The 43,474-nt window shown below is 59.6% G+C and carries 30 protein-coding genes, 6 pseudogenes and 1 riboswitch; of the genes and pseudogenes, 20 read left to right on the top strand and 16 right to left on the bottom strand.

The genetic code is table 11. The features are described 5' to 3' along the window. The 3 genes and pseudogenes from NKJ35_RS28540 to NKJ35_RS28530 all read left to right on the top strand — a co-directional run. Window positions 1-204, top strand: a 204-nt coding sequence (locus NKJ35_RS28540; RefSeq protein ID WP_352650856.1) for an oligopeptide/dipeptide ABC transporter ATP-binding protein, incomplete at its 5' end; no start/stop codon positions are given. A 436-nt stretch (window positions 205-640) separates the two neighbouring features. Continuing rightward, complete coding sequence (locus NKJ35_RS28535) at window positions 641-2,134, top strand: M81 family metallopeptidase (protein WP_352650854.1); 1,494 nt, start codon at window positions 641-643, stop codon at window positions 2,132-2,134. Window positions 2,135-2,375: 241 nt separating this feature from the next. Further along, window positions 2,376-2,465: pseudogene (locus NKJ35_RS28530) on the top strand (IS6 family transposase); the annotation flags it as partial. A 55-nt stretch (window positions 2,466-2,520) separates the two neighbouring features. Here NKJ35_RS28530 and NKJ35_RS28525 read toward each other — a convergent pair. Continuing rightward, window positions 2,521-3,036: pseudogene (locus NKJ35_RS28525) on the bottom strand (helix-turn-helix domain-containing protein); the annotation flags it as partial. Between the two features lie 606 nt (window positions 3,037-3,642). Next, window positions 3,643-3,969, bottom strand: coding sequence for a helix-turn-helix domain-containing protein (locus NKJ35_RS28520; RefSeq protein ID WP_352650870.1), 327 nt, complete (start codon window positions 3,967-3,969; stop codon window positions 3,643-3,645). A 367-nt stretch (window positions 3,970-4,336) separates the two neighbouring features. Between NKJ35_RS28520 and NKJ35_RS28515 the strand changes: the two genes are divergently transcribed. From NKJ35_RS28515 to NKJ35_RS28490, 6 genes and pseudogenes are all read left to right on the top strand, one after another. Continuing rightward, entirely contained in the window at window positions 4,337-5,890 is a 1,554-nt protein-coding gene (locus tag NKJ35_RS28515) for a trimethylamine methyltransferase family protein (protein ID WP_352650852.1), read from the top strand. An 8-nt stretch (window positions 5,891-5,898) separates the two neighbouring features. Then, window positions 5,899-7,008 (top strand): mandelate racemase/muconate lactonizing enzyme family protein, encoded by a 1,110-nt coding sequence (locus tag NKJ35_RS28510; RefSeq protein WP_352650850.1) that lies wholly within the window; start codon window positions 5,899-5,901, stop codon window positions 7,006-7,008. After that, entirely contained in the window at window positions 7,008-8,063 is a 1,056-nt protein-coding gene (locus tag NKJ35_RS28505; RefSeq protein WP_352650849.1) for a GlxA family transcriptional regulator, read from the top strand. Before NKJ35_RS28510 ends, NKJ35_RS28505 begins: the two co-directional genes overlap by 1 nt. 4 nt (window positions 8,064-8,067) lie before the next feature. Next, on the top strand, window positions 8,068-8,394 hold the full coding sequence (locus NKJ35_RS28500; protein WP_352650848.1) for a hypothetical protein: 327 nt from the start codon (window positions 8,068-8,070) through the stop codon (window positions 8,392-8,394). 223 nt (window positions 8,395-8,617) lie between these two features. Continuing rightward, window positions 8,618-9,343, top strand: coding sequence for a LuxR family transcriptional regulator (locus tag NKJ35_RS28495; RefSeq protein ID WP_502904690.1), 726 nt, complete (start codon window positions 8,618-8,620; stop codon window positions 9,341-9,343). Window positions 9,344-9,832: 489 nt separating this feature from the next. Beyond that, window positions 9,833-10,093, top strand: a pseudogene (locus NKJ35_RS28490) (hypothetical protein); the annotation flags it as partial. Here the strand turns inward: NKJ35_RS28490 and NKJ35_RS28485 are convergent. The 5 genes and pseudogenes from NKJ35_RS28485 to NKJ35_RS28465 form a co-directional block, all read right to left on the bottom strand. Then, window positions 10,069-10,331 (bottom strand): annotated as a pseudogene (locus NKJ35_RS28485) (DNA -binding domain-containing protein). The pseudogenes NKJ35_RS28490 and NKJ35_RS28485 overlap by 25 nt on opposite strands. A gap of 236 nt (window positions 10,332-10,567) precedes the next feature. Beyond that, a pseudogene (locus tag NKJ35_RS28480) lies at window positions 10,568-10,781 on the bottom strand (IS21 family transposase); the annotation flags it as partial. Next, entirely contained in the window at window positions 10,712-11,617 is a 906-nt protein-coding gene (proB, locus tag NKJ35_RS28475) for a glutamate 5-kinase (RefSeq protein ID WP_352650845.1), read from the bottom strand. The gene proB and the pseudogene NKJ35_RS28480, both read right to left, overlap by 70 nt. A gap of 110 nt (window positions 11,618-11,727) precedes the next feature. Next, a complete protein-coding gene (locus tag NKJ35_RS28470; RefSeq protein WP_502904689.1) occupies window positions 11,728-12,423 on the bottom strand; it encodes an OmpW/AlkL family protein in 696 nt (231 codons plus the stop codon). Window positions 12,424-12,597: 174 nt separating this feature from the next. After that, window positions 12,598-14,688: a prolyl oligopeptidase family serine peptidase gene (locus NKJ35_RS28465; protein ID WP_352650844.1), complete on the bottom strand. Its 2,091-nt coding sequence runs from the start codon at window positions 14,686-14,688 to the stop codon at window positions 12,598-12,600. Between the two features lie 1,163 nt (window positions 14,689-15,851). Between NKJ35_RS28465 and NKJ35_RS28460 the strand changes: the two genes are divergently transcribed. The 4 genes from NKJ35_RS28460 to NKJ35_RS28445 all read left to right on the top strand — a co-directional run bounded on the left by NKJ35_RS28460 (window position 15,852) and on the right by NKJ35_RS28445 (window position 21,177). Next, window positions 15,852-16,001: an iron-sulfur cluster assembly accessory protein gene (locus NKJ35_RS28460; protein ID WP_352650843.1), complete on the top strand. Its 150-nt coding sequence runs from the start codon at window positions 15,852-15,854 to the stop codon at window positions 15,999-16,001. 246 nt (window positions 16,002-16,247) lie between these two features. Beyond that, window positions 16,248-17,552, top strand: coding sequence for a lysine N(6)-hydroxylase/L-ornithine N(5)-oxygenase family protein (locus NKJ35_RS28455; RefSeq protein WP_352650842.1), 1,305 nt, complete (start codon window positions 16,248-16,250; stop codon window positions 17,550-17,552). Window positions 17,553-18,058: 506 nt separating this feature from the next. Further along, a complete protein-coding gene (locus NKJ35_RS28450; protein ID WP_352650840.1) occupies window positions 18,059-18,838 on the top strand; it encodes a phytanoyl-CoA dioxygenase family protein in 780 nt (259 codons plus the stop codon). Between the two features lie 389 nt (window positions 18,839-19,227). Beyond that, a complete protein-coding gene (locus NKJ35_RS28445) occupies window positions 19,228-21,177 on the top strand; it encodes a class I tRNA ligase family protein (protein ID WP_352650838.1) in 1,950 nt (649 codons plus the stop codon). 826 nt (window positions 21,178-22,003) lie between these two features. Here NKJ35_RS28445 and NKJ35_RS28440 read toward each other — a convergent pair. Both NKJ35_RS28440 and NKJ35_RS28435 read right to left on the bottom strand, forming a co-directional pair. Continuing rightward, window positions 22,004-23,461 carry an NAD-dependent succinate-semialdehyde dehydrogenase gene (locus NKJ35_RS28440; RefSeq protein ID WP_352650863.1) on the bottom strand — a complete coding sequence of 486 codons (1,458 nt, stop codon included), beginning with the start codon at window positions 23,459-23,461 and terminating at the stop codon, window positions 22,004-22,006. 508 nt (window positions 23,462-23,969) lie between these two features. Then, window positions 23,970-25,472: a M16 family metallopeptidase gene (locus NKJ35_RS28435; protein ID WP_352650836.1), complete on the bottom strand. Its 1,503-nt coding sequence runs from the start codon at window positions 25,470-25,472 to the stop codon at window positions 23,970-23,972. A 1,476-nt stretch (window positions 25,473-26,948) separates the two neighbouring features. On the opposite strand from NKJ35_RS28435, the gene NKJ35_RS28430 reads away from it, so the two are divergent. After that, the gene (locus NKJ35_RS28430) at window positions 26,949-27,161 is read left to right on the top strand and encodes a cold-shock protein (protein WP_023679670.1); all 213 of its coding nucleotides are present in this window, start codon (window positions 26,949-26,951) and stop codon (window positions 27,159-27,161) included. Between the two features lie 226 nt (window positions 27,162-27,387). On the opposite strand, the gene NKJ35_RS28425 is transcribed toward NKJ35_RS28430, so the two are convergent. After that, window positions 27,388-27,858: a Ros/MucR family transcriptional regulator gene (locus tag NKJ35_RS28425; RefSeq protein ID WP_352615682.1), complete on the bottom strand. Its 471-nt coding sequence runs from the start codon at window positions 27,856-27,858 to the stop codon at window positions 27,388-27,390. A 679-nt stretch (window positions 27,859-28,537) separates the two neighbouring features. Here NKJ35_RS28425 and NKJ35_RS28420 point away from each other — a divergent pair. Both NKJ35_RS28420 and NKJ35_RS28415 read left to right on the top strand, forming a co-directional pair. Then, a pseudogene (locus NKJ35_RS28420) lies at window positions 28,538-28,852 on the top strand (DUF982 domain-containing protein); the annotation flags it as partial. 670 nt (window positions 28,853-29,522) lie between these two features. Then, the gene (locus tag NKJ35_RS28415) at window positions 29,523-30,578 is read left to right on the top strand and encodes a cytochrome-c peroxidase (protein ID WP_352650835.1); all 1,056 of its coding nucleotides are present in this window, start codon (window positions 29,523-29,525) and stop codon (window positions 30,576-30,578) included. A 1,040-nt stretch (window positions 30,579-31,618) separates the two neighbouring features. On the opposite strand, the gene NKJ35_RS28410 is transcribed toward NKJ35_RS28415, so the two are convergent. From NKJ35_RS28410 to pdxR, 3 genes are all read right to left on the bottom strand, one after another. Continuing rightward, a complete protein-coding gene (locus tag NKJ35_RS28410) occupies window positions 31,619-32,092 on the bottom strand; it encodes a B3/B4 domain-containing protein (RefSeq protein WP_352650833.1) in 474 nt (157 codons plus the stop codon). 448 nt (window positions 32,093-32,540) lie between these two features. Continuing rightward, entirely contained in the window at window positions 32,541-32,693 is a 153-nt protein-coding gene (locus NKJ35_RS28405) for a hypothetical protein (RefSeq protein ID WP_352650871.1), read from the bottom strand. Between the two features lie 87 nt (window positions 32,694-32,780). Further along, window positions 32,781-34,286 (bottom strand): MocR-like pyridoxine biosynthesis transcription factor PdxR, encoded by a 1,506-nt coding sequence (gene pdxR / locus NKJ35_RS28400; RefSeq protein ID WP_352650858.1) that lies wholly within the window; start codon window positions 34,284-34,286, stop codon window positions 32,781-32,783. Window positions 34,287-34,359: 73 nt separating this feature from the next. On the opposite strand from pdxR, the gene NKJ35_RS28395 reads away from it, so the two are divergent. Genes NKJ35_RS28395 through NKJ35_RS28385 form a run of 3 tightly spaced genes read left to right on the top strand, consistent with a single transcriptional unit; the run spans window position 34,360 to window position 37,226 of the window. Further along, window positions 34,360-35,592 carry a trans-sulfuration enzyme family protein gene (locus tag NKJ35_RS28395; RefSeq protein WP_352650831.1) on the top strand — a complete coding sequence of 411 codons (1,233 nt, stop codon included), beginning with the start codon at window positions 34,360-34,362 and terminating at the stop codon, window positions 35,590-35,592. A gap of 52 nt (window positions 35,593-35,644) precedes the next feature. Continuing rightward, window positions 35,645-36,547, top strand: a complete 903-nt coding sequence (locus NKJ35_RS28390; protein ID WP_352650830.1) for a dihydrodipicolinate synthase family protein — start codon at window positions 35,645-35,647, stop codon at window positions 36,545-36,547. Between the two features lie 34 nt (window positions 36,548-36,581). Then, the gene (locus NKJ35_RS28385) at window positions 36,582-37,226 is read left to right on the top strand and encodes an FMN-binding negative transcriptional regulator (RefSeq protein ID WP_352650829.1); all 645 of its coding nucleotides are present in this window, start codon (window positions 36,582-36,584) and stop codon (window positions 37,224-37,226) included. A gap of 236 nt (window positions 37,227-37,462) precedes the next feature. Here NKJ35_RS28385 and metE read toward each other — a convergent pair whose 3' ends face one another. Then, window positions 37,463-39,808: a 5-methyltetrahydropteroyltriglutamate--homocysteine S-methyltransferase gene (gene metE / locus NKJ35_RS28380; RefSeq protein WP_352650827.1), complete on the bottom strand. Its 2,346-nt coding sequence runs from the start codon at window positions 39,806-39,808 to the stop codon at window positions 37,463-37,465. 95 nt (window positions 39,809-39,903) lie between these two features. Beyond that, a riboswitch (cobalamin riboswitch) is annotated at window positions 39,904-40,104 on the bottom strand. Between the two features lie 497 nt (window positions 40,105-40,601). Further along, window positions 40,602-42,230, bottom strand: coding sequence for an MFS transporter (locus tag NKJ35_RS28375; RefSeq protein WP_352650825.1), 1,629 nt, complete (start codon window positions 42,228-42,230; stop codon window positions 40,602-40,604). Window positions 42,231-42,519: 289 nt separating this feature from the next. Between NKJ35_RS28375 and NKJ35_RS28370 the strand changes: the two genes are divergently transcribed. Beyond that, a complete protein-coding gene (locus NKJ35_RS28370; protein WP_352650824.1) occupies window positions 42,520-43,182 on the top strand; it encodes a transposase in 663 nt (220 codons plus the stop codon). Window positions 43,183-43,214: 32 nt separating this feature from the next. Here NKJ35_RS28370 and NKJ35_RS28365 read toward each other — a convergent pair. Beyond that, the coding region (locus tag NKJ35_RS28365) for a PfkB family carbohydrate kinase (RefSeq protein WP_352650823.1) at window positions 43,215-43,474 on the bottom strand (260 nt) is incomplete at its 5' end.

Here is a 43,474-nt window from a genome sequence, read left to right as displayed (position 1 = left end):
AGCCCCATCAATCCGCCGAGCGGGTGCGCGTTTCACCCGCGCTGCCCGCTCGCGGTCGAGCGTTGCCACATTGAGGTCCCTCCTTTGGTGTCGATGGAGGACGGGCGAGTCGTCGCTTGTCACGTGCGCGCTCCGGTCACAGACATCCCGGGCCAATTGGCTGAAGCGGCCAATGCCACGACCACGACAGTTTCGGCGGTCTAGTGACAGTCAACCTATTGAGGAAGCAATGAAAGAAATTCACGCGAGAACAGTTTTGATCCAACCCCCAGGCGGACGGCTACGATACTCGATTGCAAAGAACGTGGGACGGTTCACGATGTCGCAGTTGGGGACCCTCTTTTCACGATGCGAGTGAGCCAATACCCGAACTGGCCGATAATGCCCATGCCGAGGTTTTCGATTGGCCTGATGGCGGGCGGGTGGCCTGTTCCGTTTAGTGCGGCAGCAGCGGTGTAACCAATCCCGACGAGATCGATCCCTTGGACGAGGGTACGCCGTTGTTCGGGAACACCGCGTCGCGACTGGAGCCATCATGAAGTCGCCAGTAGCTCGACGCTGACCGACTTAAGCCTCTAGATCGTATCCATACTGGATCGCGGTCAGCAAATTATCGCATTGACCAAATAGGAGCTTCATTATGTCCTACAATGTTCTCACCGCCGAATTCGGCCACGAGACCAATACCTTCAACAAGAATCCCACGGACTATGATGCCTTCGCGAGGTATTCCATTTACTTCGGCGACGACGCCATCAAGAAGTATGGCCAAGCCAATACGGAGCTGGCTGGTTTTTGCGACTGCGCGCGCGACTACGGCTGGAAACAAACGCATGTTCTCAGCGCTGGCGCCGAACCGGCAGGTGTTGTAACTCGGGACGCTTTTGATCGCTTGGGCGGGGCCATCATTAAGGCCGCAGGTCAACACAAGGAGAAGCTCGATGGCATCCTGCTTGCGCTTCATGGCGCCATGGTCACCGACTTTTGCGAGGATGGGGAAGGCGAGCTCCTGGAGCGGCTACGGGCAGCGGTCGGACCGGATATGCCCATCGCGATCACGCTCGATCCCCATGGTAACGTGACGCAGAAGATGTGCGAGCTTGCAGATATAATGGTGTCTTACAAGACTTATCCCCATGTCGATATGCGCGAGATCGGCCGACACGCCGGGGCAATTCTTCATAGGACTATGAAGGGAGAAGTTCGACCACGCACCCTGCGCGTGCACCGTCCGATGTTGTCAGAAGTGAATGGCGGGCGCAGCGATGTCGGTCCGATGGTCGAGTGGATAGCGAAATCCCTAGCCTATGAGCAAGAACCCGGCGTTCTCGCCGTCAGTATCAATGCTGGGTTCGCATATGCCGACATCCGTGAGATAGGTCCGACGGTCACAGTCACCTACGACCGCAATGAGGATAAGCATCGCGCCTTCGCTGAAGCGATCGCTGATGATATATGGAGAAAGCGTTTTGATGTAGTAAACTCTTATCTTTCGGTCGAGGAGGCAGCGAAGATCGCCAAAGCATACGAGCGCCATACAGGCCCTTTAATCATCGGGGACTATGCTGACAATCCCGGGGCTGGGGCTTACGGCGATTCGACCAATCTGTTGAAGGCGATGATCGAGGCCAGTATCGCTGATGCCGCGTTTGGACCGATAGTTGATGCAGAAACAGCCAAGCAGCTGCATGGCCACACTGTGGGTGACCGCGTGCTGGTAAAACTGGGCGGCAAGTTCGATCCGCGGTTCGGAGGGGGCCCCTTGGAACTCGAAGGCGAGGTCTGCCTTACAAGTGATGGTTCCTATACTTGCGACGGTGCCATGTACGGCGGATTGAGTTTTTCCTGGGGTAAAACCGCAGTCTTGCGCGTCGGGGGAATCGAAATTCTCGTGGTGAGCGAGCCAACACAGATATTGGACCTACAGCAATTCCGTGCCTTTGGCATCGATCCTGCTGCAAAGACCGTAGTCGGCCTGAAATCAATGCAGCATTTCCGGGCCGCTTTCGAGCCTATTGCCGGTAAGGTAATTGTCTGTGACAGTGGGGCTCTTAGTACACCGAATTGGAAAAAGCTGGCTTATCGGAACGTGCCGCGGCCAATCTTCCCGCTCGACCGAGAAATGAATATCTGAGTAAGAAGTCACGGTTCTGGTACCGATGTCGAGAGCACATGATCACATGATCGTGGTCAATATCGCATAAGTCGGATAGCACCTTAACTATTTTAGGAGTTGAGTGACTGTTCCTGCGATGAATAATGCTCACCAAGCGGTGCGACCGCAGCGTGAAAACAAGGGGAAATGCTGTAGATGTGTTGCATCGTTTTGATTACCAGCGCTATGGCAGACCCTTTCGACTTTTTCGGAGAATTAGGTGTTCAAGGGCCGCCAGTTCGACCAGTCAGTGATCCTGCTTTGCGTATGCTGGTGCCCGGCCTACAATCTCAGCCTGCGTGATCTTGAGGTGCCTCCCTGCGTTCCAACGCCAGCATTCTCATCCTGATTGACGCAACGCGAACGCCGCTCGGAGCGACGACAACGCCCGCCAATCTCTCCTCTATATAAGGGCGCAAGGTCGTGTTAAGCGCAAGCTTGGTCGGTTGGGGCGACGGGCCGATCGCTCGGCATGCCACTGGGCGGTCGTCGCGCGATACTCCAGGCCAGCTACGGGTGGCTGCATTGCGCCTCAGCTCACGAGAGATTGTCGAGGCGGACCGACCGAGCCGGCGCCCGATCTCCTGCATGGAATGGACTTGTATCCGGAGAAGCGCAAGCTCCTCGCGCTTCACCAACGACAAATACCGCCCGGAGAGCGATTTTGCCGAGGATCTAAAAATCGCTGGTGGCATACCGCCCGCCTTTCGGAACCATCTGGTTCCTACAGGCGACCTCGAGCGCAGCATCTTCGCTGCTCAGACCCGCGGCAATCGCCCACCAGAATCTGCGCAGTTCATGCCGCCCGCCACAGGCGGCCGTCCTGGCGAGGGTAATGGGACCCTTCCAGACCGAGCCGATCGCCGCTTTTGAATGCTCAAGCAACCTCCAACTCTGTTTGAATCCGCCTTGCACGCCGCGGTCAGAATGATGGATCAAACTGCCCGGCGCGGGGTTGCGCGCGGTGATCGCCATTTCGAGGGCTTCGATGGCCAGGCTTGCCCGCGGATGCGTGTCCAGGGCCCCAGCCTACGACTTTACGACTGAAGGCATCGAGAAACTGCCAGAAAGGCGAACTCCTCGGCCAGATGAAAATAGGTAATGTCCGCGACCCAGAATTGGTCGACGTCGGTCAATCATGCCACGCGCGAGATTGGGAACGACGCGCCAGCCGTGGCGTGAGTCGGTCGTCATCGGCACGAAAGGGCGGGAGCGCAAGCACAGGAGATTATCTTCTCTCAGGATCCGTAACAGCCGTTTATGATGACCTGCCACCCTTCCCGGCCTGCAAGACGCCTATCCATCGATAGCCATAGTGACGGTTATTGAGGGCGAGCTGCTGTATAAGGTGACGCAGGGCCGTCCCTTCCTTACGTGGCGCCGAACTTTGCCAATGCGGGTAATAACCGGCCCGGGGCCAGCCAGCACATCCTTTCAATGCCTTGCGACGAACCAGCGGTCATTTTTCGATGACCTACCCCGTGCCGTCAGGCGCGGTGTCCTGCCGGTGATCGTCCCTGATACGCCGCAAGGCTTCTTGAAAAAAATCGAGATCTGTTGCTGCTGGCCGACTTTCTGTTCCAGTTCGGAGATGCGCCGTCTCGCCTTGGCGAGCGCCTCTCCTCAGGCGGCGGCGCCATCTCACCCGATTGCTGCAACGGCTCCGACGAGACAACCGACGCCTTCCCGGGACGTCCACGACGACGCGCCTTGACGCTGCCGGTTAGGCGCAGGCGATCACGCCAATCGTACAGCCGTTGCCGGCTAATCCCGGCCTCCCTTGCCAATTCACTATTATTCTCGCCCACTTCCATTCGTTGCAGAAGCGAGAGCTTGTCCTCTTCATTGATGATCCTTTGCGATCCCATGCACAGTTTCCTGATCTTGCGGGAAACTGTCCGCTATTTTCTCTGTCTCGATCCAGGGGTGCACTCCAATCCCCGTCCGGTTAATTCCTGGAATCCGCAGCAAGGTCTTCCCCGAGCCCGCCATGATGCTTGCCGCGGTCGATCGTGTCTTAGCATTGAGGGCCTCAATCAGACTGCCTGTCACAAACCACGTGCTCTGTACTCAACACGGGCGTGAGACTTTTGCAGTAGGTCAATTGCCGCGGGTTCAGCAATAGTCGGCCACTCAGCGAAACAGTCGCTCGCTGTTTATTTTCTTTTTCCGGAGGCCGGCATGACTGCTCAACTACAAGTCTCTCGTAGAGGAGGGCGGGAAGCGCGGCGGACGATCCGCATGGCGCCGAAGGTCGACATGTTGCCGACGCTCAAGCGCGGCCTGCCGGTCGTGGAGCCGATGGATGCCGAGCAGGTTGAACGCATTCACGAGGCCTCCCTCGCGATCTTGGAAGAAGTAGGCGTGGTGTTTCGCGATCCGATCGCGATTCAGGACTGGAAGAGAGTCGGAGCGGACGTTCGCGCGGATGACCGCGTTCATCTCGACCGCGGCCTGGTCATGGAGCTCATCAAGACCATTCCTCCCAAGGTCGAATACTTCGCGCGAGATCCAGCGAAGAATGTCGAGCTCGGAGGCGACAAATCCATCTTCGTGCCGATGACCGGCGCGCCTTACATGCGCGACCTCGATGACGTCAGGCGTGGCCCAACGATCGCGGACCTTGGGACCTTCCACAAGCTGGCGCACATGATGCCGGCATTGCATTCATCGGCGCACCACATCGTCGAGCCAATGGACATCGTTGTCGCGCATCGGCACCTGCACATCACCTATTCGTCGATGAAGCACTCCGACAAGATATTCATGGGTATGACCACCTCGCCCAAGAATGCCGAGGACGTGCTCGATATGTGCGAGATCCTTTTCGGCGAGGGCTTCCTTGAGAAGCATGCAGTGACCACCGGAAACTGCAATGGCAATTCGCCGCTCGTGTGGGACCAGGTCATGCTGGGCGGCATGCGTGCTTTCTGCCGGCGCAATCAGCCAGTGTTGTGCTCGCCCTTCGTACTGGGCGGCGCGAACACGCCAGCCTCCACCACGGCGGCAGTGGCACAGCTCAATGCGGAGGCGCTTTCGGCACTCGCCTACACGCAGGTGGTGCGCAAGGGCTGCCCCGCGATCTATGGGCATTACCTGTCGACCGTGTCGATGCAGTCGGGAGCGCCGATGGCGGGAACGCCTGAAATTTCCCTCATGAACTTCATGATCGGCCAAATGGCTCGCCGCTACAACGTCCCTTGGCGTACTTCGAACTTGCTCGGCGGCGCCAAGGTCTTCGATGCGCAAGCAGGCTATGAAAGTGCGATGACAATGATGGCCGTGCTGATGTCAGGCGCAAACTACATTTGGCATTCGGCTGGCTGGAATGAAGCCGGCATGCATTGCTCGATCGCAAAGTTTGTCGTGGACGGCGAAGTCTGCGCCATGGGCTATCGCATGACGCAAGGCATCCAGTGGGACGATTTTGATGAAGCCCTGGCTGCGGTGCGCGATGTCGGGCCGGGAGGCCATTACTTTGGACATCCGCATACACAGGCGAACTTCGAGAAGGCCTTCTTCATCCCAAAACTCTTCGACAATAACTCAATCGAGCAGTGGTACGCTGATGGCTCCAAGGACATCAAGCAACGCGCCCTGGATCATGCGCGCCGTCTTCTGGCCGAATATGAAGAACCTAAGCTCGACGTCGCGAAAGACGAAGAATTGCGCGCGTATATCGATCGTCGCTCCCGGGAAATCCCCGCTGTCGACGCGCTCAACGAGGAATACTGAGCATACTCATGCGCGTTGACCAGATCAACGTCTATAAGGTCCAGCTGCCTGTTAAAGGTGGCACCTATCGAATGGCAAGCGACGACGTCGACGCGCTTGACAGCACCCTCGTCGAGATTGTGACCGATGACGGGCTGACTGGCTGGGGCGAAACCTGCCCGGTCGGGCCGGTTTATCAGCCGCATCATGCACTCGGCGCACGCGCGGCGATTGCCGAAATCGCGCCAGGTCTTTTGGGCGCCGAGATCGCCTCGATCAGGCTTCTCGCCAAACGCATGGACGAGCGCTTGAACGGGCATGGCTATGCCAAGGCAGCGTTCGATATAGCCTTCCTTGACCTTCTCGGCCAGCGGCTTGGAGTGCCGGTCTCGACACTGCTGGGCGGTGCGCTGGCCGACCGTGTTCCGACCTACTATTCGCTCATTGTTGGCCCGCCTGACGAAACGGCCAGGATTGCCGCCGAGAAGGTGAAGTCAGGTTATCCACGCCTGCAAGTCAAAATCTCGGGGCGAAATCTCGAACGGGATGTGGCCTCGATTCACAAGGTTTGGGAAGCGGTGGGCTACAAAGCGCGTATCGCAGTGGATGGCAATAGGGGCCTCACTGTCGCTGCCGCCATCCATCTTGACCGGCTTTGCCAGGCGATCCCATTCGTTTTCGAGCAACCCTGCAACACAATGGATGAGATCGCCACCCTGAATGGCAGGGTGACGCATCCGGTATATTTGGACGAGAACACCGAAGATCAGAACGCAGTACTCAGGGCGATCTCCCTCGGCATCGCGGATGGCTTCGGCTTCAAGGTCACGCGTCTCGGCGGCCTCACCAAAATGGCGACAATGCGCGACGTTTGCGCCATCCGCTCGCTACCGCACAGTTGTGATGACGCATGGGGTGGCGACATAATCGCGGCGGCCTGCGTGCACTTAGCTTCCACTGTGGAGCCGCGCCGTTTTGAGGGCGCCTGGATCGCGCAGGAATATATCGAAGGACATTTCGACGCGAACAATCCGATTGTCATCGAAAATGGTCACATCGCCGTACCGCAACTGCCTGGCCTCGGTGTCAAACCGGAACCCGGCATGTTCGGTCAGCCGGTAGTCACGTACGGATCCTAGTGAACGCGCCCGCCAACATCATCGCAATTACCTCGTTGGCCAAGCCGACAAATTCGGCGGCGGCCGATCGACCGTTTGACCTGGTGGTTCTGGTGTTACCCGGGTTCTCGCACCTGGCGCTTCACGCCTATATCGAACCTTTTCGCATCGCAAACACGGTATCCAGGCTGCCGCTGTTCCGGTGGCGAATCGCAGGGCTTGATGCTCGGCCAATCGAGGGCGCCAACGGCCTTTCGGTTGCCGTTGATGTCGCGATAGACGAGCTGGTTTCCGGCTCGGACGATCGCAGACCGAACCAGCTCGCTATCGTGACGGGTGAGCCGGTGGAACAGCAACTGACGCCTGAACTCAATGCATTTCTGCGAACGATGGCGCGTCGCGCGGTGCCGATGTCTGCGGTTGGGACAGCGACATGGCTGCTTGCCCGGACGGGCCTTCTGGCAGGCACACGCTGCACGATACACTGGTCGCGGCTCGCTGCTTTCGCCGAAGTGTTCAATCAGCCCCGCATAAGCGATTCCTTGTTTGTCAAGGACGGCCAGTATTCAACCTGCGCAGGAGAACTGGCAGCTTTCGACCTGGCGGTTGATCTGATCGGCAGCCATGCCGGCGGGTATATTGCACAGGAGGTCTGCCGCCACGCGACTGTCCAAGGTCAGCGCTCAGGATCAAACCGCCAGACCGGGCCGTCAGGTCTGGCCTTTGCCGGTGTGAGCGACAAGCTCCTGATGGCAATGCGGATCATGGAAGAAAATGTGGAGTTCCCGCTGACAATGGAAGTGGTTGCGCAACGGGCCGGAGTATCGCGGCGCCAGTTGGAACGCTTGTTCGCTTCCCATGTCCGACTTCCGCCAGTGCGCCACTATCTCCGGATCCGCACAGACCATGCCAAGCGCCTGATCGAAGGGACGCGGATGCCCATTATCGACATTGCCATGGCCTGCGGGTTCACGTCTGCTTCGCACTTCGCAAAGTGCTTCAGAGCTTTCAATGGAATGTCGCCGCAGCAGTGTCGAGCGACAGTGCCGGCTTGGGTTGGGCCCGGCCTGAGATGATAGCGTGGTATTTGAACTTGGCGGAGAACAGCGGCACCTCTATCCATGCCAAATGTTTGGAGTCGATCTGCCCACCAACAATCAGAAAGCGGCGCAACAATACGTCCGGATCATAGCGCTCAAAGCGGCGAGATGCGCCTATCCGTTGTCCTATTCCCTGTCGACCGACGTTCACCGTGGCAACCATTCGATTAATGACGGCTTTGATACCGCCCCGATCATGATGGCGCAGGACGACTTCTCACGATTGCATGATGCGGGGGCGGCGAGGATTTCATTTCATCCCAAGAAGATTCTGCGATTGCACTATTGCGTTGGGAAGATGCTGTAGCGTCTCGGAGATGACTGTTCGAACAGTCCCGCGTAGCTGCAGTTGGTGATGACTGGTGCGAAGATAGTGGAAGCGTCGCGGCATTCCGTAAAGACGGTCAACCCAGCCAATGCCGGCGAAACGGGCCGCGGTTATGCGGGCCGGCTTATGGTGGCGGTCTACAGGCAGGGGTGGCGCGCAACAGACAGATGGAGGGATTGAGCCCAGGATAATGACGAAGGACATGCCACCTATATTCGAGACATTTCTGGAACAGCTGTCGGCGAGTGTCGATGAGGCAGATTTCCGTGATGCCATGGCTGACGCGGCCGCAGAACTTGATCTACTCACCTTCGCCTACTTGTCCTTACCCTCACAACCCTCCGGCAAACCCAGGCTGATCTCGAACTATCCATCTCGCTGGACCACGCAGTATCTGCGAAACCGGTATGAGAAACTTGATCCTGTCGTCTTGCGCGCGCGGTTTGGCGGCGACCCGTTTCTATGGGGATCGGATTTGTGTGGCATCAAGATGTCGCCAGCTCAACAGCAGCTATTTGATGAGGCGGCCCAGTTCAGCATCCGCTGCGGTTTGACGATCCCGATTGTCGATCTTCGCGGCTGCATTGCCGCGATCACTTTTGCCGCTGATGAGCCCAATCCAGCATTTCTCCGGGTGGCTGAACGGTATGAACAAGCTCTTCAGCTCTTGGCAACCTGTTTTCACACTTGCGTTCGCCGCAAGCTGCCGGGTGATCGAACAGTGGATGGCATTTCGCTGACACCGCGCGAATATGAGTGCCTGCAGTGGGCCGCGCGCGGCAAGTCAGGCTGGGCTATCGGCCGCATCTTGGGCGTCAAGCCGCGCACCGTCGCTTTCCATTTGGACAACGCTAAGAAGAAGCTCGGGGTGCGCACCCAAAATCAGGCCATAGCGCTGCTAGCTTCCTCAACGTCTTCAGTTCTCTGAAAACTGAATTCGTCTTTTAGGCGGCCTGCCACGCGAAGAGGCTGTTTCAGCGGCGCATTCGCCTCCGCATCGACCTGAAGCTGAGTGATGCTATTTCGCCGGCTACTCAACCAGGTGCGATTCAGCCCTATTCTGCTGTCCACGCAGGGGCTCATACATTTTGCAAGTGGTTTGCAGAACTGGTGCTTCATCCTCGAGATCGTCGTTCGACCCGGTGTCTATGACGAGGACGGAGCCGTCGAAGGCGCTGCCATACCAACGGTTCTTTTGGCGGGCGACCGCAGCCAACATGTTGTAATTGCGCCGTGCAAAGCAGCATCTCCAACTCGTCGTTTCCGGCGCGGCGGTTACTCGGACTGTCCGACTTGTCACCGACGCGACCTGGACCACTCGGCAATTGAGTATCGGTTGTGGGCGCTTGGAAGGCTCAACTAGTCTTACCGCGTACGGACGAACTGCCAAAAACCCCCGTTTTCGTCGGAAGCGAATTGTCTTCGTCTCCGGTTTATTCTCCGGGCACTCGACGGCTCCTCTGCCGGTGTTTCGCACCGGGAAATCGCCGAACTGCTGCTCCGCGAGTCGCGGAGCAAGGCCGACCGGACATATTTCCTCGCGATCATCTGGGAGACCCATTCGCCGCCACCGGGCGGCGCGGCCACGCGCTCACGAACGGCGTGTCCAGGGAGTCCCTTGCTTGGACGTAACGGAGCGCACGGCGCAATTCGTCAGCTGGCGAACAATGCCTTGTAGCCGCTCGTCACCATCCAGTTCGCACGCTCGAGATGACTGCGAAGAGCCTTTCGCGCGCGCTCCGGTTCGCTTGCCGGATCAATGCCGAAGGACGAGCCATTTCCTCTTCGCTGGCGTCGTCAGCGGATGCGTCTAGGAGCCGCATATAGGTCGTGAAATGCTCTTTGTCGTAGCTCGTGAGGCTGTCCGACCAATGGACTTGGTCGGCAATCGGCGTGTTCGATTTAGGCTGTAACATCGCTGGATTCTATCTCCCGCGCGAGATGCGCATGCAGCCCAGTCTCGATGTGGCAGCCCGCGTGTCTGATGGGCTGGGCGGGGCGCGCACGCGCGGCTCTCTTCACCAATCCCGTTGCCGTGCTTGCCGGTCGGCGGATTGCGCTGCTCATCTGGCACGCCATTACGACCGTCGGCAATAGCTGATGGAGCGCCGAAAGCCTCCATCGTCGCCGGCCAGAACGCCACGGCTCCTCGGACCACCGGATGGGTGAGGCGGACCTGGATGGGGCGGCCGATCAGCCAATGCGGAAGAAGGACCTGTCGACCTCGACGTGGTAAGCGGATACGCCAGGCCACCTTCCATTTGACATTGGGCGAACGGTGCCGCCGGCAACGGCCTCACGGCTGCTCGCTCGATCTCCTCGAACAGTTCGCGGCGGCGTTTGCCGACATGGCGGATCGGCCTGCTTTAGCGAGCGGAAGGAACCATGTTGATGGCCCACCGTTCTCGATGGCAGCGAGCGGGTAAGATTTGTTACCGCTCGCAATGACCATTTCACAGCCCGCGTCCGTGGCAATCCTTGCTGCCATCAACTTTGTTACCATGCCACCCGAACTGTGGCGAGCCAGGGAATGACCCGCCATTGCCTCTATCTCGGGAGTAATGCATCTAACCTCTGTCACCAGACGGGCTGCGGGGTTGTCGTGTGGGTTTTCCGAGAAGAGGCCATCTACGTTGGAAAGCAGAACGACAACGTCAGCGTTTACCATCTGCGCGACCCGTGCCGCCAGCTGATCATTGTCGCCAAAACAGAGCTCCGCCGTTGCGGTCGTGTCGTTCTCGTTGATAATGGGTACGGCGCCAACTTTGAGAAGTTGTTGAAGCGTTGAAGCCGCATTCAGGCGGCGATGCTGATCGTCTATATCTTCGCGGGTCAATAGTATTTGCCCAACGCCAAAACCATAGCGTTTGAAACTCTGTTCATAGGCACGCATGATTCGAACTTGACCGATAGCGGCCGCCGTTTTCTTCTCCTCAACTCGCAGAGATCTGTCCAGATGATTGAAGTGACTTGAGCCGGCCGCGACAGCACCAGAGGTGACGATGATCACCTGCTGCCCGCGTGCGAACAATCGGACGACATCCTCTATTAGCGTCTGAAGCCAAGGACCGCGTATCTCTCCGGTTTCTGCATCGGCGATCAGTGCCGAGCCAATCTTCACTATCAGCCGGCGAGCCGAAAGCAATCGGATCGGGCTTAATGGTGCTGCCGTTGAGTGTTGCTGCACTAGAAGTGAAGACACGTCTCTCCAATCTCACCTTTCTTGGCGGCGGGGGCTTGGAGGCTAGAAGGGCGCACGAGGCGCCCTTCATTTCCGATCAGCTATCAGCACGCCGCCTTCACCTTTCGTTATTAGAAGCGGTAGGTGACACCTGCGCCTATCACCCAGGGATCGAGCTCCGCCTTTCCCGTCAGCTTCGCGCCGTCCACCGTGACGTCGAAGTCTGGCTTGAGGAAAAGCTTCTTCACGTCGAAGTTGACGCCCCAGTGCTGATCCACCATGTAGTCGAACCCGACCTGCAGCGCGGTGCCGAACGTGTTCTTAATCTTGAGAGCATCGGCGCTGCCGGCATCCTGGTTATAGAATATCGTGTAGTTCACGCCGGCGCCGACATAGGGCTTGAAGGCGCCGAGACCGGTAAAATGATACTGCAATGTGAGCGTAGGCGGCAGCAGCCAAACCTTGCCGATATTGCCCAGCCCGCGGATCGTTCCTTGGCCCTCGATGTTCGCATAGGTGGTGCCGAGTATAAGCTCGGCGGCGATGTTGTCCGTGAAGAAATAGGAGATATCGAGTTCCGGGATCACGGTGTCCGAATAAGAAAGACCGGAGCCTGACACTGCATTGACGTAGCCCGAATCCTCGGTGATGACCCCCAACCCACGCAGGCGGATTTGCCAAGGGCTTGGCGCTTCCGGGACCGAGGCTCCTACCTGCAGGACGCACGCGGGGTGCGCAAGGTCCGCCGCGACGGCCTGCTGTCCCACTACCATGAGGATGACGGCCGCTGTTACTCCCCGCGACACGCCCATTCGCTTTTTCTCCATGATATTCTCTCCTTGCTCTTCAGAAATGATGCGATGCACTATGAAAAAATCCTGCTGGGATCGACGGAGCGCTCATGCGCAGTTTGCGTGGGACAGCGCACACATTATTTGCGCCGTGCTCGCAATCATCGACCTGTACTCACTTGTTGAAACGTGCCCTTTGTCTCCGTCCACCTATCGAACGCCATCGGCTTGCCAGCCGATCGCACTGCGAAGGAAATTGGTGCCCAGGGCAATGAATGCGGCCCGCTCGCGATTGTCCTTGCCGTAGCCGTGCCCGCCCGCGCTGAGCTCGTAGAAGTAAGCGGGATAGCCAAGAGCCTGCAGCTTTGCAGCCATCTTGCGCGCATGGCCGGGGTGGACGCGGTCGTCCCGCTTCGTGGTGGCGAGCAGGATAGGCGGATAGGGCTGTCCCGGAGTCGCGCCGTGATAGGCAGAGATTTCCCTCAGGAAAACCCAATCGTCAGCCTTGTCCGGATCGCCATATTCGTCGATCCAACTCGCGCCCGCCAGGAGCTTGGGATAACGGCGCATGTCGACAAGCGGAATTGTGCAGAACAGTGCGCCGAAATGCTCAGGATAGCGGGTCAGCATGTTGGCTATCAGCAGGCCGCCATTTGACCCGCCCTCGGCGGCAATCCGCCTCGGCAGCGTAATGCCCCTTCGCACCAGGTCGGCGGCAACGGCGGCGAAATCGTCATGGGCAAGACGCTTGCCCTCCCTGCGCCCGGCATCGTGCCAACGGGTGCCGAACTCGCCGCCGCCCCGGATGTTCGCCACCACGCACGTGCCGCCGCGTTCGAGCCACAGCTTGCCGACCGAGGAATTGTAGGAGGGCAGGAGCGACATGCCGAACCCGCCATAGGCGGTGAGGTGAACCGGGGCATCCCCGTTCCCGTCAGCCGGACCGACCTGCGTATAGGGAATCATCTCACCATCGATCGAGACCGCCTCGTGGCGCGTGACCACCAGTCCGGATGCGTCGAAATTCTCCGGGTTGCGCTTCAGGATTAGTGAAGCGCTGAGAGGCGGCGCGGCATTGAGATCGAATAGTGAAAGCTGCGGCGGCGTGATCGGATCCTGAGCCCAGACCAGGACCTCTCCATTGGTTTCGTGACCTTCTGCGTCGAGTGACCAGAGTTGAACATTGTTCGCGCCGGGCACAGTGTCCAGGGTTCGGCGCGTCCATCCCTTGGGACCGGGGGTGAACATCTCGAATCGCGGAACGAGGTTGCTGAAGTAGGAGCTGATGAGCTTCCCGTCATTCCAGAAGAATGACTGCAGGGAACGCCTTTCGGCTGGTTCAAACAGGGTACTAAATCCGCGCTCGCCGGCCAGGAAAGAGTAAAGCGAGATGCCGATCAGCGCGTCGGCGGCATAGGTAGTCCCGCCAACCGTCCATGCTCTGCGCGGCTTTACCGCCAGCCAATCGCCGAAGGCATTCCACCAGGCGTCCCGAGGAAGGTCGATCTCAACCGTCGGCCCGCCTCTATCCCCCATGCGGACTATCTTCTCGAAGCAGGCCAGCTGCTCGACGAACCATAGGCGCTCGCTCTCGGCGGTGCGGTCCAGATGGCCAGACACACCGAGGGTATCGGAACCGGTCTCGAAGATTACCGGGGCCGTCAGGGGATCCGCGCCACGCTCCCACAGTCGCACGGTGCGAGCGTAGCCGGAGCGGGTCGCCATGCCATCACCAAGCGCACTGGAAAGCAGAAGCGTGTCAGGGTCGAGCCAATTAACCTCGCCCTTGGCCTCCGCGAGGTTGAAACCATCGACGACAAAGCTAAAAGATCCGAGATCGAATTCGCGATGCACGACCGCGTCGCTGCCGCCGCGCGACAGGCGCAGAACGGCTCTTTCCCGTCTCTTCGGCTCAAGGGACGCGCCGCTCCAGATCCAGTCCTCTCCGTTACTAGCGGCGAGGGCGTCCAGATCGAGCAGTAGCTCCCACTGGGGATCAACTTTCATGTAGGCGGCAAGGGTGGTCCGGCGCCACAGTCCGCGCGGATTTCGGGCATCTTGCCAGAAATTGTAGAGGTACTGGCCGTGGCGCCTGCTCAAGGGAATCCGGTCAGGGCGATCGAAAATTGCGGTCAGGGCGTCATGGTCCCGCTCGAATTGCGGTCCACCGAACTGCTCCAGGGTCCTGGCAGACTGGCTGGCGGCCCAGTCAAGTGCCCGTTCGCCTTCTACATCTTCGAGCCAAAGATAGGGATCATCGTCGGGAGCATTCAGCGTTGGGCGGCAATCGAATGCGGTCATGTCCGGTTAACCCGAAGAGTGAAGTCGCCTGGAAAACAGGCGCAAAGTCTTCCGTCGGCCCAGGAAAGCTCCGCTTTCGCGGCTGCGACCGCATGTTCGGCGCGCATGATCATGTATGATTTCTCCCCTGCCCGTGCCGCAGCGCGTTTTGCGGACAGCCTCGCAGGAGTCGTGCCAAGTAAGAAAATCGTCTCAAAACAATGCGATCACCCTGATGGCGCTATGTCTTATGTCCGACATCGTCGAAGATCCGACAACGAATGCAGCCGTGACCGCCTGATAGAACCTCCCGTGCCAGATCGGTGGGCACTGCGGAATAAGCAGTGAAGCTCACCGCGAAACTGGCCGAACTTCGGATCGACATCGGCGACGCGGCGATCGACGACCACTGCGTCGCCGGTGTCGGGCGCGGCACAGCCTGAGGACACCGCGGCGCGATCATCGAATAACTGCGTTTACGTTGCCTCCATCCTCGCCCACCGGTGGGCGCGCAAAGGACTGCTTTGCGGCCTCATCCCTCCGCCTGGATCGCAGGGACCGAACGGCGCACGTGCTTTTGGAACCGGCAGAGTGGTCATCACGCAATTGTCTTCCGGCTATCTTTCCAGAGATTCGACAATCCAGTTGGTGAAGGTCCCATATCGCCCAATCATTGATGTGCTTAGGTCTGGGCATGCCCCCATCCGCAACCATCTCATCAAGAGCATCGATCCGACACCAACATAGAGAATTGCTTCCCCATGAGAGAGGCGTCGCGGCGGACATGAGAGTGCGCCACTCTTGATGATCGCGGGCTCCGAGGATGTCGGGATCGAGCCAGTGAACGGCACGATAGGGCGAAGGATCTGGCAGCTCTTGCAACTGCCGACCTCGATGGGAGAAGGAAATCGCGATCTGTCCGGCAGAGACACAAGGTTCTGCACCGTCCGTTCATGAAGACTTCCTGCTGGTCTCCATAAGAGAAGTATTCTGGTGCAGAAGGTGCCCCGATTAGCTATTCGGAAAAAGGCGACATCGAGGTGCAAATCGGGCGCCGCCGTGAGGCGTCCCCCTCAATGTCGGATTTCCGACAGGATCGCAAATCCGCCAACCCATTGTTTAATAAAATGTTCCGTCTTTGGCACGGCCGATGCAGGGGACTCTGCATCAAAGAGAGGTCGTCCATGATCATCCGCACCGAAAATGCCGTCGCCGCAGTGAAAACCGCGCTCTCGCCTGCCATCAAGCCGCCGAAAGGCCGGCGCGTCATGGTTGAGGCGGGTGATTGCGCCGGCTTCAAACACCTTAATGGGCTTGGAAAGCGTCTCGCGTGACGGCGAGGCGGGCATCCAGACGGGTGGAAAGGACATACGTCGTTGCCCCACGTCGCCGGCATGAACCGTCGATTGTCACCGCGCTGGAATGCTGGGGTCTACATTCGGCGACCCGAACGCGGACAAATACCCGCAAACCCGGTCGGGACCGGGGCTCGAAAACGTCCGCGAGGGGGCCCAATGGCTATGGCCGATATTCGCCGCGAACAAGCCGCCTAGCGGGAAGACTCTATAGGAGGAAAGCAAGTGGAGTTATCTTGCGTTGGGGTCGGTGCTGGGCCGTCTAATTTGAGCCTTGCGTGTCAGATACACGAACAAGTTGGGGAAGGGGCACTGTTCCTGGATCGACAGGTCGACTTCCGCTGGCATCCAGGCATCGCATTCGATTCCTCAGAGCTCCAGGTGAGCCACTTCAAGGATCTGGTCACGCTGGTGAATCCGCGATCAGCCTACACTTTCGTAAACTTCCTGCACGAGAACGGGCGTCTGTATCACTTCCTGAACGCACAGTTCGAAGCCGTGCTCAGAGTTGAGTTCGAACAATACCTGAACTGGGCCTTCCACAGGAACCCACTTGTGCGTGGCGGCGAGACGGTGCGCGAAATCCGCTTTGACGGCGAGTTTCGGGTGCGGACGGATAAGGCGGTTCTCGGCGCCAGAAACGTCGTGGTCGGCATTGGCAAGCAGGCGCAAATTCCGCCTCAGTTTCAGGGCTGGACTGGACGCAACCTGTTCCACTCATCTGTTTTACTGCACATCCATCCTGAGGTGCGGAGAAAGCATGTCTGCGTGGTTGGCGGAGGCCAGTCGGGAGCCGAGGTGATGTTGCACCTTGTCGGGCTGCCGAAAGAACGGCGGCCTGCCTCGATCACTTGGGTCTCGCAGCGTGAGAACTACCTGCCTCTCGACAACAGCCCGTTCACAAACGAGTTGTTCATGCCCTGCTTCTCGGATCGTTTCGCGGCGATGAGCGAGTCGCAGCGTAAGCTGCTCCTGCGGCTTTTCGTGCTTGCCTCGGACGGCATTTCGGAAAGCACGTTGCGCGCGATATATCAGGCGCTGTACCGCCACGCATTTTTCGAGCCAAACCGATCCGACATCACACTGCGGCCGGGCTGCACCGTCTCGCACTCCGTCAACGCCGGCGCGGGTCACAGGCTGACCCTGCAGCACGACATGGTCGAGGTCGAAGAAGTCACGGCTGACATCGTCATCCTGGCCACCGGTTACGAGAACGCGGTGCCAGACTTCTTAGAACCCATCGCGCACCGGCTGGAGCAGATCGACAATGAATTAGCTATTCGCGAGGATTTTTCGGTGAGCTGGGACGGACCGCGTGACAGACGCATCTTCGTACAAAACGCGAGCCTCGGGCAGCGCGGCCTGGCCGATCCGAACCTAAGCCTGCTGGCCTGGCGCGCGCGCCGCATCCTCGATAGCCTTCTTGGGCGCGCGCCATGCGCGAACCCCGAGCATCCGGGCTTCATCAGCCATACCTCGATCGAGAGCTGGCCCGACCCCGTAGCCGAAGAAATGGGCAGCGGGATATGACTCGTAGACTTTTGATCATCGGCGGTGGCATCCTAGGAATGATGTCCGCCTCCGCTGAGGCGAAGGCCGGAGGTTTCTCCGAAATCATCGTGACCGAACAAGCCCTTGGACCAAGCGGCGCATCGCATTATTCTGGGGGCGTGCATTTCCCCTACGGCTGTCAAGACCGTACCAGCTCGCTCACTCGAAAGAGCGCCGTGGTCTTGGCGGCCATGGCTGGGTCGGCGGTCAGCGGATGGTGCCGGCCTTTAGCGATGCGTGTCGTGGCTGGACCGGGTGAAGCGATTGATCCGGCCCAGTTTACGGAACCCCTGGACCCGGCTGAGCCTGACATAGGCAGTCTCGCGCCGAGCTTCTGCGGACAATATCCGCCGGAACGGAACGCACTTAGCATCGCCGTCCCACATGACGTGAGTCCGTCTCCGTGGACCCGCAACTTGACCAGCGCCCGACTGCCCTAATTGGGATGTCCGACCAACCAGTCTTTCCAACAGGAGGCTTTTCGCATGTTGACTGATGCACAAAGAGAAAAGTGGCAGAAAGACGGATACGTCAGGCTCGAAAGGTTCTTCGCTCCAGCGGCTCAGGAAGACATCTCTACTTTTGTCGAAGACATGTCACGCTGGGATGTCAGCGATGATAAATGGCTCATGTGGTTCGAAAAGACGACGGACAATCGAAAGATCATCTCCAAGATCGAGAATTTTCTCGACTTCCATGATCCATTGCGTCGTTTGCTCTTAGAAGATCAGCGCATAAAGTCAGCGGTCGAGGATTTGCTTGGCGAAGATTCGCGCAGGCTCAAGGAGTTGCTGATTTTCCACTACCCCGACAGCGGCGGCTATCTCCCGCATCAGGACATTTATCACATTCCACACAAACTCCCCGACCGGATGGTCCATGCGGTGGTTGCCATAGGCATCGACGACTCCGACCCGGAAAACGGCGGGCTTTTCTTCAGCCCCGGCAACCACAAGAAGGGGGTGTTTCCCATGGATGCCGGTGGGGTGATCGATCCTCAAGTCGCCGAAATGTTCGCCTGGGAACCCGTAATATGGAAGGCTGGCGACATCTTCATCTTCGACGATTACGCACCGCACTACTCACGACCGAACAAAAGCAATCGTTCGCGGCGGACACTCTACTTGGTGTTCCAGCGTGCTTCAACCGGTGGACCGACCCGCGCTGAATATAACGTGCTTAAGCGCGCCCTTAACCCGCCCGAGGGCAAAGTGGCCGATCTCGACAAACTCAAGCCCCCAAATGGCATTTTCTATCGCGATTGAGCTCACGCAGCCAGGCGGAGGCATGCACACGAAACTGATCGACCACTCAAAAATGGGCGGAGAGTATGGCGTTCTGATTTGCGGGCTCGCGGAGCATCGACCGCAGCCCGTTACGACGCTTCGGCACGTGGATTGTGGAGGTGGTCGCAGGGCGGTCTTCTGTGACGCCTACAGCCCGACTGGCGCCCCTCGTCGCCCGCCTGGCGGCCCAGAGCTGCATTATCCTGGCCGGGGGCCGCCAACCGGGTCGGGCTACCGTTTCTCTCCACAAATTGCACGGGAGGCTGTCGCGTTGGCAGACGAAGATCCCACTGCTTCAACAGCTTAGGTTCGTCATGCGCAAATACAGGTTTTCTCGAACGGAGCTGTCGCGGGCGTTCGGTATCGACATGGCCACGCTTGGAACGGGAAGCGCTCGCACGGGGTTTTCGTTCGGTAGGGTTGCACCGGGCGTTACATCCGAGGCCCATCGGCACGACGAAATCGAGGCCTTCGTGATCCTGTCAGGATCGGGCAAGGTCAGGACCGACCTTGGGGAAATCTCGGTCGAGGCGGGCGATGTCGTTCTGTTCGACCCTTTTGAAGCGCATCTGCTGCGCAACGACGGAAACGAAGACCTAGATTTCGTCGATGTCTACTGGCGAGACGGCGAGGCCGCCCTTGATGCCGCTGCAAAGACCACAGCTCCACGCGGGCCGATCTTCGTCTTCTCCACGCCGCCAACGCCAAATGGCGATCTGCATCTGGGGCATCTTTCTGGCCCCTATTTCGGCGCCGACGTCTATACTCGTTTCCTGCGCATGAAAGGAGTCGAAGCCTATCACCTCACTGGAAGCGATGACAACCAGAGCTACGTCGCGACACGCGCCGATGCCGATCAATTGACGCCTGCAAGCGTGGCGCGCACCTACGCCGACGAGATTCGCGCCACGCTTGCACTTTTCGATTGTGAGGTCCACAGCTTCCAACTCACGACGGGCGATGATGGTTACGGCGAGTTTCAAGCCGCGTGTTTCCGCAGTCTTCTGAGCAGCACGGCGGTAGATCTGCGCCAGAGCCCTGCGCTTTTCGATGCTGTGACAGGCCACTATCTTTACGAGCCGGATGTTAGCGGCCTCTGCCCCGATTGCGGCGGCTCCGCCGGTGGCAACATCTGCGAGGAATGCGGCGCCCCAAACCTTTGCCACGATTTGGGTGCAGCCCGGTCACGGCAGTCTGCCGAGGCGCCGCTGGTCGGCTCCGTCCGCCGCCCGGAACTTGCCTTGGACCGATGCTACGACAATATCGACCGGCATCTAAGGGCGTCGGGCGTCCCGCTACGGATCTTGGATCTCTTCGCGCGCCTACGCCGACGCGGCAACTTTTCAGTGCCCATTACCCACCCCTCGGACTGGGGCCTGCCGGCCGAAGGGTTCCCGGGGCAAGTGCTCTGGGTCTGGCCGGAAATGGCCTTCGGTTTTCTTTACAACATCCAGGCGCTCGGCCGCTTGCTGGGTCGCGACTGGAAGGCGGAGATGCCCGGCAACGACTGGCAGATTGTCCATTTCTTCGGCTTCGACAATTCGTTCTACCACGCGCTACTCTACCCCGCTCTTTACGCCGAGGTCTTCTCCCACTGGACGCCACGCATCCACTATCATGTCAACGAGTTCTACCTGCTCGACGGCAAGAAGTTCTCAACCAGCTGCCGCCATGCGGTCTGGGGCAAGGAGGTTCTGAGCCCAAAGACAGTCGACGTCGTGCGCCTCCATTTGGGCCTGACACGCCCGGAAGGTGAGCGGACGGATTTCACGCTGGACGCGCTGCGCCGCACCGAGAACGAGGTGTTCCAAGGGATTTGGCTGAACTGGCTTGATGCGTTGAACCAGGAAATCAAGCAGGATTTTGGCGGCCGTGTACCCGATGCAGGCGACTGGAGCCCGGTCGACCGCGCCTTCTTTGCTCGGATAGAGATCTATCGCGGGGCGATGGAACGCGCCTATTCGGACGAAGGCTTCTCGCTCCGGCGCGCGGCCGCTCAGGTCTGCGATTTCGTGCCCGATTGCGTGATCTATCGTCGGGCGCAAGACTATGCGGCGGCGCGACGTTTCTATCCCGCCCGCAATCGGACTTCGCTAGCCCTTCAGACGACGGCCGCTGCGATCCTGGCACCGACACTCGCTCCGCTGCTGCCCCGATTCGCCAGAACGCTGGCGCGAGGCATCGATGGCGTCTCAACCGAAACATGGCCCCGGTCCGTCCAGCGCCTTGCGCCCGGGACACGCTTTGATCTCGGACCCGTGTTGGTGTTCTACGCCAAATCCGGCAATCCTCATCTCGATGAGGGGGAAGCACTATGAGCCCAAAGGTGCACCAGTGAGCTATCCCAATCTCGACCAGATCTGCGCGGCAATCAAAGCCGATGATGCCAAATATCTTTACTCGCTGTCACTGGCGACCGAAGCCGCTATCAGACGGTAGAGACCAGATTGGCGGACCTGAACCGACGCATCGTCGACACCCTGGCCCGCGCCTTCGAGGACCGCTCGGCCGATCGCTTCCCAGCCCTTGCTGTTTCGTGCCGCAAATGCCGTGTGGGCTCGACTGCGCTGACCAACCTCTTGGGCATCGCGGGATTTCCGTCCTCCAGCCGGTCAAGACTGTCATGCGGTTCGAGGCGCTTGGTCAACATGGCGCGCCCTGGATCGTGCGCCGATCACCGGAATGTCGAATGCGAATGCCTGCCTGATGGTATCTTCGATTCTGGCCGAGCCTGTACCGGTGCGGCAGTCGGCCGAAGAACAACTGAGCTACTGACAATCGGAAGGTAGCAGGTTCAAAATTCTGCCCCAGAAACCGGATATTGCGCACAGCCAGCGTTCACGATCGCGATGGTGAACAAGCTTCCAACCAGACCCGCGCAACGACAGCCCGTCGCCTGAAGATAGTCGGCGAGGCCGCCAATCCCTCGCAAGCGTATCCTCCGTCACATGCACGCCGTCTTCGCCGACAAAGCAGACGCTTGTCTCGTCGAGAGATAAGTCCAGCCAGGGTGCTCCTTCAGGAGCGTGTTTGCTCGGGTACGGAGCCGCCCCTCAGTTCCCAATCGAGGAGCGATCCTACAATTCACATATTTGGAGATCGCTCGCTAGGTTACCCGGTCTGTGAACCCTGCAAGCCGAAAATTCAGACGCCGCCCATGCAGAGATATTTCATTTCGAGGTAGTCCTCGAGGCCATGGCGGGATCCCTCCCGCCCGATGCCGGACTGTTTTATCCCACCGAACGGCGCCGCTTCTGAAGACATCCGGCCGGTATTTACCCCGACCATTCCATATTCCAACGCCTCGGCCACACGCCAGACACGCTTCAGGTTGGAGGCATAAAAGTAGGCCGCGAGGCCGTAGATCGTGTCGTTGGCCTCACGCACGACCTGATCCGCATCTTTGAAGCGAATAATCGGGGCCAGCGGCCCGAATGTCTCTTCTTGCGCGACGGTCATCTCGCTGGAGACACCGGTCAGGACTGTCGGTTGGAAAAACGTGCCATTCGTGCCGATGCGTTTGCCCCCGCAGCGAATTGCGCCGCCTTTGGCGACGGCGTCGGCAATATGGGATTCGATCTTGGCCAATGCGTGCTTGTCGATGAGCGGTCCGATGTCCACTCCGGGAGCGAAACCATCACCAACTTGAAGTTGGCGAGCCCGTTGCACGAATTTCTCGACGAACTCGTCGTGAACGCCCGACTGGACGTAAAGGCGGTTCGCCGAAACGCAGGTCTGGCCGGCATTGCGGAACTTCGCCTGGATCGCACCGTCAACCGCGGCATCGATATCGGCATCATCGAAGACGATGAAAGGTGCATTGCCGCCGAGCTCAAGGCTGACTTTTTTGATCTGGTCCGAGCACTGGCGCATAAGCAGGCGCCCGATCTCAGTCGACCCGGTGAAGCTGATCTTGCGGACCTTGGGATTGGTACAAAGTTCGCGGCCAACCGCGTCACCTTCGGACGCATAGATCAGGTTGACGACGCCTTCGGGAAAGCCAGCCTGATGGGCGAGGGCGAACATTGCTCCCGCCACGAGCGGCGTCTGTTCAGCGGGCTTGAGGACGATCGTGCAGCCCGCCGCCAAGGCTGGCGAGATTTTGCGCGCCACCATCGAGGCCGGGAAATTCCATGGCGTTATCGTGCCAACAACTCCGATGGGCTGCTTGATTACCAGCATTCGGCGGTCCATCGATGGTGCGGAGATCGTCTCGCCATAGACGCGATTGGCCTCCTCGGCGTACCATTGCAGATACGCCGCAGCATGCGATATCTCCGACTTGGCTTCGGCAAGCGGCTTGCCCATCTCCGCGGTGAGAATCGCGGCGAGATCGTCGGCGTGGTCGATGGTCAACTGATGCCATCGCCATAGAACGTCGCTGCGCTCACGTGCGGTCAGCCCTGCCCATCCAGGCTGCGCGACATAGGCCTTGTCGATCGCAGCGCATGTCTCCTCGACCCCCATGTCGGGTAGTTCTGCCAGCACTTCGCCAGTCGACGGGTTGAGGACCTCGAATGTCCGCTCGCTAATCCGCGTGCCAAGTGCCGGCAGGCGATCAATGGGTCCAAACAGGTCGGGGGATCTCAGGTGACGGATCATCGGCAGGCACAGGGGCAATACCGGATTCCTCCTCAACGCAGCAGGTATATATAGCAGGTGCGGTGTGTACTCCGCGACGTCCGGGTTCCTTATAGGGCCTCGGCCAGACAGCTGGTAGACCACGGTACCCGACTGCAAGGGAGAATACCTGAATACGCTAGAAGATGCCTCGCGGTTCTACGAGTCGAACGATTGAACAACGGACATCGGCTTCGCCAGCCACGCGGAGTGGATGCTGGTGGCCTGCGCCTACAATCTGCGGACCACGAATCGGCGACTCTATCCACTCGAAGAGAGGCTGGCCTGAGGAGGAGCGCACCCCAATAATGACGCCTGAACCGGCAAATGCCTGGCAAGCCCCGCGAAAACCGATCCTCGCGGCTTTAAACAGATCCCGTTTAGCGGGCGAGCGCCCGCAAGATGAGAAAGAGGATGGAGAGGAACAGGGTGGCGAAGGCGCGCCGAGGGAAGACCGGCCGGCGCATTTGCATGGGGATGGAGCGCATGATCAATTCCCCGACTGTTGCTGCGGCAAAAGATAGCCTGTGGTCGAATGGTCGAGCACCAGATAACGCGCGGCGACGGCCTTGACCTCGTCGATGGTGACCTTGCGGACGCGGTCAGGCCTCTCGAGCACGTCCTTCACATTGCCACCGGTGGTGAGCGTCTTGCCATAAATGTTGGCGATGTGGTCCAGCTCATCGTGCGCAAAAATCACCGAGCGGATATAGCGGTCTTTGGCCTTGTCCAGCTCGTCGCTGGTGACGCCATCCTTGGCGATCCGGGCGATTTCGGCAACGGCCGCCGCTTCGAGATCGACGAGCTTTGCATCGCCGCGCGGCGAGCCGGAGATGGTGAAATTGGTGTCGTCTAGCATGGTGCCCTGGAAGGAGGCGCCGGCCGCCGAGGCTATGCCTTGCTTGACCACAAGCTCCTGATATAGCCGGCTGCGGTTACCGCCGCCGAGGATCTCGGCTAGCAGGTCGAGCGCCTCGGCCTCGCCGGGCTCTGCCGTATGATAGGACGGCACCACCCATTGAGTGGAAAAGCTCGGCACCGAAACGCGCGCATCGGTCAGCGTCACTGTGCGCCTGGTGTTCTGCTCCGGCTCGACCGGACGGTTGCGCGGGGGCAGGTCCGGCCCGCGCACAACCTTGCCATAGGTCTTCTCGGCCAGCGCCTTCACCGTCTCAGGCTCTACGTCGCCGGCCACCACCAGCACGGCGTTGTTCGGTCGGTAGTATTTGTTGTAGATGGTGAATGCGTCGGTGCCGTTCAGCTTCTCCATCTCCTGCATCCAGCCGATGACCGGAATGCGGTAGGGCTGGTTCTGCCGCAACGTCGCGTTGACCTCCTCGTCCAGCAGAGCATGCGGGTTCGTCTCTCTGTGCCAACGGCGCTCCTCCAGGATCACGTCGCGCTCGGTCTTGATATCATCGTCGTTGAGGATGAGGTTGAACATGCGATCGGCCTCGAAGCCCATCATCTCACCCAACGCCGAGGGCGCCACCGTCTCGAGGAAGGTGGTGTAGTCATAGGCGGTGAAGGCGTTATTGTAGCCGCCGATGGCTGAGACGGCTCGGTCGAACTCGCCGGCGGCGTGGTTGGTCGTCGCCTTGAACATCAGATGCTTGAGGAAATGGGCAAGGCCGGATTTGCCGGGTGGCTCGTCGGCGCTGCCGATCTTGTACCAGACCATATGAGTGACGATCGGCGCGCGGTGATCGGGGATGACGACCACTTCCATGCCGTTGTCGAGCAGAAAATCCGTCACCTTGCCGCCGGCAGTGGCGGCCAGAGCCGGAGCGGTCGTCACCAGGGCCAGCGCGGTGGCAATGAACGCGTTGCGCAGCCAGGCGGACGATCGATGGCTCCGGTTGTGGTGGCTGGTCGAAAGGCAAGGTTCGAGGCAAAGTGATTTGTCCCTAATTTTGATGAAGGCGCTGCGTCCCCGTCTCCCCGCGTGGGAGGATCGGCGGGTAGCGCCGAGCCAGATGAATAAGCTCTTCATGGAGCCAGGCCTTACCCGAGCCTCATCTTTGGATGGACCCAGGAGACCTGCGGCGGTATTTCTTGGTGAGGTGATCATGGGACGGATTCTCCTTGGTCCGCGACGCCTTGCGGATGACCAAGCATGCACCGTGCCAGATCAGAAAACCGTTCGAGGCAGTGGACAAATCGGGCTCTGCCATGTTGCGCATCCGACATTGTCGGACATCGGACAGGGCCGAACGCGACGCGCGCGGCTGAGAATATCTTCTTCGTTCGGAAGACGATTGGGCGCGCTGCCGGGGAGGGGTATAGGATGCGCTTCGAATGGCCGCTGCACTGACGGTGAGAATGGAGATGTTGGTCGCCGCAGCGGAACCCTGTCCTCGACAGCCAGACCGGGTCGATGCTGAAGGGCAGAGGCGTGAGCAGCCCAGCCAACTCGAGCGCGGAGCCTGCTCGCGCTAGGACGGATTTGATCCAAAAATCGGCAACTTGGGCGATATCGGCGAGGCGCTGGACAACGAAGATCGTAGGACTCGGGCGGGAAAAAACGATGCGGTCGCGCTTCTGGCGTAATGCGCCTGCCGCGAGGCCGTTGAGCCTGATGAGTTGCTGCGCGAAAGGAAAGGGGAGTGTTTGCGCGGGACCTTGGTCAGACGTAAGAAACAACCGTCGAGCTCGCCGTAGAGGGGCATGCAGGCACGTTTGTCGCTGGAGGACAGCAGCACGGAAGCTGTCCGCGCTTGCCGTCGTCGCTGGGTACCAAACAGGAGAATTTGGCGGTTGCGGTCGAATTCATCTGCGTAAATACCGACTGGCTGTGCTCGGTTTGCCGGCGAACAGATTTTGCCTTCTTTGCGGCTGCAAACGCATCCCTGGCGGCGTGGTCCCTTAGGTCAAGAGCATCGGGTGAGTAACAGCCTGATCCTGCTCAATCTGATACGCGCCAACCGCCTCGCCGGGTTGTGGAACCGCTCGCGGGTAGCTTCTACCACAAACAGCAAGGTCATGAAATCAAGTAGGATTGACGTTGATCGCTTGGGCGATTGTTTCTGACTTGCCCTTGAACTGGTCCAGCAAAACGGGCGTTATCGATCGCTTCCACGCTGGTGGCATCGATTAACCCCTCGACCCTCTTGAAACAATCCAATTCGAAACTCCTTCAAGCGCTTGCCAAGCCGTTATGCACGAAGGTAACTCCCTGAACTATCCGGCCTTTGACCTCGCGGCACGAGCAGCGGTCGGCCTTACGTCCCGTGCCTCCAAGCACCAGCCATAGATGTGGCGCTGAGGAGCGTTGGAAGGATCGGGCGCTTCCGGCCGTGCTCGAGCGGTAGTGTCGGACAGTGCTTGCTGGCGACTACGGCCAAGATGGAGTGCGCCAGCTGATCGGGGTTTAACAATTTTTCGCTTTTTGCTGCGCCCAAGTCTCGGCTATGAGTCGGGCAGGCCTGATGGCCTGCCCACGTTGCAATTGTTAAGGAGGAACACGTATATGCCGACTGGAACGGTAAAGTGGTTCAACAGCACCAAGGGGTTTGGATTTATCCAGCCCGACAATGGCGGTCCGGATGTTTTCGTCCACATTTCCGCTGTCGAACGCGCGGGCCTCTCGACCCTCGCTGACGGCCAGAAGATCAACTATGAGATCGAGCAGGATCGCCGCACCGGCAAATCCTCCGCTGGCAGCCTCAGCAAAGCTGGTTGAAATTTTCTCCTGCGTCCTGGCAAGAGTGGGCGCGTAGGTCCGGAGGTCCTCACGGCCGCTCGATGGGAGCGAGCAAAACTGAGGGCAGCAGATTGCTGCAGGCGTCGCGAATTCCTCATGAAACAAAGTTTTTTGAAAGGAAGGCGGGGTTGGCCCCGCCTTTTTATATGACGCGCAGATTAAGCCGATGGCTGCAACGCTCCAGAACGAATCTCGATTGCCGAAATCAAGCCGCGACCTTCTTGCGGGTTCGCTTCGTCGGGGCCGGCTCCGGCGCTTCCGGCGCTTTCGGTTTGCGGCCGAGCCCCATCGTCTTGGCCAATGACGAGCGCGCCGCGGCGTAGTTCGGCGCGACCATCGGATAATCCGCCGGCAGGCCCCATTTGGCCCGATATCCATCTGGCGTCAGCCCATAGTGGGTCGACAGATGGCGCTTTAGCGATTTGAATTTCTTCCCGTCCTCAAGGGAGATGAGGTAGTCCGGTGTCACCGACTTCCTGATCGGGACTGCAGGCGTAAGGGCAACCGGCTCTTCTGTAGAGACACCTCGGGCCGTCCCTTTCAGAGCCGCGTGCACTTGGCCGATGAGGGCAGGGAGATCCCCCACCGGGATCGGATTGTTGGAGACATAGGCTGAGACGACATCGGCCGTGAGCTCGATGAGGGTGTCGATGTTTTTTTCGGCTTCTTCTGTCATGAAACTCTCCAGGCGGCGTGAAACACAGTCGGCGAAGCGTCGCTTCATAGTGGCGGTCGCCGCTGAAAGCAACAAAGGTCTCGACAGGATTGTTGCGATGTTCGTCCAGCGAGATCTACGGCGCGGTATCCCGCCGTCGTGACCGTTGATCCGTCCGTTGTTGGCGAGCTGCCGCGGTGCTTGCGCATTTTCAGGCGCGTCTCGCCGTAAGCTTTGCGCCGAAATGACCAGTAATCTCGAAACGAAGCGGGCTATTTCTGTTTCGCCATCCTCTCTTTGGCTGTGAAATCGGTGGCAGAGCAGTGGCCGCTTCCTGATGGCGCGTGGAGGAACTATCAAGCGTTGATTCGCAATGGTCGAAACGATGTAGATTCATCCGGTGAGCCTCTCTCGCAGCAGGATATTAGGGTTTGGCCCGCTGGTAAACCGAGGACATCACGCCGCTGCTTTGCTGTTGAACCGCTATCGCTGTGACAACACATTCCGCAATGGTGGGCGGGTGTAGAGCAGGCGCCTGTTCACGCAAACCAGCGGTTCAGCAGGTCGGGAGGAACGAATGAGCTCAGGGACTTTCAGCAGCCCACTTTTTGTAAGGCGGGCGGTGCACATCGTGCAAGAGATTGCCAGTCCTGCGGATGCTATCGATTTTCTCAACGAATGACCAGAAGATGGCAGAGACCGGATCTACGAAGCCGCTCTCACGGCGTGCTTTGATGCATACAACGGACGAATACCTGCGAGCGCAGCGCGCAAGACTTTTTTCCGCTTTGGGGAACAGGTCGCCATATTGGAAGATGCAACCTCCGCGATGCAATGGCTCGCTGCCTGCATGTCGGGCAGTGGAAAAGCGCAAGTATCGGCGTCGCAGTCGTATCTGAAGCCGGAGCGGGAACGCCGACGAGGTTATTGTATCGAGATTTCGCCGGCATCTGGAGTGTACTATAGCGAACAAACAATATTGCGCGCTATGGCGATGTTAATCATCTTGTTGTAAACGAGCTTCTCGCGACAGGACTGCAACGCTTCCGGTGTGAAAATCACTGCGTGGGACTTGGTTCTCTCGAATTCATGACGGTAAATTGCCCTGTAATTATAGCAAAGCAGTTGGCCCATTGAAGCTGATAAACGAAGCCAAAATTGTGCTCCGTCGTCTGCCAATATTCGCTCGATGGAGGCTATAGGCCTCACAAGCCAATCAAAACAGCTACTCGGGCGCCCTTTGAAATTCGTGTAATTTTGCTCACCCGAAACGGCCCTCTACAGTCGAAATAAGATCGTCCCGCAAAGGTGCTACAAGACACTATCGCGGATCGATTTGGGCCCACGTCGATCTGGCGAAGGCAGGCGGAAGTCGAGCAGGACCTGCTGCGGAACAGATAACCGGCCCCAAACCGAATCGGACACGGTGGCCCCGATTTCTTCATAGTTGAAGGCGCAGAGAGAACCGAAGCACGGCTCCGGGCTCCGGCGCCGCCGCTTGCCGAGCAGCGATCCTCCGGCTCCCTGAAATCCAATCGAGAAGAGCGTTCACTTCCGAGACGGTCCCATCTCTGCCGCGAAAACAGGTGTCAGACCCCGGTCCTCTCCCGCAGCTGATCTAGCGCAGGGCGTTCATGAGCCGCATATCCCAGAGTGGCTGCGTGCACGACGCAGCGAGATCATTTATGAAAATCCTATTTAGTACGATGGCTGTCCCCTTGCTGGCAGCCACCGCTTTTGCTGCGGATTCGATCCCCGCAGACCTCAGAGAAACGGCACTGGCCACCTTCAGGGCTTTGCCATCCACCACGCCGGCAGTCGCCAACAACCCGATCACCCCGGAAAAGATCGCTCTCGGCAAGGCACTGTTCTTCGATCCACGCGTTTCTGCGTCAGGCGTCTTGTCGTGCAACTCGTGCCACAACCTGGCCACCGGCGGCGACGACAATCACGAAACCTCGATCGGCCATGGTTGGCAGAAGGGACCGCGCAACGCGCCGACTGTACTGAACGCTGTCTTCAACATCGCCCAGTTCTGGGACGGTCGTGCCGAAGACCTGAAGGCTCAGGCGAAGGGACCGGTCCAAGCCGGCGTCGAAATGGCCAATACACCGGGTCAAGTCGTCGCCACGCTCAAGTCGATGCCGCAATATGTCGAGTGGTTCGATGCAGCTTTTCCGGCTGAAGCCGATCGGGTCACCTTCGACAACTTCGCCAAGGCAATCGAAGCCTTCGAGGCGACACTGGTCACGCCGGCCCCCTTCGACAGCTTCCTGAATGGTGATGAGCTTGCCATGACTTCCGAACAGAAACAGGGCCTGGCGCTTTTCATGGACAAAGGCTGCTCGTCCTGCCATGCCGGCATCAACGTTGGTGGGGAAGCCTATTACCCATTCGGCCTCGTGGAACAGCCCAGCGCCGAGGTCCTGCCGGAAAAAGACAAGGGCCGATTTGCGGTCACCAATGCAGCCGACGACTCCTATGTTTTCCGCGTGGCGCCGCTGCGCAACGTTGCACTCACCGCGCCATACTTTCATTCGGGCAAGGTTTGGGATCTGAAACAGGCCGTTGCCATCATGGGAACCACCCAGCTTGGCGTGGTACTGGCGGACGAAGAAGTCGACCTGCTTGTTGCCTTCCTCAACTCGCTGACCGGAAAGGCACCCGAGGTCGCCTATCCCATCTTACCCGCCGAAACGGCGACAACACCCCGGCCTGTAACGCAGATCTTAGGAAAATAAACGGCCAGCTGACTACATCGCAATTGACAATGATTGCGACTTTTACTGGACGAGACGGGTCGCGACGTCCATGAGAACGCAAATGGCTCGTTTCCAAAGTGCAGACACTGCTTCCGTCACCAGCTCGTTGCGATGGAAACATGTTTGGGATCTGGCGTGCGACATGCCAAGGAAGGCGTCTGACGCATGAGGCTCGCGCGCTGTCGATACCGCGCGGCGGCCGGCCATCGCGCTGACGGCCGAATTGCCGCGCGCCGAAGTGATCGGCCCCCTTAGGGCGAAGGGGAAGCCACTCCGTCCTCCACGTCCAGCGATTCTTCGACTGCTTCCGGATTCCGGGCGATGGTCCAAAGGAGAGTATTCGCCGCTGCATCCGGTTTCGAGCGACCTTGCTCCCACGTTTCGAAGCGTTGCCAGATCGAGGCCATACCTCACGGAGAATGCCTCCTGAGAGAGCTTCGTGCGATCCCGGACTTCGCGAACACTTATCGGCCGCGGCGCATGAACCTTCCCGATCACGCCTGCGGACGACAGTTCATTCTTCAGTGCCAATAGGTCGTCAACGCAAGGAACCGTCACGAACGCCTTGCCGTGATCGACCATCTCCGTGAGTATCGCGTGGGCCGTCCTGAGCGGCAGCTGTCTCTTAACGAGAATCCGGGCGGCCTCAGGAGTATTCGCGCCGTGAAGAAAACTGAGGCTCAGTCGGACGGGAGAGCCTGACGACACCGGGACGACGTCCCGGGTTTGCACCCGTTGTCCGTACCGCTCCATGAATTTCGATGTAGTCGACATTAAGCTTCTCCGCGATCACTCGACCGAGCTTGCGCAATTTGGACCATCCCCACTGGAGGCATCGCGATAAAAGTACGCCAAACAAGCTAAGGGAGAACAAGGAGTGATCTGATTTCGTTCGACGCTCGTTTTCGAGAGCCGTTCTGGGTCGTTCGCATCAACTGTGTAGGCCAGCGGAGCGAGCAAGGAGCGCCAGATCCGGACAGGGCTGAGTGGGGTGTTTCTCCGAAAGATGGGGCCATGCCCTAAGGAACACGAGATGTAGTGGACTCGTCGATTCGCGCGGTTTCGATTCGCGCACCCGGGCACAACGCTTGGATAAGTCCCATCAGATGCTCTCCGGTGGCCGTCATCTGTTTAGCTGACATTGGGCCGAGGGCTTCCAGCACGAGCCACATGGCGCGGGTATGGACCGTGACCATGGTGCGCCGCCCCTGCCGCCAGTTCCAGCGGCGGCACGTGACACCGGCATCATCGCACCAGATGACTTCGCCCGGTTCGGGATGCTCGATTACCATTTCACCTTGCTGGATCGTGTCGAATGGCTCCGCTCCCTTCGCAATTAAAAGTCTCGGGACCCCCTGGTAAAGATCGAGATCCTCCCCGCCAATCGGAACGCCATACAACACGCTGACGGCATTGTAGGCATCAACCAGTGGGGAAATCCGCGGAGAGAGCCATCTTTCCGCACCCGCTTGAGAAGCGCGGCGGCCGAGCACGGCGTTCGATTGGCCTTTGTGCCGAAAGCCTCGTAGGCAACGGCCCACGCGGCAAGATGCGCGTCCCTTTGGACGTCATCGCGAAGCGCCGCCTGTTCCGCCGCCGCAATCGTGTCGTTCAACGCCTGTGCATCCGGCACGTCGATTTCAGCGTTCCGCACCACAATGCTGATCAGATGAAAATCCGGGTAGCGGGCCTTGATCTCGGGGGCAATCAATGGCGTGAAAGACATGGGATGCTCTTTTCTCATGAGGAGGCTTTGCGCTGCGGGTCGTTCGGGAAATGTTTGAAGAAAGGTGCTTGTCGAGCGTCCAGATCTTCTGGCATCGGCATGGTGCATGCCGCACCATGCGCTGGATAATTCCATCATTCGGCCGTGGACAAGGCCTGGTAGAGATCGTCGATTATCTCTTGCGGGTGCTCGAGCCCGCCTCGGCCGGCAACAAGCTACGCCTCCGCCAGATCCTCCATTTCATAAAAGGCAGCGGGCGCGATATGGATGTGAAGCAGCTTTCCTTGCCGGTTATGCATCGCTCTCGGAAATTCGTCTCGCACGAAAATCTGCCGCCAAACTGGCCTGATCAACAGCGCCAGTTGCATGGCGTTTTCCCAGTCCAGTTGGCTTTGCACGAAATGCGGTTCAGCCCAAGGGTCGGTTTCCTCGCCAGCACGCCACGTCCCGCCGTTTTAGCCACCGTGTCCCGGCAACGCGTCTTGCACCTGCTTGACAACCGCTCGCAGGATCTCAACGCCCTTCTCGATCTGCCGAATGCTCAAGGCGGCATAGCCCATGACAAGCCCCACGCGATCGATGTGGCCTTCGTCCGATTGCCGCTCGTAAAGGGGCGAGATCAGGTGCAGCCCCAGGCCCGCGCCTCGGGCGGCTTCGACCAGGGTCGTTTCCCGCGATCGCGGCAGTTCGTCGAACCAAACGACGACGTGCAGACCGGCATCTGCTCCCTGGACAGCGATGCGATCACCGAAGCTGCGCCGCAAGGCGCCCAACAACGTCTCCCGACGCTCGCCGTTCAGCCTGCGCACGCGCCGCACATGGCTTTCGTAGCCGCCACTCTCGATTAAAGAGGCCAGAGCCTCCTGTTCAGCTACCGGCGAATGCCGGTCCGCGAATTGTTTGGCGGTAGCGAAGACCTCCTGCAATTCCGTCGGGACGACGAGATAGCCGATACGCAGCATCGGCGAGAGCGTTTTGGAGATCGTGCCGAGGTAGATGACAGCCCCGTGGTCCTCAAGACTGTGCAGCGGAGGGACCGGATTGATATCGTAGCGATATTCGCTGTCGTAGTCGTCCTCGATCACATAGGCGTTGTTGTGCCGCGCCCATTCCAGAAGCTGATGGCGGCGCGCGATCGGCATGACGCCGCCCAGCGGAAACTGATGCGATGGCGTGACATAGGCCAGTCGTGCCCCGATCCCCGCCAGCAACTCCGTCTTCATCCCGTCCTCGTCGACGGTGACCGGGACGGGCGAGGCGCCTGTGCTGGCAAAGACCTGACGCGCCATCCTGTAGCACGGATCCTCTATGACGAAGCTGTCGGCGGGATCGAGAAGCAGGCGCGCGCACAGGTCGAGGCCCTGCTGCGAACCGTTGACGATGATGATCTGCTCGAGGTCGCAGCTCAGGGTTCGGGCGCGCCAGAGATAGCCCTGCAACGCTTGGCGCAGCCGGCGCGAGCCGCGAGGATCGTCATAGGCAAGACGCAACGGGCGCTGCGCCATCGCCTCGTTCATCGCGCGTTTCCAGATCAATGCAGGGAAATCCGACGGCGCCAGGTCACCGTAGCGGAAATCGACCTTTAGCGCGTTCAGCAGATAATCTGGCCAGGGCGGTGTGGCGCGCAGTCGTCCCCCATAGGCGGACAGAAGAACCTGGCCGACCCGTTTCGCGGAAATGCGGCTTGTCTCAGGGCCGATCAACGAAGACACGACGCGAGGTCGTGCGCCTTGACGGACTTCGATGAAACCTTCCGCAGCCAGTTGCTCATAGGCGACCGTCACGGTCGTTCGCGAAACCCCAAGGTCATTTGCGAGGCCTCGGGAGGACGGCAGCTGACTGCCGGTTTCATAAACGCCGCCGAGGATTTGCTCGCGAAGAGCCTCGTAGATCTGGCGTGCACCCATCGCGTGCGTGCGACCTGCAGAACCGGCACTTGAAGACTGGACCATTTCATTCATCGCCAACTGGATATTTCACATTGGCCAGTTTGCCGGCAATCTTTCGGAAACCCAAGAAAGATCTAGAGGCCGAATGACCCGCTCCTATCAATCCGAAACCGATACTCTCACGCGGTCGCTCAACGACACCGGTCCCGGATTCGCCACTCGGGCCATCCATCATGGCTACGATCCCGCCGGCTTTTCCAATGCCGTTCAGCCGCCAGTCTTCTTGACCTCGACCTATGGATTCGAAAGCGTGGCAGCGAACGAGGCCGCCGCCGCGCTTGGTGGAAGGCTCTATGCGCGCGAATACAACCCGACGACGGAGATCCTCGAACAACGGCTTGCCAATCTGGAAGGAGCCGAGGCAGGTCTGGTCGTTGCCTCGGGGATGGCGGCTTTCGGGACGCTGATCCTGTCGCTCCTGTCCCAAGGCGATGAACTCATCGTCGACAGGACGCTTTATGTGAACACGCTTGCCATGGTCGAACAGGCGGTCCCCCGCTTCGGCATCAAGGTCGTCGCGGTCGACCTGTCCGATCCTCACAATCTCGATGCCGCGATTACCGAGCGGACCCGGCTTGTTTTCTTCGAGACGCCGGTGAATCCGCTGAGCCGCATCTGCGACATCGCTGCCATTGCCGAGCGCGCCCACGCGCGCGGTGTAAAGGTTGCAGTCGACAGCACCTTCGCCTCCCCCGCGCTCCAGCGGCCGCTCGAACATGGGGCAGACCTCGTGCTCCACTCGCTGACCAAATACATCAATGGGCACGGCGATGCCCTTGGCGGGGCGATTCTCGGCGACGCGCCAACGCTCCGCACGCTGCACGAAACGGGCTTGCGCTACATCACCGGCGCAGCGCTCTCGCCCATGTCAGCCTTCCTGATCCTGCGCGGTCTGAAGACGCTCACTCTGCGCATGGAACGGCACAGCGCCACGGCCCTTGCGGTGGCTCAGGCGCTCGAGGCGCACCCGGCGGTGGCATGGGTGAGTTATCCCTTCCTCGACTCGCACCCTGATCAGGTGACGGCGCGAAAGCAGATGTCCCAAGGGTCGGGCATGTTGGCCTTTGGCCTGCGCGCTGGATACGAAGGCGCGCGCCGGATGATGGACCGGCTCAACCTGATCACCCGGGCTGTCAGCCTCGGCGATGCCGACAGCCTCATCTATCATCCGGCAAGCCTGACCCGTGCTCGTCAGCCGATCCGCAAGGATGCGCATCTGGCCGATGGAGTCGGCGAGGACCTCATGCGTCTCTCGGTGGGTCTTGAAGACGCCGATGACCTCATCGCCGACCTGCGGCGGGCTCTGGACGCCCTGTGATGACCTGTCGTCCGGCCAGTCCTGCGCTCACGCACAAACCTGGAGCCTTGCCATGGCATTCCTGAGCGGTCTTTCCGCGTTTCCCATCACGCCCGCCGATCGTGACGGCCGCGTCGATACCGTTGCTCTGCGCAGGCTGATTGCTCGGCTTGGCGCCGCTCAGGTCGACTCCATCGGTCTTCTCGGCAGCACCGGCACCTACATGTATCTGTCGCGCGAGGAACGGCGACGGACGCTCGCCGAGACCTTGGACGAAATCGCCGGGCGAATGCCGGTCGTGGTGGGTGTGGGCGCGCTGCGCACCGACGAAGCAGTGAGGCTCGCGCAGGACGCCAAGGCCCTTGGAGCTGCTGCGGGTTTGCTTGCCGCCGCCTCCTACACCCCGCTTACTGATGACGAGGTGTTCGAACATTTCTCGACTGTGGCGAGCGGAAGCGGCCTGCCGATCGTCGTCTACGACAATCCAGGAACGACGCATTTCCGTTTCACCCCAGCACTCGTCAGCCGCCTGGCAAAGGTGCGGGGGATCGTCGCTATCAAGAATCCGACAGACAAGGGCGATGCGATCAAGAGCCATCTGGCCGACCAGAGGCGCACTGTGCCGGAAGGGTTCTCGATCGGCTACAGCGGCGACTGGAACGCCGCAGAGGCCATGATCGCCGGCGCCGACACATGGTACAGCGTCCTCGCCGGCATCCTGCCCGAGGTCTGCGTGACGATCGTCACGGCGGCGCAACAGGGCGATGCGGCCGAAGCGCGACGGATCGATGCCACGCTTGCGCCGTTCTGGAACCTCTTCAAGGAGTTTTCGAGCCTTCGCGTCGTCTTTGCACTTGCCGAATTGCTCGACATTTGCCGTGCCGACCCTCCGCGTCCCATCCTGCCTCTGCCCTCAGCAGTGAAGCGCCAGATCGCCGCCGCGTTGGAACGCTTGCCATCGGATGCCAACCGGTGAACAGCGAACCCGGCGGCCAGTGAAAGGAACTGTCATGTATGTACCCGCGCATTTCGATGAACCGAGCCGAGAAGTCCTTTACGAACTGATCGAGAACAACGCCCTTGGCGTGCTGATAACCCATGGCCGGAGCGGTCTCGACGCCAATCACATCCCCTTCGAACTCGACACGTCACAGGGAGAAAACGGTACCCTTCGCTGCCACGTCGCACGCAACAATCCAGTTTGGCAGGACGTGGCGACCGGCGATGAGGTGCTCGTGGTGTTCCGCGCCGCCGACGCCTACATTTCGCCGCAGTGGTATCCGAGCAAGCAGGAGTTCCACAAGCAGGTGCCGACCTGGAACTACCTCGTCGCACATGCATATGGATGGATCACAATCCACGACGACGAACGCTATGTCCGCCGCAATGTCGCCAAACTGACCCACAGGCACGAGGCGACCCAGCCTGTCCCGTGGAAGATGGGTAACGCGCCGAAGGACTTCATCGACACTATGGTCAAGGCGATCATCGGCCTGGAGATCGAGATCACCCGCCTTGTAGGCAAAGCCAAGCTCAGCCAGAACAAGGAGGCACGTGATATCTGCAATGCCGGCGAAATGCTGAACGCCCAAGGCGACCGCCGCGTCGGTCAGGCGATGCTTGCAGCCGCCGCCCGGAAGCCCAAACAAGGCTGAAGAGCGTGGCTCATCGCACTTTGATGAATGTCAGCAAAGCTTACCCTGGATGGTGCTGCGAAAAGCCGAGCGAACGATAAACGCCTGGCACACGAAATTGCACGTGCCGAAGGAAAGTGCACATTCTCGCTCGAGTGACTTATTTCAAAGGATGTGATCGCGTTTTGGCACATTCACGGCCCACATGCGGCAGCCGGTAACTCATCACATGGTGAGCAACCACGAAACCCTCCGGCCTACACTTTCTCCCGGAGCGCGCGTGCTGCAGCAACCATGTTCATGAGGGCAGGGCGGACCTCCTCCCACTTGCGGGTTTTGAGGCCACAGTCCGGGTTTACCCACAGTTGGGCATCGGACAGTCGCTCGCGGGCAAGCATGACGAGATCCGAAATCTCGCCGACTTCCGGGACCCGTGGTGAGTGAATGTCGTAGACTCCGGGCCCGATTTCATTCGGATATTTGGAGCTCGTGAAGGCGTCCAGCAGTTCCATTTTCGAGCGCGACGTCTCAATCGAAATGACATCCGCATCCATTTCAGCGATCGCGTCGATGATCTCGTTGAACTCCGAATAGCACATGTGGGTATGGATTTGAGTCGCGTCCTTTACGCCCGTTGAAGCGATCCGGAAGCATTCGACAGCCCAGTCGAGATAGTCGTTCCAATCAGACTGGCGCAGTGGCAATCCTTCGCGAAACGCGGCCTCATCGATCTGGATCATCCTTGCGCCGGACCATTCGAGATCCGTCACTTCGTCGCGGATGGCGAGCGCGATCTGGCGGCATGCTTCGGAGCGGGGTACGTCGTCGCGAACAAATGACCAGTTGAGAATGGTCACTGGGCCTGTGAGCATTCCCTTCACAGGGTTTTCCGTAAGCGACTGGGCGAACTGCCACCAGCGCAGCGTCATCGGATTGGGCCTCGATACGTCGCCGAAGATGATGGGGGGGCGCACGTAACGCGACCCATAGCTCTGCACCCAGGCATGCTGGGTGAAGGCGAAGCCGGACAGCTGCTCGCCGAAATGCTGTACCATGTCGTTTCGTTCGAACTCACCGTGCACCAGCACGTCCAGCCCGATCTCTTCCTGCCAGCGAATTGCAGCCTCGATCTCCTTCTTCAGGAAGGTCTCGTAGTCGACATAGCTCAGCTGGCCCTTCGCATGAGCGGCCCGCGCCCTGCGTACCTGCGGCGTCTGCGGGAAGGACCCGATGGTCGTCGTCGGGAACGGCGGCAGTCCGAGCGTGCCGGCCTGGACTCTGGAGCGCTCGGCAAAAGCGCTCTCTCGTCGCTTCATGCTGTCGTCAATGCTGGCGATCCGCCCCTCAACCAGCGGTTCATGGATCTTCGTGGATGTCACGCGAGTGGCGGCAGCCTCGGCAGACGCTTTCAACGCGCCTGCCACCGCATCCCTGCCTTGGGACAGGGCCCGGGCAAGCAACACCAACTCGTCGGTCTTCTGGGCCGCGAAGGCGAGCCACGACCTGATGTCCGCGTCGAGTTCCGTCTCCATGCGGAGGTCGATCGGCACATGCAGCATCGAGCAAGAAGGCGCGATCTCGACGCGGTCCAAGGGCCAGCCGGCGACGATCGGTTTGATGCGGTCGAGAATGGCGGGCAGGTTCGCACGCCAGACGTTGCGGCCATCGATCAAGCCAAGCGAGAGCACCAGATCCTTCCGTGCGAGCCGACCCACCGTTTCCAGCTGCTCGGGAGCGCGCACGAGATCAATATGCAGCCCGGCCAGGGGCAGAGAAACCGCGGTTTCGAGATTGTCTCCCAGCGGCCCGAAATAGGTAGCCAGCATGATCTTCAGCTCGGGCGCGGCTTTCGACAGCTGGCCATAGGCGAATTCGAACGCAGCTCGTTCGTTCGGGTTCAGATCGAGGACAAGCGCTGGCTCATCGATCTGCACCCAGTCGGCTCCAGACAGCTTCAGCCTCTGCAGGAGTTGCTCGTAGACGGGCAGCAGCCGCGGCAGGAGCGCGATGGGATCGAATCCTTCGGCAGGCGATTTCGCCAGCTTGAGGAAGGTGATCGGTCCAAGGATGACTGGGCGTGTGTGAACGCCGAGAGCTTTAGCCTCGATGAAGTAATCGACCGGTTTCGTCGACGAGAGGGCGAACGTCTGATCATCGTTGAGTTCCGGCACAATGTAGTGATAGTTGGTGTCAAACCACTTGGTCATTTCCATCGCGGTTACATCAGACCGATGAGCCGCCTGCTGGTGACCAGCGTGTCGACAATCCTCCGTCTGACCCTGGTTGCCCCGCCCCATTGCGAAGTAGATTTCAAGTGGAACCTCGCCGCTATTCCAGCCGTAACGGGATGGAACGGCGCCGACCATGGCTGCGGTGTCGAGCACATGATCGTAGAGCGAGAAGTCGTTCGACGGGATTTTCGACACGCCGCGATCGTGCTGCTCCTCCCAGCTAGCGGCACGGAGCGCCTTCGCACTGGTGAGAAGGTCGCCAGCGGAAGATTTTCCGGACCAGTAGCTTTCAAGCGCGAATTTCAGTTCTCGCTTACGACCGAAGCGCGGCACGCCGAGCGTTGCTACAGGAATTTGCTGAGAGACAGTCATGCCAGACCCCGATGGTTGGGGCGTCGGTGACAAGGAAGGCGCTAGCAGGCCGGCACGAACGCCAGGCTGCAGCGGCCACCGAGACACCCCGCCCGTGGACGTAATTCGCCGTGGCAGGTCTCCTGGCTCGCGGGGTCATAGCCTCTACCCGTCTTCCCAAGGCTATTCGCCTCAGTGACATGAGTGGGGTTGGCTCGCCGCTAACAGTTGCGGGGGCAGCGCCGGCATCGCACCGGCTTCCCTCTTAGCTCCGCTGCGGCAGCGCCGTACGGAGAACCACGACACGGGAGACAATTACAGCAGTTCGCTTCCTTGTCAACGCCGCATAAAGAAATGTTTATGTCGTTATGTTAAATTCGGGTTGCATGTTTCCCAAAGGTCGTCTCGAAAGCCAGGACTGTGGGAGCCTTGAGCGCCTGGTAAATCAAAGCAATGACGCACAGCGGTCCAGCAGGATAGGAGTTCGTCGGCTGCCGGCGGCAACCATACCGTTAAGCGCCGTGGTGCTGCTTCCCGCATCATGCGAACGCCACCTCGGCGTCGAACTTCGTTCCGAGGTTCCGACCGCTTCTTTGGTGATCTGCTCGCGACCATATTCGGCTCAATGGCGAGGCTGTTGCCCATGTGGAAGGTGTTGGCTGTGATGCCCTCGGTGATACGACACAACGACTTCGAGGGGAGCACCCGAGGCCCGCTGCAGCCGCGTGTTGCGAAGTGATCGAGGCCAATGTCTCGAACTGCTTGTTCGCAGCCCACCGGCTCAAGGGAACCCGGCTTAAACCACCGGGCCAGCTCAAGTCCTGTCCAAATGAGGCCTGAGCGGCAAATCGTCGTGCACGCGCACGGTTTGGCGTTCGATCTTGTGATGCGTCTTGGGCGGGCAATCGCCACGGTGCAGCGCTTCCAGGCGCGCAACGATTTCGGCGTCATCCTGGGTCTGCCTGTTGTTGTGGCGAACATACTCGACCCAGGTTGGCACATGATAGCACTCGGTCCATAGTTCGGGCTTTTCCAGGTCACGCAGCAACGCCCATTGTCTGGCGCCATCTCGCAGCCGGGCTTTTCGCCACGATGTCATCACACTGAGAAATTCTGGGACATCTCTCTGATCGATACGATAATCGACCATCACCATGATCGGACCGCTTCGTGGCCGCAGGTTAAGTTGCAGCGTCGGTTCGCTGAACTTGTTGGTCGGATCCAGATTGAGCGTTTCGAAATCCGGCTGAGGCAGAACGATCCCCATCAGTCCACCAATCACAAGAACCACGCTGGCGACGAGGAAGGCTCCCGAAACACCTTGGACATCCGCCAGTTCGCCCCAAAGCCAGCTTCCCGCCGCCATGCCGCCGTATGTGGCCGTCTGATAGAGAGACAGGGCGCGTCCAACCACCCACCGCGGCGCCGAAAGCTGCACTGTGACGTTAAACAGCGAGAATGATTGAATCCAAGCCGCACCGGCCGGCATGAGGAGGAGACAGCTCAGCCAAACGTGCTCACTCCATGCCAGAAAGAAGCAGCTGATCGCCAATATAAAGAACGCACCGCGAATGACCCATTCGTTGGAGAGAACTTCTCGGACCCGCCCGATGAGGAGCGCGCCGCAAATCGCTCCCAGGCCGAAGAAGCCGAGCATCACGCCGTAGGTGACCGCAGTCCCTTTGATCTGTTCGCGCGCAACCAACGGCAGGAGAGCCAAAATGACAACGGCGGTGAGGCCGAAAATGAAACTCCGGCACATCACCTTGAGGAGGTTCGGCGACAAGAGCACGTAACGGAAGCCCGCCGCCATCGCACTGCCGAAAGCCTCCCGCGGCAACGCTTGTCGTGCCCGTGCGGCTTTCCACCGCAACAGCGCAGCGATCAGAGCGAAGTAGCAAAAGACGTTGAAGAGGAACGCGAAGGCCGCACCGGCTGTGGCCACGATTATGCCGCCAATCGCCGGCCCGATGCTGCGCATGAGATTGTAGCTCATGCCGTTGAGCGCAACCGCGCTTGGCAGGTGTTCGCGAGGCAGGATATCCCCCATCGAGGCTTGCCAAGAGGGATCGTGCAATGCCCAACCACAGCCGATCAGGAAGGTGAGACCCAGAAGGGTCCAGGGTGTCATTTCCCCCGCATAGGTCAGGAACGCCAGGAAGGCGGATACGCAGACCATCAGCAGTTGCGCAGTCAACATGATCCGGCGACGGTCAAAGTTGTCCGCGAGCGCTCCCGCCGCGAGCGAGAAGATCATGTAGGGGAGGGTGGTCGATGACTGGACAAGCGCCACCATTCCATGGGAGGTGGCGATGCTCGTCATCAGCCAAGCCGCCGCCACACCTTCCACCAGCGTGCCAAGGTTCGAAACGAGTGCAGCCGACCATAGCGAACGGAAGGTCTTGTGCTGAAAAGGAACGAGTGAAGATGTTCTCTTCGCCATTGTGGGAAGCTTCGGGATCGACCGCGGGGCTGGATTTGTTTCGCCTCACTCAACCATGGCCTCGCCTACAAGCCAAGCTGCCACAGTGGCGCGCCTGCTAACCCAGAAAACTTGGCGGCCTTACAGGCATGCGCAGGACGCGCGAAGCCGCTCAAATCCCCCCAGATGGGTCAGCCATCGAAGACCGGCATCACTTGCCCGTTGAGCGGCTATACGATAGTGCTCCGCGCTAAGCAGGAAGCGCCAAAAATTCGAGCGGCGACTTCATTCTTCTATTCAGGAAGGAACTATGAGGCGGCAGACGCGACCATTCACCGTGGAAGTCAAACAAAAGCGCAATTATCAAAAAGCCGCACGTTCCATCTGGGGCAATTTCGACATCGCCGCGGCGATGGCCGAGACAACAAAGGAAGTCGAGCCGTTAAATCGTCAGCTTGTTGACTCTACTGTCGTGGCCCCTGATGCTGAACCTTTGCACAAACCGCGAGTGAAACATTTCATGGCCAATCCCCTGGAAACCGAGTCAGCAGTAGTTCATAGCGAACCGGCAGACAAAGCGGGAACGCCAAAACCGAAGACGAGAGCGCGGCGGTCGAGGAAGCCAGGAGCTGAGGCGAGCGCCGGCGCCAAGCCGATATCCGCGACCACTGAAGCACCGCCGTCAGCGCGAACAGGCCGAAAGAGCTACTCCGCGAAGGATCGTGCCCAAAAGCTGGCGCAGATCGAGACCTCGATCGGCGGCGGCGCTACTCTCAAGAGCGCGGTGAAGCAAGCCGGCATCTCGGAACAGACATATTATCTTTGGAAGAAGGCGGCGGCGCCTGCGGCGGACAGTGACGGGCTGAAGGATCTCGTCGCGCTCGAGGAAGAAAACAAGCGGCTAAAGAGCCTGCTTGCCGATCGTCTCCGCAAGGAGAATGCGGAACTGAAGAAAAGGCTTGGGCTGGATTAAGGAGGGTGGCAGCTGGTTCTTGGCTCGCCGCGCTACAGCAACCCCGCCTGCTCGGCCTCGTGGCGCAAATTCTGGCTTGGCCTCGGGCCGATCTGCTGGATGACCAGCCCGGCGGCCAGCGAGCCGAGATCGCCGCACTGCTTCAGGCTGCGGCCTTGCGTGTAGCCGTAGAGGAAACCGGCGGCATAGAGGTCGCCGGCGCCTGTCGTGTCGACCAGCTCGCGGATCCTGGTCGCCTCGATGGTGACGGTCTCGTCGCCGCGCACGATCACCGAGCCCTTTTCCGAGCGGG

It is taken from the genome of Mesorhizobium sp. M0136, assembly GCF_040322515.1.
GTDB lineage: Bacteria > Pseudomonadota > Alphaproteobacteria > Rhizobiales > Rhizobiaceae > Mesorhizobium.
The sequence above is the reverse complement of the archived record's forward strand: the minus strand, read 5'-3'. Positions and strand labels throughout refer to the sequence as shown.

Excerpts from the sequence above, each read along its gene's own strand:
- NKJ35_RS28535 (WP_352650854.1), top strand. The coding sequence starts at position 641 with ATGTCCTACAATGTTCTCACCGCCGAATTCGGCCACGAGACCAATACC.
- NKJ35_RS28520 (WP_352650870.1), bottom strand. The coding sequence starts at position 3,969 with ATGGAAGTGGGCGAGAATAATAGTGAATTGGCAAGGGAGGCCGGGATT.
- NKJ35_RS28515 (WP_352650852.1), top strand. The coding sequence starts at position 4,337 with ATGACTGCTCAACTACAAGTCTCTCGTAGAGGAGGGCGGGAAGCGCGG.
- NKJ35_RS28510 (WP_352650850.1), top strand. The coding sequence starts at position 5,899 with ATGCGCGTTGACCAGATCAACGTCTATAAGGTCCAGCTGCCTGTTAAA.
- NKJ35_RS28495 (WP_502904690.1), top strand. The coding sequence starts at position 8,618 with ATGCCACCTATATTCGAGACATTTCTGGAACAGCTGTCGGCGAGTGTC.
- NKJ35_RS28470 (WP_502904689.1), bottom strand. The coding sequence starts at position 12,423 with ATGGAGAAAAAGCGAATGGGCGTGTCGCGGGGAGTAACAGCGGCCGTC.
- NKJ35_RS28465 (WP_352650844.1), bottom strand. The coding sequence starts at position 14,688 with ATGACCGCATTCGATTGCCGCCCAACGCTGAATGCTCCCGACGATGAT.
- NKJ35_RS28460 (WP_352650843.1), top strand. The coding sequence starts at position 15,852 with ATGATCATCCGCACCGAAAATGCCGTCGCCGCAGTGAAAACCGCGCTC.
- NKJ35_RS28450 (WP_352650840.1), top strand. The coding sequence starts at position 18,059 with ATGTTGACTGATGCACAAAGAGAAAAGTGGCAGAAAGACGGATACGTC.
- NKJ35_RS28445 (WP_352650838.1), top strand. The coding sequence starts at position 19,228 with ATGGCCACGCTTGGAACGGGAAGCGCTCGCACGGGGTTTTCGTTCGGT.
- NKJ35_RS28440 (WP_352650863.1), bottom strand. The coding sequence starts at position 23,461 with ATGATCCGTCACCTGAGATCCCCCGACCTGTTTGGACCCATTGATCGC.
- NKJ35_RS28435 (WP_352650836.1), bottom strand. The coding sequence starts at position 25,472 with ATGAAGAGCTTATTCATCTGGCTCGGCGCTACCCGCCGATCCTCCCAC.
- NKJ35_RS28430 (WP_023679670.1), top strand. The coding sequence starts at position 26,949 with ATGCCGACTGGAACGGTAAAGTGGTTCAACAGCACCAAGGGGTTTGGA.
- NKJ35_RS28425 (WP_352615682.1), bottom strand. The coding sequence starts at position 27,858 with ATGACAGAAGAAGCCGAAAAAAACATCGACACCCTCATCGAGCTCACG.
- NKJ35_RS28415 (WP_352650835.1), top strand. The coding sequence starts at position 29,523 with ATGAAAATCCTATTTAGTACGATGGCTGTCCCCTTGCTGGCAGCCACC.
- NKJ35_RS28405 (WP_352650871.1), bottom strand. The coding sequence starts at position 32,693 with ATGCAACTGGCGCTGTTGATCAGGCCAGTTTGGCGGCAGATTTTCGTG.
- pdxR (WP_352650858.1), bottom strand. The coding sequence starts at position 34,286 with ATGAATGAAATGGTCCAGTCTTCAAGTGCCGGTTCTGCAGGTCGCACG.
- NKJ35_RS28395 (WP_352650831.1), top strand. The coding sequence starts at position 34,360 with ATGACCCGCTCCTATCAATCCGAAACCGATACTCTCACGCGGTCGCTC.
- NKJ35_RS28390 (WP_352650830.1), top strand. The coding sequence starts at position 35,645 with ATGGCATTCCTGAGCGGTCTTTCCGCGTTTCCCATCACGCCCGCCGAT.
- NKJ35_RS28385 (WP_352650829.1), top strand. The coding sequence starts at position 36,582 with ATGTATGTACCCGCGCATTTCGATGAACCGAGCCGAGAAGTCCTTTAC.
- metE (WP_352650827.1), bottom strand. The coding sequence starts at position 39,808 with ATGACTGTCTCTCAGCAAATTCCTGTAGCAACGCTCGGCGTGCCGCGC.
- NKJ35_RS28375 (WP_352650825.1), bottom strand. The coding sequence starts at position 42,230 with ATGGCGAAGAGAACATCTTCACTCGTTCCTTTTCAGCACAAGACCTTC.
- NKJ35_RS28370 (WP_352650824.1), top strand. The coding sequence starts at position 42,520 with ATGAGGCGGCAGACGCGACCATTCACCGTGGAAGTCAAACAAAAGCGC.